We start from the raw sequence: 43,133 nt of genomic DNA, 5'->3' as shown, positions 1-43,133 counted from the left end.
CGCACAGCCGTCCCCCGATCGGTGGCCAGGCTGAAGAAGCTCAGTGAGGATCCGGCAGACCACGGGCCGGTCCACATGCTCCTCATCCGGCTGCTGAACAGCGCGGGCGATCAGTTCGTCGACGGGGGCAGAACGCGGAAGGCCCACTCAACGAGGTCAGGATGGCGCTGTGCCCGGCGCGTACGACGAGCCCACCGAGCGAGACCTGATCGACCCGGTCGTATGCGTCGTCCTGACCCTGGACCGTGGCGGCCGGACCCGGTGCGCCCGGCCTGCGTCGTAGCTGCTCGGCCGTGCCCGTCTCGTACCAGCTCCGGGCCAAGGCGAGCAGCCGTTCACGGTCGGCCCGCCGCAAGCCGAAGCTGGGGCTCCTTGTCCAGCACGGCCGAGAAGGCGGCCGGGGAGTCGCCGTAAACGGCGCGCCACAGCGGCGTGGTCCCGTCCGGCAGCACCCGGTCGGGGTCCGCGCCGCCCTCCGCCAACGCCTCGACGACCGGCGCGTCGTACGCCGCCACCGCCCCGCACAGCATGGCAGCCCGTTCGCGTCCCGTGTCCGGATCCGCGCCCCTGTTCAGCAGATCCCGCACTGGCGCGGCGTTCCTGGTCCGAACCGCCGACGTGAGCCGGCCGTCGAGTCCGCCCTCGCCCACCTTCTGCCCCCCGGTTCCGGATCACCTGGCCAGCTCGCCGAGCAGTGCCGACGATCACGTAATTCCTCACCGGCAACGTCGGCTTCCCGCCCAGGCATTCGGTCTGGACGAGCTGACGCGCCGTTCATCGATCAGTGGACACGGCCTCCACGTCGCTGCGCACGGCCCGCTCGTCTGCATCAGCCAGCCAGAAGAAGACCATCGGCAGGCTGAGCTCGATCACCGTCAGCACGATCTGGAACCACTGCGGCCAACCGCGCACGGCGAGCGAGAGCAGCCGGCCAACGCCTCCCAGCAGGAATACGCCGGCCAGCCACCGCACCGCCCGAGCCGGGATCGGACGCTGCCGCGCGGCCCAGAGCCAGGCCAGCCCGTAGCCGACGAAGCTTGCCCCCATGAAGCGGCCCCAGCTGTCGACCGTCGTACCGGCGGAACCGGCTCCTGGGATCGCCGCGTTGCCGAGTGCCACGTGGAACAGGCCGATCGCTACGCAAGCCCAGCCCATCAGCTGCGTGAGTACGCGCAGTGCCCTGGCCAAAATTCCTCCCAGTCGTCGTGCGGAGCTTAGTTGACGTGTGTCTACTACGGTGGATGCGCTAGTAGATGCATGTCAACTAAGCTTCATCCGTGCCTTCTCGCCAGCGACTCACTCCCGCTAACCGCCGCGCCCAACTCCTCGCCGTCGGCGCACGGCTCTTCGCCGCCCGCCCTTACGCTGACGTGCTGATGGAGAAGGTCGCCGAAGAGGCTGGTGTCTCCCGGGCCCTGCTCTACCGGCACTTCCCCAGCAAGCAAGTCCTCTTCGCGGCTGTTTACCAGCAGGCGGCGGACCAGCTGCTCGCCGAGACTCGGTTCGACCCCGCCGACTCCCTGGCGGAACAGCTCATCCGGGGCATGGACGTCCACCTCGACTACTTCGTGGCGAACCGCAACGCCGTCCTCGCCGCGAACCGGGTCCTCGCGGGTGACCCGGTGATCCAGACGATCATGACGAACGAGTTGGACGCACTCCGTGCGCGGCTGCTGGCCGTACTCCCACTCGCGGACGAGAGTGCCCACGAGGCTGTGTCAGACGTCCTGAAGAGCTGGCTGGTCTTCGTCCAAGTCCTTTGCGTCGACTGGCTCACCCACGAGACCTGTACCCGCACCCAGTTGCGCGACGTCTGCGTCGGCGCGGTTCTCGGCGCCCTCCGGCCGCTGCTCGCAGAGGACCCCGCCCCCGACTGGCCGCAGCGAGGGCCCGGTGCGGGTGCCTCTGGCCTGCCGCAGCGCGATGTGTAGGGAGCCCGACGCAGTGCCAGTGCGTCGGGGTGAACGTCTGGATGAGCAACTGGATGGGGAAACTGACGCTGCCGGTGGGGAATTACGTGGCGTTCCACGGGCGGAGCCGGTGACTCGCCGGGGAAGCCTGGCTGAGTTGCTGCGCCGCCCATCGTTGACCTCCGCCTCGCTCGCAGCCCCTGCCCCTCCACCGGCACCTCCGCGGCCGCGAGGGCGTTTCCGCGAATGCCAACTCGTCCGAGGACCCCGCCGGACCGCATTCCCGAACTGTCCGGCAGCCCGCAGATCAAAGACCTGCCACCTGTCAGCTCGCATGACCAGTTCCACGATCACGTCGTGCGGCGCGTGCCCAGCTTCCTGGTCGGGAGTCACGACGTCCCCCGGCCATCCGGGGCGAGTGCCTTCACACGGTCATGGAGTCCGGGCTGACGCACGCCGGCCACGGTGTACGCCCCGCAGACCGCGGGGACCTCCACCATGGCCGTGCCCACCCCGACCGCCGCGCCACTGATCAACCCCCGGTCGCCGGCGCGGATCCCGGCCAGAATCATCAGACGGGTGCGCATCGTGGCCGAACCGTGCAGCTACGTGCTGCGTGGTCGTCGCCGACCACCACCAGCCCGGTCCCCACCACCAGCCCGGTCCCCAGCGGCAGCCCGACACCACCGGAAACGCGGATACCGGCGCCAGGCCCTAGGGAAGGTGGACAGAGGAGGTGGATGCTGGGCCGGCTGGAGGCGGTGTGGTGTGGTTCGGGATGGTTGTGTCTGGTCTGGCCGGCACTGGCGTCATGGCAGGGGTGGTGACGGGCTGGTCTTACGGCGCTGGTGAGGGACTGGTCCGCGGGGGAGGGGCTGGGTGGGGCGTGCTGTCTGCGCGCTGGTGGGGTTGGCCCGGGATCAGGATTGCTGGGGGCTGGTGCATGCCTTTCTGTCGGCGAGTGATGCCGGGGCGGTCGGTATCTGCGGCTCGGTCGGCTTGTGGTGCCTGTCGGGGGTTGAGGTGGCTTGGGCGGGAGGTGCCCCTCGGAACCGGCCACTGGGCTGTGGATCCGGGTGATGACAGCGGTCCCGGGGCTTGCTTCGGTGTGCGGCCAGGTCGGCCTGGCCGCGGTTGGGTGGCCTTGCGGCTGCCAGCGTGGGTGGTGGATGGGGTCGGCCGGTGCTGACTGAAGTGGGCCGGCGCGTGCGGGGTGCGGGGTTGGGCCGGTTGCCGTGTGGGGGTGCGGGTGGTGTGGGTGTCGTCTCAGGATCGTGGTCATGTGGACCTTCTTGGTGACTCTGTCCTGTCGCCGCCGGGTGCGGCTCGGTGATGTGTGTCGTGTCGTATGTGCGGTTGTTGCCTGCGGTGTGTTGCTGGGTGGTGCGTCGGGGTGTGATCGCGGCCCCGGGAACAGGGTGGTGCGGAGGATTCCGGGTGGTGCGCCGGGTGCGGCGACGGTTTCTCCTGGCCGGCCTGTGGTTCAGGCGCGTGTTCCGGGTGTGGGAGAGCGGATGTGGGGGCGGGTTCCGGCTGGTAGCGGGCAGGTGGTGGTGGTGTACGGGGAGGGGCCGGATTCGGCTGAGAGTGTGGTGGTGCTGTATCAGAAGCGGGGTTCGCTGTGGGAGCGGACGGCGAGCTGGCCGGGGCACAACGGCCGGTTGGGCTGGACGACGGACCATCACATGGACGACGAGCACAGTCCGGTGGGTGTGTTCACCCTTACGGATGCGGGAGGCTCGCTGGAGGATCCGGGGAGCCGGCTGAGGTACTGGCAAGACGACAACGCTTTCGCGTCGATGCTGCTTCCGGGGGAAGTGCATGATCACGATTTCGACTATGTGATCGCTGTCGACTACAACCGGGCGAAGGGTGTTCCGCCGTTCGACTGGAGTCGTCCCGAGGGGGAGGAGCGCGGTGGTGGGATCTGGCTGCACATGGATCACGGTGACGGGACGTCGGCCTGTGTCACGGTGCCGGAGTCGGGTATGAAGACTCTTCTGCGCGTGCTGGATCCGGCGCGGCGTCCGGTCGTGGTCATGGGGGACCGGCAGCGCCTTGAGTCTTGACTGCTCTCTTCCCTGAAGGGGGATTCTCTCCGTCAGCATGACCTAGCGCGGAACCCTCGGTGTTCTCGCCCGGGAGGAGACGCTTGTCTGGCCTGCTCTGACAGCGAGAATTGATCGTGGCATCGCCCGGAAGCCCGACTCGTGCTCTGACCGACGCTCAGGTTGTCCTTCGCAGGAATCGTCGGCCTGCCGCGTGGTGCCACGTAGCGCGTGGCCGGCCCGGTGACTGTGACCGAACAGGAGCCTGGCCAGAGGTCCCATCACTGTCTTGTCCGCCTGCCCGACCGGCGCGTTCCCTCACCCACGCGAGAGGTGGAAGGGCAGCGCACACCAGCACGGCAGACGAGATAGCGGTCATCGGCGGGATCGACATCACACCGATTTTCACCAGGCGGCGCTCATCGACGGCATCGGCCGTCACCTGGCCAACCGAGGCGTTCGAGACCACCCCCGAGGGCTACGAGCGGCTGCTGGAGCGGCTGCGCTCGCTCGGCGCGTCCTCGCTGTCGGGGATCGACGGAACCGGCGCTTACGGCGCCGAAACCGCCCGGTTCCTCACCGCGGACGGCATTACCGTGGTCGAGGTCGACCGGCCGGACCGCGAGGCGAGGCCCGCCGTCCTCGGCCCAGTCCCACAGCCGGCGCCAAGCCGTCACCCCGGGGCGGCCCACGGTGTCCGCGGGGACGCCGCGCCATGCGACACCGGTCCGCAGCTCAAACATGACACCGGCGAGGGCTGCCGGGTCGGGAACACGCCGCCGCCCGGGACAGCGGTAACGACGCTCGGGAGTACCCGGCAACACGCACGCGGACACGCTGCCGATCAAGATCACCAAGCGGAAGACCCGCAGAACAACGTAGGGATCAGTTAGCACCAGCTCACAGCCGCTCCCGCTCGGCGTGCGCTGAACCTGCGGCTGAATCAGGGGTGAGGTGGCTGGCAGGCCAGGGCGGCAATGGATCTGCGCACGCAACTGGGTCGGCGACCGTGGGTGTGAAGGTCTGTGGGCTGGGTTTGGCGGCGAGGCCTGGACGAGGTGCCCGATGAAGGCGTCGGTTCGGATCTCTCCTTCGTGGTCGAGGAACCGCCGGTGACATCGCGTCGGCCGAGTGGGCCACCGGTGCTCTGCCTCTGCAGATGCTTGGTCAGGAACGGCCGATCGACTTTCAGGAGGGTCAGGTGGTTGTCCTGCCTTGGCCGTGCTGGATTCGGCTGGTTGTGCGCATCGGTGCGCACGGTTCCATGCTTCAAGTGCCCCCCGGAGTAGGGGATTTCCGGCACAAGGAACGGAGGAGTGCCGCGCCAACGAACGGGGAACAGCGATGACACATCGTGAGAAGGCACAAGGAACCAGACTGGCGACGAAGCGGATCCTTGGCCGCGGGGGCGCCCGCCTGGCCACCGTGGGCGCCTTGGGCGTGGCTGCCGTTCGGGCGCCGTCGCTCGACACCAGCACGGTGCCCGACGACCCCCCTGCGATCCAGCGGCCGTGCGCGTAGGTGACCGCACGGAATCCCTCGGTGGACCCGAGGTCGACCGCGGACCAGTGCACCGCGTCGTACGACCTCGCGGCGGCGCCCCGATCACCCACCGCAACCCACTGTCCGCCCCCGTACGCGACCCCGCGCAGGTTTACCGCCACGGGCGAGCGCACCGCCACCCAGGTCCGCCCGTCGTCGCGCGAGACGATCAGCCGGCCGTCGGAGCCTGTCGCCACCGCGGTGGGACCGTGCGCCCCAACGTTGGTGAGCGTCAGCCCGGATCCGAAGGAGTCCGGCGTCACCGGCTGCTGTGCCCGGGCAGCGGCCGTGCCGCACAGCGCACCTGTCAGGGCAAGTACGACCGCGCCGACCAGCCCGGCGGAGCGACAGCCCTTGGACGGGCCGGCTGCACGCCTGAGTAGCGCAGGGAAGGGCGACATGATCACCCGACATGAAATGTCAGACGTGACGGGCGTTGGAGATTTCCGACACCGAGAACCCACGAAGGACGCGAGCCCGCCAGGGCCGGGTGCAGCCGGTCAGCCGAACCGCTCAGGACCGACATCGGGTCTTCTCCTTCCCCTGCCACGCCAGGCCCCAACAAACCCCTGACCGAAGGTACGCAGCCGCTCGGCGCGTCCGAGTCCGGTTCCTCCCGCCGGGCCGGTGCGCTGTTTCTTGGCCGAGCGCACCCAGCCGACGTCGCCACTGGGGAAGGCGTGGTGGTACGCGGATCCCTCCGCCTGGTGGCGGCTGGCCGCGGCCGGGTCAGGCAGCCTGACCGAAGTCGGCCGCGGCCAAATGGTGGTTGCGCAGCGGGGGAATGGGCGGCCGGTCGAGGTGTGCCACAAAGGCCCTGTCGTCCTGGCGCACTTGACCCCGCATCGGCCGGGGGTGCCTCCACAACGACGGAGCCTACGGCGTGTCCAAGGCCCCGTTCGTCCACGCGGCGCGCAGCGCCTTCTTGTCCACCTTGCCAACCTTGGTCGTCGGCAGGCGGTCCAGCAGAACCGTCTTCCGGGGCGTGTACAACTCTCCCAACTCGGCGGTCACCGCCGCGCCGACCGTCTCCGGATCGACGTCAGCACCCTCGGCCGTGGCCAGGAAGATCTGTACGGCTTCCCCGTACTCCTCGTCCGGCACACCCAGCGCCGCCGCGTTGCGCACACCAGGCAGCGTGAGCAGGAAGTCCTCCAGGACCCTGGAGTAGACGTTGTCGCTGGTGCTGCCGGTGACGATGATGTCCTTTGCCCGGTCGACGAGATAGAGGTACCCCTCGGCGTCGAGATAACCCATGTCCCCGGTGCGCAGCCATCCGTCGTGCAGCGCAGCGGCGGTGCGCTCCGGGTCCTCGTAATAGCCGAGCATCACCGTCTCGCCGCGGACGCACACCTCGCCGACCTGCCTGACGGGCAGCGCCGCCGTGCTGTCTTCACCGCGGATCTCGATCTCGACGTCGGATATCGCGCGCCCGCAGCTGCGCCAGAGCTCGGGGCAGCGGGCTCCCTCCGAGGCGAGTTCCTCCGCACCGAACGCGGTGATACCGAGCGCCTCCGACTGCCCGTAGCCCTGGCTGAGCACGGGCCCGAACACCTCGACCGCCTGCTGCAGCCGGCTGGGCGACGTGGCCGCGCCGCCGACAACGATCCGCCGCAGCTCGGGCAGGGCGTTCGGCTCGCACTCCGGGTGGTCGAGAACCGCGTACAGCATGGGCGGTACGAACATGGTGGCGGTGATCCGCTCCTCGCGCAGTACCGTCAGCGCCTCGCCCGCTTCGAACTCGGGCAGCACGACGAGGACGGACCCAGTCACCAGAGCCTGGACCGAGGTGAGGTGGCCGCTGCCGTGCGTGAGCAGCGTGGAGGCGAGCACTCTGTCCGTGCCCTGGTTCATGGTCGGGAAGACCGCCGGGCGGGAGTTCTGCGGGGCGTCTTCCGCCAGGTCCACCAGCGCGTCGTAAAGCCGGTGGCTGTGCGCGGCGAGCTTGGGGCGGCCCAGAGTTCCGCCGGTGTAGAGGACGGTGACGGCTTCGTCCGCTCCCGGGGCGGACACGCCGTCGGGGCGCACGGCCGGGCACTCGGCCGCCAGGGCCAGCAGGTCCGTGCACCGCTGCTCACAGGGCCCGAGGCTGAGCAGTACCGGGGCGTGGACGCTGCGGCCGGCCGCGTCGGCGGCCCGTTGCGCGAAGAGCGGGTCGGTGACCACGGCGCGCGCCCGGGACTGCTCGACCAGCGCGGCGAGCTCGCCGGGCCCTGGCTCGGGCGGCAGGAACACGACGCGGCAGCCGATGAGATGGACGGCGAGCTGCACCAGGACGGAGTCCACGCGGTTGGCCAGGAACAGCCCCACTCCGTCGCCGGGCGCGAGCCCCTGCCCGCGCAGCGCATGGCCCAACCTGAACAGCCGCCGCCGAGCCTGTCCCCTGGTCAGCCGCTGCGCCCCCTGGACGAGCGCCTCAGTGTCCTCGTCCTTGCACCAATGCTCCAGAATGCGGTCCACGTACGTCCGCGGCTCGGATGTTTCCTGTGCGTTAACGATCACCAACACATCCAAACATGCCGCTCAGAAGCCGAGGCTTCACGGGGGCCACCTTCGGCCACCAGCTGGCGGAGTACCATGCCCGTGATTTGATGGAAATTGGGTATTCGCAGGTCAGTTGAGCGCCCGAGAGGGCGCACCGAGCGCCTGTCATCATGGCGGGGATACGATCCCGTGGTGTGGCCGTAGCAGGCTCTTACACGCAGACCGACGGGCCGGCAGCAAGGTCGGCACGACGCGCCGCTCAGTTGGTCGAGCGGATGGTGCCGGACGGGTTGTGGGAGCTGTTTCAGCGGGTGGTGCCGCCGGCTCCGGTGCGACCGCAGGGCGGCGGTCAGAGACGGCACGGCGACCGCCAGGTGCTGGCGGCAATCGTGTTCGTCGCCACGTCAGGGTGCACGGGGAGCCAGCTTCCGCCCGGCTTTGGCCCATCGGGCGTGACCGCATTCCGCCGGTCTACCGAGTGGTCGCAGGCTCGTGTGTGGGCCAAGCTGCATCGCCTGATCCTCGACGAACTCGGCAGCCACGGTGAGTTGGACCGGTCGCGGTGCGCCATCGGCTCCGTGAGCGTCCGGGCAGTCAAGGGGAGCCTCGGACCGGACCAAATCCGACCGACCGTGGCAAGCGCGGATCGAAAATCCGCCGCATCGTCGATGGCCGCGGTCTGTCCATCTCGCGGGGAATATCCGCAGCCAACATCCATGACGGCCAAGCCCTGCAGGCGCTTGTGCAAGGCATCCGACCGATCCGCTCACGCCGCGGACCACGACGCCGACGCCCGGCCATACTGCGCACGGACAAGGGCTACGACTGTCCGCACCCGCGGCAATGGTTACGCACGCGCGGCATCGTCCCTCGCGTTGCTCACCGCAGCATCGAGAACTCCACCCGCCTGGGCCGACACCGCTGGCCCCTCGAACGCACCATCGCCTGGCTACCGGCTACCGACGCCTGCACCGTCGCTACGAGCGCAAGCCCGACCACTTCCTGGCCTTCACCGCGCTCGCAGCCGCCCTCATCTGCTACCGCTGCTACCGCAGACTCCCCACATGAAATAGCCTGTTACATGGCCTGCCTGGCCCTACAGGCCGCACAGGCAATCCTCACGCGCCCTTCACCAGCCGAGTCTTCATCCACGTTTTCATCAATGCCCGCCTCCGTCCGTAGGGACGTCCGCTGGGAACCAAGACGAGCAGGTCCGGCCAAAAGGCCGATTGTCGAGTGAGGAACTTCGGGGCTCTGGCCGCAGTTACGCGACTGCCGCGTCTACGCTCTGACCGCGGTGTCATGCTGGGACACCGGAGCAGCGGGAGGGGAACATGGCGGGGGGCAGTGGTGGTGTAGCCGGGCTCGATGCGCGGCCCTGGTATGCCGCGAATGAAGCCGTGGCGTTTCTGCTGGAACTTGCCGCGCTGGGCCTTCTGGGCTGGTGGGGATTCGGCGCGGGGCATGAAGGTGTCCTCCGGATCCTGCTCGGCGTGGGGACACCCCTGTTGGCCGTCGTGGTCTGGGCGCTGTTCGCCGCACCCCGAGCGCGGTGGCGACCGCGGCTTCTGCTCGTCCTGGTGGTGAAGGCGCTGGTGCTCGGCGGTGGCGCCGCGGCCCTGTACGGAGTGGGGCACCCCATCGCCGCAGGCGCCATGGCGGTCGTGACGGCTGCCAACATTGCGGTCGCCGAGACTTTCCGCACCTCCCCGTCGACCGGCGCCGAATCGACTGCACAGGCCGGGTAGGCGCGACTGACAACCAGGCCCGGTTCACGGAACTGCGGCCAGAACCGTTTTCAGAGATCCCCGTCACGGACAGATGCGGTTCGATACAGCCGACGTGCGTCGCGTCATGGTCGTAGGCGTCGTCACTGACGTGGGCGAGGTGGACGAGGCAGGCTTCTGCCTGGGTGGATGCCTTGAGCTGGCTGCTGATATCGCGGCACGGCCACCGGCGAGCAGCACCTCGGCAATGCCGGCAGTTCCTTCGTCGGGCATGACGACTTCCTTTCCGCAATGACGAGCACGGTGGTGAGTCCTCACCGGTTTTCCTTCCACGCGCGGATCTGCAGGCAGACGATCTCGGCTTCGGGGTGCATCCGGCCGGTGTTCGACCAGCCAGTCCTTCGCCGCGGCCGTGACATCGCCGCCGGCCGCCGATGTTCGCGCCATAGGCGCGTGCTTCGGCGCCGTCGCGGGGATGGGGCAACAGTCGCCGCTCCCGCGGGCGAGGAGATGTCGCGTGCCACGGATCCGGGTGAATGGTGTAGGCCTTTTCTACGAGCTGGCGGGGAACGGCGATCCGCTGGTCCTGGTCCATGAGTCCTGGGGCGACCACTTCGACTGAAACCCCGTCCTGCCCGCCATCACCGAGAAGTACTGCGTCATGGTCTATGACCGGCGAGGGCACAGCCAGAGCGAACGCCCTCCGGGACATGGCTCCCGGACCGAGGACGAGGAGGACCCCGCCGCGCTGTTGGAGACTCTCGACCTCTCTCCTGCGCACGTGGCGGGTAATTCCTTCGGCGCTTCGACGGTATTGGGGCTGGCAGCCCGGCGCCCCGAACTGTTCCGGAGCAGCGCCGCCCACGAGACACCGCTGACGGGGCTCGTGGCGGGTGATCCAGAACTTGAGCCGCTGATGCGGGCCAAGAGGGAGAAGATCGGTTCCGTTCGTGCGCATTTGCGCGCGGGCGAGACTCTCGCGGGCGCGCGCCAGTTCGTGGAAGAGGTCGCCCTCGGTCCGGGTACCTGGGACCAGCTTCCGGACCGGCTCCGGGAAACCTTCCTGACCAACGCCCCCACATTCCTCGATGAACAAGCGGACCCCGGTTGGTCGCTCATTGATCTCACCCGCCTGTCCGGCTACACCGGTCCCGTCCTGTTGACCAAAAGCACTGAGACCCCGCCTTGGTTCGCCACCATCTCCTCCCCGCTTGCCCAGGCTCTGTCCCAAGCACGGGTCAGGACACTGGAAGGGTCGGGCCACATTCCCCATACGACGCATCCCACGGAATACGTGCGTAGCCTGACCGGCTTCATCGAGGCCATTGAGGCCATTGAGGCCATTGAGGCCGGAGTCCGACGGGCGGGTGGCCTGAGCGATCAGCACGCGAGGAGCGCGCCACTGCGCAGGATCGCGTTGAGCGAGCCCGGCCCCCGTTCCAGAAGCGCCGATTCCAGGGCGCCCGGGGGATCGGCGGGCGGTTCCTGGAGCAACGGAGACTCCCGAAACGACGCGTTCCAGGACCGGGAACCAGCCCCTGAACCAACGTAGCCGGGCATTGGACGGACAACTGCGCCGACCCCGCGAACACCCTTACGCGAAGGACTACACGCACATCAAGTCCCTGTGGAAGCTGACCACTACCGACACGGTGAAGACACCGCTGGCGTCGATACCAGGTGGGTGCGGCGGACGTGGGTGGGATCGGCGCGTGGTTCGAGTCAGCCGACCCGGAGCAGGGCGTGCAGCTCGACGGTGTCGACGATGTGGGCCCGGGAGGGGAGAATGCGATGGAGCAGGACGTTGTGGACTTCGGTGTCCGGGTCGGCGACGCCGTCGGACAGGACGTAGAGCTGGTAGTCGCGGTCGGCCGCGTCGATGACGGTGGACAGGACGACGCCGCTGGTGCTGATGCCGGAGACGACCAGAGTAGTGATGCCGCGCTTGCGCAGCTGCTGGTCGAGGTCGCTGGTGGACATGCCACCGTAGCGGATCTTGCGCACGATGATGTCGCCGTCCTGGGGAGCCAGGCGCTCGTGGATGGCGGTGGCAGGGTCCTCGTGGTGCATGACACGGTGTTGGGCCAGCGGGGCGAAGGACTTGTTGACGGCCGGGATCGCGTCCCAGTCGGCCTCGGTGAAGCCGGCCCGTACGTAGGCGATGGTGCCGCCCTTGGCGCGTACGTCGGCGATGGCTCCTTCCATGCGACCGAGCAGGGCCTCGCGGATCCCGTCTTCGGGCAGCGCGGCCAGGATCGCGGGCTGGTAGTCCATGACGAGAAGAGCGGTGTGCACGGGGTCGAATGCGGGGGCGGTGCTCACGGGAGTGTCCTCCTTGCTGGTGGTGTGCGCGGTCGATCCGGACGTGCGCCGGCGGATCAGCCGCGGCCCACGGGCTTCAGGGGTGAGTTGCGGTGTGTCATGAGTGGCCGCGAGCCAGTTCCGGCTCGTGCTGCGGCATCTGGTCGCGTCGGGGAAGCAGGAGCGGGGTGGCCAGAATGAGCAGTCCCGCGACTGTGAGAGCGGTGCGTGGGCTGCTGATGTCGGCGAGCAGCCCGGCGAGTGCGGTGAGGACTGCGATGGATGCCTGCTGGCCGATTGACCAGGCTGTCAGGGTGCGGGCGACGAGATGCTTCGGGGTGTGTTCGAGCCGGTAGGTGGCGAGTACCGGGGTGTACAGGCTCATGTTGATGATGATGGCCAGCTCGACGGCTATCACGATGACGAGGCCGACGACGCCGGGACGGACGAAGGCGAGACCGATCAGCCAGATGGCGCGCAGGGTGCCGACGGTCCGGAAGACCGCGTGCCGGCCGTAGCGGGCCACGACACGGCGGGCCAGCCGGGAGCCGATGAGTCCGCCGACACAGGGGGCGGCGAAGGCGAGGCCGTACTGCCAGGGCGGGAACCCGAGCTGGCGAAGCAGGAGTACGGCCAGCAGCGGCTCGGTGGCCATGATCAGACCGCCGACGAGCATGTTGTTGAGGTAGAGCGCCCGCAAACCGGGATGGCCCATGAGGTGTCGCCAGCCGTCGAGCAGTGCGCCCGCCCGGGCCGGGCTTTTGCCGGTCGTCTGCGGCGCTTCCTCTCGGCGGCGGATCGCGGTGATGCTCAGCGCGGAGAGCAGGTAGCTGAGTGCGTCGGCCACCACGGTGGTGACCGGCCCGAACAGGCCGATCGCCGCCCCGCCCAGCGGTGGCCCGACCGCGATGGAGCTCCAGTTCGTGGACTCGAACCGTGCGTTGGCCACGAGCAGGTCATCCGGCCGGACGAGAGCCTTGAGGTAGGCGCCGCTGGCCGCGTTGAAGGCGATCTTGGCCGCGGCTGCTACGGCTGAGATCACGAGCAGCTGGACGAAACTGAGCCATCCGAAGGCGTAGGCGACCGGGACCGTCGCCAAGGCTGCAAACCGGGTCAGGTCCATCGCGATCATGACCGGGCGCTTGCGCCGAAACTCCACCCATGGCGCGAGTGGCACCGCGATCAGCGCGCCCACGGCAGGCCCCACGGCGGACAGCGCGGACACCTCAGCGGGGCTGGCACGCAACGCGAGCACGGCGATCAGCGGCAATGCCCCGAACCCCAGCCCGGACCCATAGGCGCTCACCGCATATGCCGCCCACAGCCAGCCGAACTGCCGGCCCAACCCTCTCCTGCCCACCATGCTCAGCCCGCCCCCCTTGAAGTCCCACCCGAACAAACCGACGTTGACCGAGGAGAGCTAAACGGGCTGGACAACGGCAGGTCAAACAACCGCCCTACCGACCATCCACAACCATCCGTTGTTCACTAAGGTCGGTCGGCGTGGATCTCGAAGCCGTACGTACCTTTGCCGCCGTCGCGGAAGCGGGCGAGTTCCAGAAGGCCGCGGCCGACCTGTCGATCACCCAGCAGGCCATTTCCAAGCGCATCGCCGCGCTGGAGGGCAGCCTCGGCGTACGGTTGTTCACCCGCGCCCCGCGCGGCGCCGAGCTCACCATCGACGGGCAGGCGTTCCTGCCCCACGCGCGCGAGCTGCTGCGCGTCGCCGAGCGCGCGGTCGAGTCCGTGAGCACCGGCCGCCGTCCGCTGCGCGTCGACGTGATCGCCTCGCGTGGCGCGCAGTCGGGCCTGATGCGCGGCTTCCACGGCGCGTACCCCGAGATCGACCTCGACGTGGTGATGCTGTTCGACATCGAGACGGCCATCGCCGCCATCCGCTCCGGTGCGATCGACGCGTCCTTCCGAGCCGTCGCCATGCCCGGCCGGCCCCTTCCCGAGGACGTCGAGTCCGTCCGCGTGCTCGACGAGCCGTTCCAGCTGCTCACCGGCCCCGCCCACGCGCTGGCGAGCGCCCGGTCGGTGACCGTCGCGAAGCTCGCCGGGCACCGGATCTGGATGCCCGGCATCGTCCCCGGCACCGAGTGGGGCGCCTACGACCACGATCTCGTCGCCGAGTTCGGCCTCACCATCGAGGCGACCGGCCCCAATGTCGGCTCCGAAGCGCTACTCGACACCATCGCCGACACCCCGGCCCTGGCGACCTTCATGGGCGAGCACACCCGCCTCATCTGGCCATCCGGCCACGGCCTGCGCCGTATCCCGGTGACCGACCCGACGCCCATCTACCCACACTCCCTCCTCTGGCACCGCGACAACCCCCACCCAGCGCTGCCCACCCTCCGCGCCCACCTCGCCGCGACAGCGGCCGTCCACGACGCCGCCGGACGACAAGTCCGTAGGACCGGCCTCCGGCAGTCTGCCGGTCAGGGCTACGGAAGTGATCCATCCCCGCTCAGCCCTGTCGAACGTTCCCGCTCAACGGCCCTGCCCGGGCAGGGGACTGGCGTCCTCGCAACCGCCAGGCTACCGAGCAGGGCCACCCCGATGATCAAGGGTCGCCGAAGCGGACCCCACGTGAACAAGCCTCCAGGTGTGCGAGCGCGCTCGATCGAGTCGTACGGACTATGAGCTTTCTCAGGCCCCGGGAAGGTGGGCGGATCAGCGCAGTCCGGCGAAGAGGTCGTTCTCGGGCACAGCCGCGCCGGTCGTGTCCTGGACACGTACGAAGGTCTCGACGCCCATCAACTCGGTGAACCTTTTCTGGCCCATCTTGAGGAAGAAGATGTTCTCGCCCTGGCTGGCGTGCGCGGCCAGCGCATCGAACTTCTGGCCGCCGAACGCGGTGGTGTCCACCCAGGTAGTGATCTCCTCGTCGGGGAGTCCGATCTTGGCCATCGCGGCGGCCTCGGCGGGATCCGGCTCCTGCCAGTCCGCACCGAACTCGCGCATGACCTCACCGAACCGCTGCATCATCGAGCGGGGCGCCGTCGTCCAGTACACCTTCGGTGTTGGCACGGTCATCGCCAGCGCCGCCATCGTGATGCGGTTTGCCTGGATGTGGTCAGGGTGGCCGTAGAAGCCGTTCTCGTCGTAGGTGACGACCACATCGGGCTGGTAGCGACGCAAGAGTTCCGCGAGTCGGGCAGCGCCCTCCTCCACGGGCGTCTGCCAGAAGGATCCGGGGGCGTCGTTGGTCGGCCAGCCCATCATCCCGGAATCGGCGTAATCCAGCATCTCCAGATGACTGACCTTCAGGATGTCGCAGCTCGCCTCAAGTTCCTGACGCCGCATCAAGGCGACGGCTGCCGGATCGTGCCCGGGATCGCCCGGTTTGACACCCCCCGGTCCGTCACCGCAACCGCCGTCGGTGCACGTCACGAGGACCGTGCGTATGCCTTCCGCCGCGTACCGCGCGAGGACACCTCCCGTTCCAGTGGCCTCGTCGTCGGGGTGGGCGTGCACCGCCATGAGGGTCAAGGGCCAGTCATTCATGAAACAGTCCTCCTGTGTGGAAAGGCTTCGGTCCGAGTCTGCGGCAGGCGTACAAGCGGTCGCCCCAATATCGGGTGACCTGGCTTACCGCGGACCCGGGGCCCGGTTCGCGTCGGGACGGATGATCTTTTGGTCTCTGTGTTCCCCGTCCGTGCGGCGCCGGTCCCTCTGCCGGTGCAACAGTGCTGGCCGGATCTACTGTTCCCGCCGCGCACGGGAACGTCCCTGGGCCTTGGCGCTCGCTCCCGTGCACTTCGCTTCCAAGAGACGGCAGCGAGCCGGTTCGCCAGAGGGTGTCCAGGTCGTGGCGGGCCGACGACGGCGTCGCTCGGTGCGGCGACTGAGCGAGATCCCTCGGCCTGGAGCTCACGTGCGATCCGGGACGCGGTCCACTTCTCGGCTCGGCGGAGTGTCTCGATCCTGGCCACGACGTCAGAGCTCGTCGCCGTCGGCTGGTGTCGGGGTGTTGAAGAACGGTTCACTAGACCGAGTTCACCGTGCCGACGGTAGCGGTTGGCCCGTTTCGACTCGCACGCGCGGGAGATGCCCATCTCGGCCGTCACGTCGGTGATCGGGCGGTGTTGGCAACGCTGCACGCGTCCCAGCCGCCCCTCGGGGGACAGCGGAGCATTGCGGTGAAGGACAGGCGTTCCTAGCGCCAGGGGTCGAGGGCGAGCTTGCCCTGGGTCTGGCCCGCTTCGAGCTGCTGCAGCACGATCGCCCCCTCGGCCAGGGGGCGGACCTGGGGGGTGCCGGGCGCGTACACGCCGTGGGAGATGAGGGCCTCGATCTCGACGAGCAACGACTGGTAGAGGGACGGGGCTGCGATCGCCAGCGCACCGATGTGCAGACCCTTGACTTGGACCTGGTGGGTGAAGACCAGGTCGTGTGTGGTCAGGGTGGCGTCGCCGGAAGCGGCGCCGAACACGACGATGCGTCCGGTGAAGGGTTTGGTGACCGACAGGCTGGTCTTGAACGTGGCCTGTCCCACTGATTCCAGGACCAGGTCGACACCGCCGGTCAGTCGGGTGATCTCCTCTGCCAGATCGGGGCGTCGGCTGTCCAGGATCGCGTCGGCGCCGAGGGCTTTGACGGTGTCGTGCTTCGCTGGAGACGCCGTGGCGATCACGCGCGCACCGTAGTGGCGGGCGAGGCGAACGGCGGCCTGCCCCACGCCTCCGGCCGCTGCGTGTACGAGGACTACCTCACCCGCCTTGATCTCGCCCAGCGGCTTCAGTGCCGCCAAGGCGGTGGCCCAGTTCAACACGAGACCGAGGGCTGCGGCGTCGCTCCAGCCGGACGGCACGGGAAGCACACCTGCCGCCGGCATCGTCATGTACTGCGCGAAGGCGCCCGGGCCGGCTCCGACGACGTGGGTGCCGAGCTGCAGCGGAGTCTCGACGTCCGGGCCGACACCCACGATCTCGCCGGCGGCCTCGAAGCCCGCAACATAGGGGGCCTGCGGGCCTCCTCCGTAAGTTCCATGGGCCTGCATGACGTCAGCGAAGTTGACCCCGGCGGCGCCCACGCGGATCAAGTACTCGCCGGGCGCCGGGGTGGGGCGGCGCTGATCGGTCGTGAGGGTCAGGTCCCTCGGCCCCCGGTGTGACCGCTGCACCAGGGCTCGTACCGTCTGTTCAGCGGTGTTCTGCTGCTCGTTGATCTCCATGCACCGAACGTAGGAGGCTGACACTTACGTCAAGGTCAAGTGGCGGTCAGATCAGTACGACGGGCCTCTCGCAGGTAGGCATCGAGTGCCGCCTGCTGATCGCTGAGAATCGCGATACGTGCAGCAAGCCGATCGCGATAGCTCTGCACCCCGTGCAAGAACGCCGCGCACACCGCATCCGTGCCGACATCGGATCCGTCAGTGAGGCGGGGCAGGAGCTCCTTGATCAACCGCACGGGCAGCCCGGACTCCAGCAGCGAGCGGATGACGAGCACCCGGTCGATCGTGGACTGGCAGTAGTCGCGGAATCCATTGCTGAAACGACCAGGGACGATCAAGCCCTCATCCTCGTAGTGCCGCAATGATCTGGCACTCACACCGCTGGCTCTGGAAGCTTCGCTGATCTTCATACCCGGAGGGAACGCCCAGGAGCGCCGCCATCTTCCGGTACTGTCGCTACGACGAGTTGAAGACCTGCTCAGGCGTCAGCAACCTCATGTCCCGCAACATCGAGGCCGACGGGCCGCGGCGTTCGCCGCGCCTCCGCCCACAGCATCATCGGCCTGGCGGTGTTCGACTGGTCGGCTCGACATGTCGAGGCCATTGGACGCTGTTGGTCGCGGGGCCCGTCTACCGGCGTGGCTGGCCAATCACCCGCATTTTGATCGGCGCAGGGGTGTCGAGTCGTTGCCGGCCTGTGGGGACAGACCGAGTTGGGCGGAATGTTGCTGTACAGGTTCAATCCACCGCCGAGTTGGCCGACCCCGCCTGCTGGGTGGATGCCACCGCCCGGATGGCGCCCGCCCCGGACGGCCCGCCCCGCCCCCTGCGTACGGGCGGCAACCCGTGCCCCTGCGCGGAACCGGAGCTGACGGCGGTCATCCTGGGCCACCCCACCCGGCCGAGCCTGCCGAGCGGATGACGCCCGCCAGCGCCGTCTACTCCGCCGCCTGCCGCGCCTGCGAAGGCTCGTACGACGAGCCGTGGCAACGCGGCACGGTCTGACCGTGGGTCCCGGCGTTGCCACGGGGCAGTACACGTGTGGGCGGGTAGTCGGCCTGAAAGTGAGGAAGGTTTCCGCAAAGGATCCGGGGCCCGAACTCGACTGGGAGGCGCTGGACAAGCCTGTCACGGGTGTACTGGTCACGGGCGTGCGGGCCCAGCGTCGCGAGCGGCCGGTTGCCCGGGCGGAGCCCGGTCAGACGCTCCGCCCAGTTCGTGAGGCAGACCGACACACTCCACGGAGTGCTGTTCCCGCTGGTCCCGGGGCGTGCGAAAGACCGCCGACCTTTGTTGACGGCCCCGCAGGAGGTCCCGGTGCTGCCCTTCCGCTCTGCCCGCCCCGCTGGCTCTGGCCGGCGCAGTCACTGCCGTCCCCGAGTCGCCGGGCTGGACACGCGAGCCCAAGTGATGGACAGGGCTGGAAGCTGTCCATCACTTCGGTGTGCGAACGGCCAGGGCCTAGAAGCGTTCGGCAGCCTGGAGGAGACGCTCGGGCAGGTAGGGGGACTCGACCCGGATGTTCCAGCCCCGGCGGCGGGCGTGGCAGGCCAGTGCGAGGACGTTGAGGTTGATTGTGGCGTCGGCGTCCTCGGTGCGGTCGCCGACCTGGTAGTAGTCACGGTGGGCTTCGAGGGCGTCGGCCAGCGCCAGGTTGAAGCTCTCCTCATCGCCCTCCACGAGCTGCGACAGCAGGACCGCGGGCGGCGGGAAGAAGCCCCAGTCCTTGGCCTTCTCCACCTCAAGCAGCGCCCGTTCCGCCGTTGCCTCCGGGTCAACGCCCGTCAGGTAGGCGTGGAGGGCCTCCCGGTAGGCGGCGAAGGCCGAGCCATCCTTGGCGGCCACCGTGGGGCCGGCGAGGACCAGGGGCGCGAGGTCCTCGCGCACGCCGGTGATCAGGGCGAAGGCGGTGGCGTTCTCCCAGGCGCCAGGGCCCGCTTCCTCGTCCCGGGCGGCCGGGTAGCGGAGATTCTGCCCGTCGATGGTCACCTCGGCCTCGGTACCCGGCTCCGCGAGGGCGATGCGGAACAGGGCCGCCCCCATCTGGGAGGCCAGGCGCAGGTTCCTCAGCTGGGCGTCGGTGACGGCTGCGGAGTTTCCGGCACGCCATTTGAAGAGGAGCTCCTGGTAGCGGATGGCGCTCGCGAGCCGCCATACGGCAAGGGGTTTTCCCTCCTTCGGGGTGAGGGCCTCGCGGGTGTACTCGTCGAAGCCGGCCTCGGTATCCGGGTGCACGGTGCGTTCGGACACCGGCCGCTCCACCACCAGAGGACCGGCTGCCAGCGCTGCGATGGCGTCCTGACGCCGGTTGCGGCCGAAGCCCTCAACCCTCGGGCCGCGGGTCTCGAAACCCGTGACCAGGGCGTGCGGGAGGTAGTCGCTGTGGAGGGCCGGCATCCAGCCCAGCGTCCGGTACGCGAGCGCGGCCAGCCCGAGCGGCAGCAGCGGAAGGAGACTCCGCGCGGAGGCGCCGGGACCGTGCAGGGCTGTGTGCGGGAGCAGGAGGGCGGCCAGACCCGCGTTGAAGGCATCCCGGTCCTCGGCGGCCATGGCGCGCAACATCTTCAGTGCCACGCTCTCCGGCCGGTCGAAAACGCTCTCGCCGGTCTCCTCCTCGCGGCCGCGGAGGCGGGCCAGCGCGGCGTCGAGGGCAGCGAGCTTCGCCTGCGCACTCGGTGGGTACCCGTCCTCGTCGTTTCCGGTGTCGCCTAGGACCTGTGCCATGAACCCTGTGGCGAGCTCACCAGCCGGGGTGCCCTTGGATTTCTCGGCGAACTCCTCGCGAGCGAAGTGGAAGGCCTCGCCGTGCAGCGCGGTCTTGCCGGTGAGGACGGCGAGGCAGAACGCGTCGATCCATTCGCCGGGAGTGACGCTGCCCTCCACCCCGTCGGCGCCGCCCCCGTCGCGGGCGTCGTAGCTGATGCCGAAGTTCACGTAGTTGAGGAAGACTTGGAAGGTGCAGTGTGGGTAGTACGCCGCGTAGGCGACGGCACCGGCGGCGGCCTCGGCAGCATCCTCAAGGGCGGCCTTGGCCTCCGGGGCGTCGAGGCTGGGCGTCTCGGCGGAAAGGCCGCCCAGGTAGTCGAGGAACTCGTCGGCGATGGACTGCCACTCGTAGGTGGTCATGCGTCCGGCCTTCGACATGGACCGGACCTCTCGCCCGATCCGGTTCACGAAGTCCTCGCGCGCCGCCGAAACGACTGCGTCGGCTACCTGGTGACGTTCTATCCGCACTGCACTGCTCCTTGATGCCGGTCCGTGCGGACAGCCTAGGCGCGGAGACTGACAGATCCTCTGGCGACAGGAGACCGCGAAGAAAGCACATGCCCGACCGGGATGTCTTCCCTCCGCCTCACCCACGCCACACCGGGCGAGGACCGGTCGTGCGCCCGGACAGACGTGCTCCCGCGTGTCCTCCCAAGAACAGAGTCAGAGCCGGGACCTGCTCGGCGAACGTCCTTTGAGAACAACGGTCGTTCACACAAACAAGACGACAACGCTTGCAGATCAAGTCGTACCTGTCGGCCAGCGACAGGACGGTCCGCCAGCGACCGCGCAACAAGCGGGATCTCGGTTTCCCCAATTGCCACCTGCCCGACCTGCACCCCGATACCTGGGAGAAGAATGTCAGCAACACGTACCGCATCCATCACACCCAGGTGATGCCCACCCGCCCGCAGCCGCCTCTCACCCCCAAATCAGCGACAGAACTCACAAGTTGAGCCAGAGACTGACCATGAGGAATGGTTGTCGAGGAGTTTTGGCAGCGGATGGCAATCGACTGACTGCGGAATGTTGGCGAGAATCAGTAACGCCTACCTGGGTGTCGCATGCGTCGGCGGCTCAGGAATGTTGCTGCTGGTCGAGGCCGATGGAGAGGGGCTGTGGTGGAAGACGAGCCGAGTGGGCTGATTCAATAATCGGTTGCCTGTTGGCGATGGTGGTGGATGCAATGTCCGGCATGATCGCGCAGGTGCGTCCGCCACAGCGAGATGAGATGGACGCGTACCACCGGGCCTTGCCGCCCTGCGATCCGGGCAAACTGCAACCGATTCGTCACACGGGAGACGCCAGCGCATGAATACGTCACCACCATCGTCACCTGGAGTGGAGTGGGCTGACGGATCATCAGTGCAGATCGGTGCTCTCGTTCCTCTGACTCGGCCTGGCTGGGTCGAGGCAGGCCAACACTTGCTCGCTGGACTTGAGCTGGCTGTTCGCGAAGTCAATGACGCCGGCGGGATCGTCGGGAGTCCACTCGAACTGGTGGTCCGAGACACCGCGGCTGATCCACAGAGGGCCGCGGCGGCCGTAGATGAATTGGCTCGCCTGGGCGTGGCTGCTTTGGCGGGGGAGTATCACAGCGTCGTCGCGCGCGCCGCTGCCGCCAGGGCCGACGCCCTCGGCCTGCCGTTCCTCTGCTCGTCCGCGGTTCTCGATGCGCTCACCGAACAGCCGACGGAATGGGTCGCGCGCCTCTGTCCGGCGCAGTCCCACGGCTGGCAGATCTACGCGGACTTCCTTCTCGGCGCGGGCCACAGTCGTATCGCCGTAGCAGCCCAGCCGAGTGTCTATTGGGCATCTGGTGCCCGCATTCTGCGGGATTACCTTGCTCCGCGCGGCGGCACCGTCATCGAACTCGACATGGGCGCGCTCGCCCCCGCGGCCGTGTGCGACGAACTCGTCCGCCATCGCGCGACAACCTTCCTCCTTCTGACTGGCCACCCGGAGCCGGCAGTGTCGATCGTCAGGGCTGTCCGCCGCGACCAGCGCCTCGCCGAGTTGATGATCGGTGCTCCGGCCGGGCAACCGGAGTTCGCCGAATGGGCGGCGCTGCTGGGCGGCGACGGCGCCGCGATCCCGTTCTTGCGGTACCTGCCCGAGCGCCTCAGCCCACTTGGTGCACGAGTACGGACGGCCCTTCACGAGCGGCTGGGCGAAGCGCCCTCCTTCGTCGCATTCGAGGGCTACGACACGGTCACCGTCCTCGCCGATGTGCTGCGTTCTCACGGCGCGGACCGGGCGCACATTGCGGAATCCTGGCCGAGCGTGGCCGTCGAAGGTACCCGCGGGCAGATCCAGTTCTCCCGCGCGCCGGGCATCAGCGTTTGGCAATGGGCTTGGGCGGCAGTCCAAGTTGTTGATCGGGATCCGGCGGAACCCGATCGCTTTCGAATCCTTCACGTCGGCTGACAGAGCGCGTAGGTCCGGCTGCCCAGATCTGTCCGAACTGGAGACTGTCTACCTGTCTACGTGTGCATGCAGGTGACGGTCAGCTTGCTGGGCTGCGAGCGGCTGATTCTTCACGGCCGAGGGTCTCGGATCCGTGTTCGTCCTCGGGGCCCAAGGGGATGAACCTACCCCGCGCGAGCACGCCCGCCATCAGAAGTCAGTCGTGCCGCGGCGGTGTCTGCGCCGTGGTCAGTTGGGTTGCCATGGCTGTGAGGCGTTCGGCCGGCGCACCGGGGCTGGCTCTTGTCATGGCGGTGAGTTCGATGGTCGCCGTCGCGTGACGGAGCGGTCTGAAACGGACGGCGGGGCGTGACGCGGACGCCGCGGCGGGCACGATGGTGACGCCGAGCCCGCACTCGACCATGGCGATCTGCGAGGACACCGACCGTGCCCAGTGGGCCGGGATCGGGCTGAATCCGGCCGCTCGGCACATGGTCGCCATGGCGTCGTGGCAGTCGGGCGAGATGTGGCGGTGGAGCCATACCCACGGTCTGCCAGCGAGGTCCGCCAGGGCCAGCGGCCCGGTCGCATCGGCGACTGGGTGGTGGAGGGGCAGAGCCGCGACGAACCGGTCGGCGAAGAGCGAGATGGCCGTGGCGCCGCGCACGGGGGCGGTCTGGCGCACGATCGCCCAGTCGAGCGAGCGGTCGAGGAGCCCCGCTGCGGCCTCGTGGGTGTCGATCTCCTGGGTGCGGATCTCGACGTCCGGCAGGGCCTCGTGGAATCGCTCCAGTACGAGTGGCAGGGGCCAGGAGAAGGACGAGGCGACGGCGCCCAGGTTCAGTCGTCCGCCGCGTCCGGTGGCGGCCTGCCGGGCAGCGGTTTCGGCTTCCTCGGCGTTCCGGATCAGGGCGCGGCAGTGGTCCAGGAACACGGCCGCGGCGGGGCTGAGGGCGACCGACCGCTGGTTGCGGTGCAGCAGTTCGCAGCCGAGCCGCTGTTGGAGCTGTTTGATCGCCTGGGACAGCGGCGGCTGGGACATCTGCAGCCGCTGCGCCGCACGTCCGAAGCGGAGTTCTTCGGCGACCGCGACGAAGTACCTGGCCTGCCGGATCTCGACCATGATTTGAGCAGCCTCTTACTGATGGAGGAAATCGGACCTTCCAGCTATATCGTGACGTTGTTGAAGTGGAAGCCATGAGCAACTCACCTCTCCTGGACCGCTTCGCGGCGCTCGACTCCGCCGCGGTCAGCGACGCGCTCGACCAGTTCGGGCTTCCCTCCGGAGTCGGCGGCATCCGTCCGGTGTGGGGCCCCGCGGCTGTCGTGGGATTCGCCGTCACCGTGGGGCTCGAACCGCGCACCGAAGGCTCGGCCGCAGCCCACATCGCCACCACGGCCATCGAAACCGCGGACGAGCAGAGCGTGATCGTCGTCGACAACCAGGGCCGCACCGACGTGTCGTGCTGGGGCGGCATCCTGAGCCTGGGCGCGGCCCGGCGCGGGGTCCGCGGTGTCGTCGCCGACGGCGTGTGCCGCGACGTGGCGGAGGCCCGTGAGCTGGGCTTCCCGGTGTTTTCGCGAGGCTCGGTCCCGGCCACGGGGCGGGGCAGGCTGCAGCAGCGCTCCATCGGTGAGCCGGTCGGCGTCGCCGGCCTCGCACGCCCCTGGTGTTCCTCCACGGCTTCGGCTCGACCAAGGAGGACTACGCGGACGTCGTCCACCAGGAACGGTTCGCCGACCGCCCCGTCCTCGCCTACGACACACCCGGCTGCGGCGCCGGCACCTGTTCGGACCTCGGTGCCGTCTCCATCCCCTTCCTCGTTTCCGTCGCCGAGCAGGTCCTCCAGGCGCGGCAGATCGACCGGTTCCACGTCGTCGGGCACTCGATGGGCGGCCTGACCGGACTCCTGCTCGCCGACGGTGACCCCGGCAGGGTCGCGAGCTTCACCAACATCGAAGGCAACGTCGCCCCCGAGGACTGCTTCCTCAGCCGTCAGATCGTCACCCACTCTCACGACGATCCCGACGAGTTCCTGGCCCGGTTCGCCGAACGCGTCGGCGGGTCACGCTTCTATGGCGGCGCGCTGTACGCGTCGAGCCTTCCCCACAAGGTCAGCGCCGGAGCGGTGCGGGCCATCTTCGAGTCCATGGTCGACCTCTCCGATCACGGCAAACTACTCGACCGGTTCCTCGGATTGCCCGCACCGAAGATGTTCATGTAGGGCGAGCAGAACGACACCCTGTCCTATCTCTCCGCCCTGGCTGAAGGCGGCGTCGAACTCGCCGAGATCGAGCACTGCGCCCACTTCCCGATGTACTCCAACCCGCCGCAGATGTGGGCCCGCATTGCCGACCTCGTCACACGCGCCGACGCCGGGTCCTGACGGCTCGGGCCGCAGGACCGATTCCGCCCTTGAAACACCACTGGCAGTTCGTATGCACCGCGCGGCCAGTCGGTGGGCATACGGGAGCGCGGGCGGCGGGCTGCCCTGTTCCACCTTGAGTCGCCCGGCGGCGAGCGGCGCCTCCAGCGTCGTGGGCCGCCCCCACGGTGCGGCGAACATCGTGGCCAGGTTGTCGCGGACCGCAGTCCGCAACTGGTCCCGGCGGAGCAGAGGCTCTCGGCGTGCGGGGGTTGGCCCCCGGGGAATCTCGTCGGTGAGGGCCTACGCGCGAGCCGGTCGACCTCGGTCAGCAGGCAGCCGACCAGTTCGACGACCCGGTCGCCGACCCTCGGCTGCGTCCTCACGCGCGCAGCGGAGCCCGGCGCGATGGTTCACCAGCACAGTCTCGCGTCGCCCTCCCCACCGCCTGCCTGTGACCGCGACCCGTGGTGAACGGTGAAGTCTCCGGAGGCGGTTCGCACCGAGGCCGCACCAATGGGGCGTGTGTACAAGACATGGCGGATCGAAGGAGTTCACGTGAGACCTGCGACCGCGTCGTCATCGGGGGCGGGTGCAGTGCGACGAAGGTCTTGCCGGTGATCGCGACCAGGGAGATCCTCATGCGGGTACAGGGACTGGAAGCACCGCAAGGGGCCGTGGTGCAAGCAGGCAATGCGCGCCGCTGGGAGGACAGTTGACGGACATGGAAACCCCATCTGCGCGACGGGGGCGGCAAGAACCCGCTGCGGTCGGGTTGGGGCGGCGGAGATTCCTCGGCTATGTGCTGGCCGCCTCGACGCTCACCGTGGCCGCCGAACTCGGTGAGGCGGTGCTCGCGCCCAACGAGGCGACGGCCGTAGTCCCGTCCGTGCCGGGTCCGGCGGAGATCTACGACCTCAACGACATGCTCACCCATGCGACGCTGCCGACGGCCAACCTGATCACGATCCGGATCGACGCCGACGGCACGGCTTCCTTCGCGCTGCCCCGGGCGGAGGTCGGGCAGGGCATCACGACGTCCAGCGCGATGCTGATCGCCGAGGAACTGGACCTGCCGCTGGAGCGGATCCGGGTCACGCTCGCGGACGCGCGGCCGGAGCTGCTGTTCAACCAGCTCACCGGCGGCTCCAACACCACGATCTCGACCTTCACGCCGATCCGCGTCGCCGCCGCCGTGGCCCGGGGCCGGCTGCTGAAGGCCGCCGCCCTGGAACTCGGCGAGGCCCTGGACACCCTGACGGCGAAGGCCGGTGTCATCACCTCCTCGGCCACTGGTCGCAGTCTCACCTATGGTGAACTGGCCGAGAAGGCAGCAGCGGTGACGACTGGTCGGGTCTCAGTGGGACTCAAGGAGGCGGCGGATTTCAAGGTCATCGGCACCGCTCAGGGACGTGTCGACGCGATCGAAGCGGTGACCGGGCGCAAGAAGTTCGCCATGGACCTGCACGTGCCCGACGCCCAGCCGACGATGGTGTGCCGACCGCCGACGATCAACGGCACCGTGCGCTCGGTGGACAACCTCGCCGAGGTGAGGGCCATGCCCGGCATCACCGACGTCGTGACCGTGTCCACCGGGGTCGCCGTCCGCGGCCGTACCTTCGGCCAGTGCATCGACGCCGTACGCGCGCTGAAGGTCTCCTGGGAGCCGGGAAGTGCTGAGGGCGCCTCCGACATCACGATCCGCGAAGAGCTGAGAAGGGCTGAACTTCCGCTCCCCGCACTGGACTTGCTGACCGAGTCGGTCGATGCCCGGTTCACCTTCCACTTCGCGAGCAACAGCGCGCTGGAGACCAACTGCGCCATCGCCGACGTACGGCAGCACTCGGCCGAGATCTGGGGGAGCATGAAGTCCCCGATCGTCGCCCAGGAGCAGATCGCGCTGAAGCTGGGGCTGCCCGTCTCGGCGGTGACGGTCCATGTCACCGAGGGCGGCGGCTCCTTCGGGCGGAAGCTCTTCCACGACGCCGCCGCCGAGGCCGCCGAGATCTCGAAGGCTATGGGCAAGCCGGTCAAGCTGATGTGGCACCGGACCGACGACTTCCGTCAGGGCCGTACCCACCCGATGGCCACCTCTCGGGTGCGCGCCACCTATGCCCTCGGCCAAGTGCTCACCTACGACCAGCGCCACACCTCCGTCGCCACCGACTTCGGCCACGGTGTCGGCGAGATCATCACCTCCGAGGCCGCGCGGCTGCCGGTCGGCGATCTGACCTTCTCCGAGACGATCTTCACCCTCAGCCAGCAGACGCCGTACGACTTCGGCGTCGTCACCCAGTTGCTCAGCGAGACCGACAAGGGCTTCAACACCGGCTCCATGCGCAACATCTACTCGCCCAACGTGCGCTGTGCGCAGGAACTGGTCGTGGACGAGCTGGCCGGGCGGATGGGCAAGGACCCGTACCGGTTCCGCCGCGAGTTCGTGAAGGACGAGCGGGTGCGGGCCGTCCTCGACAAGGTGGCGGACGTCGGGAACTGGGGCCGGAGCATGCCCGCCGGCATGGCGCAGGGCATCGCGCTGCATCCCGAGTACCACGCCTGCGTCGCCGTCCTCGCCGAGATCGACTGCCGTCCGCAGACCACCGGCCGCAAGGTCCGCGACGCCTACACCGGTCCCCGTGTCACCAAGGTCGTGTGCGCAGTCGACGTGGGCCTGGCGGTCAACCCACAGGGCCTTCAGGCACAGATGATGGGCGGCATCATGGACGGCATCGCCATCACCCTCAGCTCCGGCCTCCATCTCGACGACGGGCACTTCCTGGAAGGCAGTTGGGACAACTACTTCTACACCCGGCAATGGAACGCCCCGCCCGAGCTGGAGATCGTCGTGATGCCGCCGACCACCGGGCGGCCCGGCGGGGCCGGGGAACTGGCCGTTGCGGCTGCGGCGGCCGCCGCAGCCTGCGCCTACGGCCGCGCCACCGGCACCATGCCGACGAGCTTCCCGATCAACCACGCCGGACCGCTCGGCTTCGAACCGCTGCCCACCACCCCGCCGATCCCCGCGTCCCCGACCGACGGACTCAACCGCGCCTTCTAGGAGTTGCCGTGCCCGAACACACCTTCATCCTCAACGGCAAGCGGGTGACCGTCGACATCGAGGACGACGTGCGGCTGTTGTGGGTGCTCAGAGACGTCCTCGGGGTCACCGGACCGAAGTACGGCTGCGGGCTGGGCGTCTGCCAGGCCTGCACCAGCCACATCAACGGCAAGGCGTTCAACCCGTGTTCGGTGCCGGTCGGCGCGGTCGGACCGGACGACGAGGTCACCACCATCGAGGGCCTGCCCGCCACCGTCGGCAAGGATCTTCACCCCATGCAGGAGGCCTGGCTGGAGCACGATGTGGCGCAGTGCGGCTACTGCCAGCCCGGCCAGATCATGACCGCCGTGGCCAAGGTCCGCCAGGCCCGCGAGGAGGGCCGGGAGATCACCGAGGCCGACCTCGACGAGATCCGCAACGTCTGCCGGTGCGGCACGTACCACCGTATCCGGGAGGCGATCATGGCCGGCGCGAAGAAGTACTGAGGCGCCGTGCTGGAACTCGGTGCCCGCCACGATCGCGGAGTGCGTCACAGGAGCCGCTGATGGTCAGAGGCGTGGGGATGGTGGCGCAGGGTCAGGTTGCGGGGGCTGGGGACGGTGACCGGGTGGGGCGGGGCTCCGGGGCCGGGTTCGGGTGGCCCGCGGGTGTCGACTCCGGTGGGGTGTCGGCAGACTCCAGACGGAGCATGGCTTGCTCGTCCGGGGTGTCGGGGGGTGCCTGGTAGACCACCATCCGCTGGCCACCTGTCCGGGCCAGTTGCATGATCTCGTAGGTCAGGGTCATCGGTCCGGCCTTCGGATGCAGGAAGGACTTCTGCCCGCCGCCGCGCTCGCAGACGTCGTACCGCTCCCAGAGCCGTGCGAACTGCGGTGATTTCAGTACCAGTTCGCCGACGAGCGTGGTCAGCTCAGGGTCGTCCGGGTCGGCGCCGGCGACTGCCCGCAGATGAGCCACCGAAAGCGCGACCGCGTCCTCCCACGGCTCATAGATCGTCCGCCCGACCGGGTGGAGAAAGAGATAGCGGGTCACATTGCGCTGGTGCTCCGGCCAGTCCCAGAGTCCGGGCAGCAGCCGTCGGCCTGGTGGGTTCGCGGCGAGTACGCGGTTGTATCGGCTCACCACATAGGCAGGTAGCGGGCGTAGGGACTCCAGCATCCGCAGGATCGAGTCGCGGACGGTGTGGTCCGCGCAGGACGGCAGCTCGGAGATCCGGCCGGAGGCCAGCTCCGCGAGTTCGTGCAGGCGTTCATAAGCGTCGCCGCGTAGCCGCAGGGCGCGGCCGAGGGCGTCCACGACGGCGGGCGAGGGGTTGGTCTCCCGGCCGCGCTCCAGGCGGATGTAGTAGTCGACACTCACCCCGGCCAGCGCGGCCAGCTCCTCCCGGCGCAGTCCGGGAGTGCGGCGCAGGCCCGCGCCGGCCGGGAGGCCGACGTCCTCTGGGCGCACCTGTGCCCTCCGGGCTTTGAGATATCTGCCGAGTTCGGTGCCCCGCACGTCCGTTGCTGCTGCCATTCGTCCCATTGTGGCAGGCAAGCGGAAGCCGTGGGGGGCCGTGTCAGGGCCTGGAACGCCGCACCCCGGGTACAGCGCGGTCTGCCGGGCGGTCACGAGAGGGCGGAGAGTTGATCCCGGAGCGGGCGGCCCGGTCGCCGGGGCCCAGGGGGTGCGAGACACCGGTCCGCGGCCCCGACGGACTGCGGCCGCCCGCCCGATTGTCCCTGATGAACACCGTCACCCATGCCTTGCCTTGTCCAGGAGGTCACTGATGCCGGGCATCCCTTCTCCGTCATCGTCCACTGCTCCCGCCCACGGGCGCGACCCCGAGATGTCGGCGCCCGGGTCCCCGCGACGACAGCCGGACCGGGCCCGACCAGCCGCGCCACCCACCCGCACCCCCGTCGCACTGGTCGCTTCGCTCCTCGGGTTCACAGTGATCACCATCGATGTGTCGGCCGTGAACATCGCCCTGCCGGCGATCCGGAACTCCCTCAACGGCGGTATGGCCGGGCTGCAGTGGGTCGTCGACGCGTACACCTTGATGTTCGCGGCCTTGATGCTCTCCGCCGGCGCCATCGCCGACCGCGCAGGCGCCCGCCGCGCCTACGCCTGGGGCGTGGCCCTGTTCACCCTTGCCTCCCTCGGATGCGCGCTCGCGCCCGGTATCGGCGTGCTGGTCGCCGCTCGCGTGGCGCAGGGCGGCGCCGCCGCGGTCGTGATGCCGGCCTCACTGGCTCTGATCCGGCAGGCCTACGAGGACGCCCGGGAGCGTGCCCGCGCCATCGCGCTGTGGACGGTCGGCGGCTCGGTGGCGATGGCCGCGGGACCGGTGCTGGGCGGGCTGCTCACCGAGTCCGCCAGTTGGCGGGCGGTCTTCCTGCTCAACCTCCCGGTGGGCGTGGTGATCCTCGGCCTGCTGGTCCGCGTGCCACACTCCCCGCGCCGGCCCGCCGCACTCGACGGCGCCGGCCAGGTCACCGCCGTACTGGCCCTGGCCGGGCTGACCTTCGCGGTGATCGAAGGCGGCCACCTGGGCTGGACGAGTCTCCCCGTGGTGATCGCCGCCGTGCTCGCTGTCGCCTCCGGGTTCGCCTTCCGAGTGGTGGAGTCGCGGCACCGCCAACCCATGGTCCCGCTGGCCATGCTGACGAATCGCCAGGTATCCGTCCCGCTTGCGGTCGGATTCGCCGTCAACGCCGCCTTCTACGGCGGGATCTTCCTCCTCGGGCTGTACTACCAGCAACTGCGCGGGTTGTCGGGGATAACGGCGGGCCTGATGTTCGTCCCCATGTCGGTGGTGGTGACGGCGAGCAACCTTGTCTCGCCGCGCCTGGTGGAGTGGATCGGACGACGGCCGGTGATCGTCGCCGGGCAGCTGGTCTTCACCGCGGCCATGCTGGCCATGCTGCCGCTGGCCGCACACACCCCGGTGTGGCTGGTGCTGCTCCTGCTGCTGCCACTGAGCATCGGCGGGGCACTCGCGGTACCCGCGCTGACCGCGCTGCTGATCGACGCCGTCCCTGGGGAGCGCGCGGGGACCGCGTCAGGGCTGCTCAACTCCCTGCGCCAGACCGGCGGTGCGCTCGCCGTCGCCCTCTTCGGCAGCCTGCTCTCCGGCCCCGGCGGCGGCTTCTCCCTCCCGGGCATGCGCCTAGGCCTCCTCGCCGTCGCCACCCTCCTGCTCGCCACCGCCACCCTTTCCCGCCTTCTCCTGCCCCGCGACTGAGCTCCGCCAGGCCGCTCACCCGGCCTCGCGCAACCGCTCCAGGCCACGAGAACGACCACGTCGCGCCGCCCCGCCCCGGCAGTTCGAAGGGGCGCACCTCCCTTCCGCTGCAGCAGCGCGTGGCGGGTGCGGGCGCGAGCTCATCACCACCTCGGGCAAGAGCAAGGGACAAGCGTCAAGCGCCCGTCGGTTCCCACCGTCAGGGACCCGGCACACGACCTGGACACCGGCAGCTCGCGCAGCCACGAGGCCAGTGTTTCGGAGGTCCGGTCGGGCAGGACGTCGATGAGCTGGTGAGTCTCGACGTCGACCAGGATGCTGCCCCACAGGGGCGTGTGGGCCGTGAGGATCCGCGCGGCGGGCACGGCATGGGCAGGCACCGCAGGGCTCGGCATAACCGATCGACAACCTGATCTGGTTCGGGTTGGCTGGGTGGCATGCCAGAGCTGCGAACCGATCGTCTTCTGCTGCGCCGGTGGCGGGAATCCGACCTCGAACCGTGGGCGGCCATGAACGCCGATCCCGAAGTCCGGGAGCACCTGGGGGAACTGCTCACGCGGGAGCGAAGCGATGCCGCGGTGGCACTCATGCAAGCCGAATTCGACGAGCGAGGCTTTGGATGGTGGGCGCTCGAAGAGCGGGAGACAGGTGAGTTCATCGGCCGTGCCGGCTTGGACGAGGTGGGCGAGGACATGCCGTTCGCGGGGGTGGATATCGGATGGCGGTTGAGGCGTTCGGCATGGGGCCACGGTTACGCCACCGAGGCCGCCCTGGCCTGCCTGGCTTTCGGCTTCGGGACCCTCGGCCTGACGGAAGTGGTCGCGTCCACGACCGTCAACAACCTTCGCTCCCAGGCCGTGATGCGCAGGATCGGCATGACCCGGGATCCGGCCGACGATTTCGAGGACCCCAGCGTGCCCGAGGGGCCGCTTCGCCGGTGTGTGCTGTACCGGATCGCCCGCACAGGAACCTCTGGTTGATCGCGCGACTGTCTGGGTGACGAAGCGCGCACCTGGTGATTTTCTCAACAACTCCCATCAGGTCGAGGCTTACGGCCGTCGTACGCGCTTCAGCCACCGTCGCAGCGCCCACCGCCGCCCGCCTTCGTTCGGCTCGGGCGGCGGGAGGGTGGCAGCGGCCGTACGGACCGAGGCGTGCCGCCTGCCGGAGGGGCGGTTGACGGGTGCTCAGGCCTGGGAGGAATGTTTGCGGCCGGCTGCGCATGGGAGACCTGGTCCACGCCGGGCGGGGCGGTCTACGGGGGTCGGTGTTGCTGGTGCCGGGCGCCGGGGCGGTCTCTGTCGGCGGCCAGGCGCCGGCGGCTCGGATGGTACGGGGGCCACCAGGCTCCCGTCGGCGGACGGCTGGGTGATCACCGCTGTCGGCGTCGGCGAAGCCGACCGGGCAGGAGGTCCGGCTGGGCCGCCTGCCGCCTGCCGCCTGCCGCCTGCCGCCCGCCGGCTGCGGGCCTCGGCACGGGCGCAGGCGCGCTGTACAGAGGTCAGCGGGGACGGGCATGCGTTCGGTGGCCTGCCCGTCGTCGGTCGTGGTCCAGCAGGCGAGCCGCCAGTGTTCCTCCGCCCACAGCCGTAGCCGGGGGATGCGCCCACCGGAGAAGATCTCGCCACCGGGGCTCACGGCGGGCTACAGACGAAATGCGGTGCGAGCAGTGACGGAATGCCGGTGGGGGCAGCCAGCCGCGCGTCGCTGTCTTCTGAGGCCTGATAACAAACCCAGGCTGCGGCGGCCGAGGGCTGGGCTGACTCGTGCGTCAACAGTCCTGTGCGACACTCGCCCCGTGATCATCGAACGCGCGTACGTGCATGGGGCTTCATCCCAGGAGGAGTGGCCGTGGTCTGTTCCCTGTGTACGTGCGCTCCTGGCGGACGGAGTGCGCTTCACCGCCCCGGTGACGTTTTTCGTCGGAGAGAACGGTTCGGGTAAGTCAACCCTGGTCGAAGCCCTTGCGGAGGGATTCGGTCTGGACTCCTGGGGCGGCTCGCACAACTGGCGCTATGCCCCTGACCGCCCCAAGTCGGTGTTGGGCGAGCGGATCCGCTTTGACGCGGCGCCGCACGGGCGACGCATGCTGAGGAGCTGGTCGGCCCGCAAAGGATTCTTCCTGCGCGCCGAGACGGCCCTGAACGCGTTGAGCCGGGAAGGGTTCGAGCCGGATTCGCTCAGCCATGGGGAGGGCTTTCTCGCGGCCTTCCGAGGCCAGTTCATCCAGCCGGGGCTGTACGTGATGGACGAGCCGGAGGCGGCGCTCTCGTTCGCCTCATGCCTGGAACTGCTGGGGCATCTCGACCAGCTGGGCAAGAAGGGGGGCCAGGTCATCTGTGCCACCCACTCTCCGCTCCTGACGGCGCTGCCCGGGGCAGACATCATCGAGATCGGCGAGCACGGTCTGCGCCGGGCGGCCTGGGACGACCTTGCCCTCGTCGATCACTGGCGCCGTTATCTCACCGACCCACAGTCCTATCTGCGACACGTCCTCGACTGAGCTCACCTCGACGTCTTGGCCCCGCAGGCGGTTTTGGCTCACCGACGAAATGTGCTTCGCGCGCTGGCGGAATGAGGCCGGGCATCAGTGCGGGAGCCGGCCTCCTCGCGCGGCGGCGCGAGCACCTACGGGGTCCCTGTTCGGCACCCTGGGCGCCGCCGTGGGATCGTCGGCAGCGGGCAGAGGATGATCGGTGGCCTGGCGAGGGCTTGACGGGCCTCGTCCGCCGCCGTTGCGGCCTGATTTCGTTCCCGAGCCAGCTTGCGGATCTGTCGTACGAAGCTCTCCAGCAGATCCGACAGGGCGGCCTTCTCCAGGTCGGTGGTGTGGTTGTCGCCCCCCTCGGCGATGTCGTCGAGCCACCACTGCGAGATGCCGTCGAACACGAGACCGTCCCCGGTGCCCAGGAGCTCGTGGCCCAGCCCGTGCGGGTCGGGAAGCTGGCAGGTTCCTTGCGATCCTGCCCAGCCGCTCCACCTCCCGGGCAGCGTCGACCGCTGTCGGAGACCACCCGCACTGAGATCCCTACCGCCGAACACAGGCCCTCACCCACGCCACTTCCCTGGGCGAGTGGGGGTCTGTTGCAGGCCCCACTGACTGAGGGGCCCTTACGTAAACGTGGCTGAATCCCCTGAGTGAGGGTTCACCCCCGTTGCGGCATGGCTGAAACAGCCCGCCGGAAGATTCGACGGACCGTCAGCCGGTTGCCGCCGTGGCGCCGCAGGCTCTCACGGAAACGGCTGCTGGCAAGCCTGATGGTGACGCCGGCTGATCGGCGGGGACCCATGATCGCAGCGTCGCGTTAGCCCGAGAGAAGACCGGCGGGCCGACGGGTTCGGGGTCGCCGATGGTGTCGGTGACACGATCGGCCGGCGGGCGGATCGTCTGCTCAGCTGGTGAGTCCAGCGTCGCGGGCCAGGAGAGGGGCCTGGACGCGGTTGGTGACGTCGAGTGCGGCCAGGATGCGGCTGACGTGGGCCTTGACGGTGCTTTCGCACATGGCGAGGTGAGCGGCGATGTCGGCGTTGCTATCGCCGCGGGCGAGGAGGGCGAGCACGTCGTGTTCGCGTGGGGTGAGCTGGTCCAGACGGGCTTGGGCCGCGGTGGCCTCGGGCTGCGTGGTCGCGTGGTAGCGGTCAATGAGCCGGCGGGCTGCGGTGGGGTGGAGCATGGCGGAGCCGGCGGCCACGAGGTGCACGGCGCGCAGGATTTCGGCGGGGTCGGTGTCTTTGAGGAGGAAGCCGTCGGCTCCGGCGGCGAGGGCGTTGTAGACGTATTCGTCGAGGTCGAAGGTGGTCAGGGTGATGACCTTCGGCGGGTGGGGAAGGGCCCGTAGCCGGGTGGTGGCGGTGATGCCGTCCATGCGGGGCATGCGAACGTCCACGAGTGCGACGTCGATGCGGTGTGCGGTGGCCTGCTCGACGGCGTGGAGGCCGTCTGTGGCCTGGGCGACCACGTCGATGCCCGGGTCGCCTTCGAGGAGGTCGGCCAGGCCCGGGCGGACGAGGGCGTCGTCGACGATCATGGCGCGGATCATGTGAGGGTGCCGTTCTGTTCGCTGTCGGCGGGGTGGGGGATGCGGGCGCCCAGCCGGCCAGGCACCGGCACCGGCGGGTCCGGCGTCGAGGCGGCCGCCCAGGGCGGTGACGCGTTCGCGCGGACCGACGAGTCCGTAGCGGGAGTCGACGGTGCCCGGGCGGGGAGTGCCGGGGGTGTTGGTGACCTCTACGAGGGTGGCGGGAGGCCCGTAGTCGATGTGTACCCGCACCGCGGCGCTGTCGGCGTGTTTGCGGGCGTTGGTCAGTGCTTCCTGGACGATGCGGTACACGGCCAGACGGTACGTGGTGGGGGCCTGCCCGGACACACCCTCGACGGCCAGCTCGACGTGCTGCCCGGCAGCGCGTGCCTCCTCGACCAGCTCCTGCACTTCCCTCATGACGGGCGCGCGTGGCCAGCCGCCCCACTCACCGCCGCCCCCGTCCTGGCCGCCAGGTACCGCGTCCGCAGCGCCACCGACACCTACGCCCAGCTTCTGGAGGCCGCCGCCCGCCTCCATGTCACAGACCTGGCTGCCCAACTCGGCATCGGCCACACCGGTCGTCCCGACCCCCCTTGGCGAGACCCTCACCCACCAACTCCCCACCGAAATACGATTCCACCCACCTCCGGCCTGAGCTGAACAGCACGGCCGCCGTGTGAATGCGTTTGGTCTCTGTGACCGCGACCGCGCCCGGGCCTGAAGGGGGAGGCGTTCCGCGCCGGGGGGGTCGGCGAAGGCGATGTGGGGCGTGGGCTGGGTCGACGTCAGTTCCTTTGCCAGCTCGGCCGATTCGCCCCGCACCCTTGTTAGAGCTTGTCATGTTCGTGGTAAGACAGATGAACCTTGTAGTAGCACTAGCGGTTAAAGGAGGCGCATCAGCCCCATGAGTACACGCATAGCCGCCACGGCGGCGCTGGTCCCGGCCGTGCTGGCCGCCACCGTCGGCGTCGCGTCGGCCCAACCCGCACACACCGCCGCGCAACCGCGCCCGGCCGCCGTCGTCACCCTCACCTACGACGACAGCCGGGCCGGCTCCTGGGGGAGTGCGATCGACCGGGCCGTGGCCAACTGGAACGCCGCGGAGCACAACGTGCAGCTGCGTAAGGCCGGTTCATCCAGCTCGGCCGACTACACCTACGTGGCCACCAACGGCTGGCCGCAGACCACCCTCGGCCCCATCTTCCCCGGCAGCAGCAAGGGCGAGGTCGACCTCGGACAGGAAGCCCTGAACGAGGGGTACGACGCGACCCGCGTCGCCGCCCACGAGACCGGGCACATCTTCGGACTCCCCGACGACTACAGCGGCCCCTGCTCCGAACTGATGTCCGGCCACGGCCCGGGCACCTCCTGCACCAACGCCAAACCGGACGCCGCCGAGGCCGCCCAGGTCGACCAGAACTACGCCAACAGCCGCAGCACCGCCTTGCGTGCCACCCACCGCATCGACATCCCCGACGTCTGGTCGAACCGCACCCTGGCCCACGCGCACTGACCCCCCTCAACTCAGCGACAGCCCGGCTCCGCAGCGTTACGGCGACCCATCAGTGCTGGTACGTCACCGACGTGACGTACCAGCACTGCGGCCGAATCAAGGGCTGAAGCCCGGAAGCACTACCCGGAGGACGACCGCTTGCGTCGTGCCCGCAAGCCAGACCGCGCTGCAGGTGGCTTTTCCCGTAGGGAGACCTCCGCCGTTTATGTCCGTCCCGCCAGACGCCACGATCTTGTGCAGATGCTCGGGCTGGGCGTGCAAGCTTGCCACCATTGCGTCCGGTGCCGTAGCCGAAGGGGTTCTGCGGCAGGACGCACAGCGCCCCGGTTCTCGGTCGTGATCTCGCCGGTTCAGGTGTTGACCGCCGAAATCGGGGCAGGGGCGGTGAAGAATCGGATCACGAACGACGGGGTGAACACTATGCACGGCGGTGGAGGGTTCAGCGGGGGCGGCCACCACGGGGGTGGATTCAGCGGGCATCATCACAGTGGCGGTCTGGGCCACCACGGCAACTCCCAGCATCACCATCACGGCAACCTCCAGCACCACCATCACACTGGGGACTCGCAGGGCTTCATCTGGATCTCCTCGTTGCGACGTCGTGGGTCATCAGGCGATTTCGCGGGAGTGGGTCCCATGCGTGTGACGCTGGGCCTGGTACTGGTCATCGGCTTCGTGGTGTTGGTGCTGGCGGCCCGCTGATCGGGAACTCAGGCGCTGTCAGCGCTGGCACACAAGACGAGCCTGCTGTGATGACGCAGCTCTAACCGAGTGGTTCTCAAGCAGGACGGGTGTGGAGGTCTCGCGGCCCATCGCCTGGTCCTGGCGAGCAGACGAGGGCTACTCCTGTGCCGGGGCGGGGGACGCCGTCTGGCCTGACGTGAGCCACGCGCGTCGCGAGCGCAGGCGGTGCAGCGATTCCTCGGCGATCGAGGCGAGGGCGACCGGGCACAGCAGGTTCTGCAGCGGTGCGTCCTCGTCCTCATTGCGGTCGAGCTCGTAGAGGGCCCGCCCGCCCGGTGAGGAGAGGACGATGCCGAGTTCGCCGGGTTCCCGGGACCGGTGGGGCGGCTCAGCGTGCTGGTCGTGGTCGCAGGTGGCCTGTGCGTAGTGGGGCAGTGTCTTCTCCACGGCGCCGATGAGTTCGTCGAGCACGGGGATCTGCTCGAACCAGTCGGAGGTGACGTAGGAGGTGACGGCTTGGACGGTCAGGAGGTGTCCGGGCCGGTCCTCCGGAGTGGCGTGGGAGAGGTCCAGCGCCGCGGCGGTGAGTTCCCATTCAACGTCTGTTCCCGCCAGGGGGTAACCGTGGAGCACCGAGGCGAGCCTCCTGACTTTGTCTTCGGTGCCGACCGGCAGGCGGGGCGGGACGTCGCGGACGGAGCCGGGTTCGATGATGTCCAGGGCGATGCGGGCGAAGCCCGCGATGTTGCTCGGGCAAAGCCATACCTCCCGGGAGTGGTTCTCGTCCCACTCCGCGGCCGGGTCCGCCAGGCCGCGGAGCTGCTCGGCGAGGTCGAGGTCGAATTCCTCCTCGTGCTCCTCATAGGGGTGCTCGTCATGGGCACAGGGACGGCTGTGCAGTGCGCCGTCGGCGGCCCGCAGCGCGGCGACGGCTTCGGGCTTGCCGGTGTCGTCGATCGCGTAGCCGAGGTAGGGGGCCATCAGCACCAGGCCGAGCGTCCAGGCATAGGCCAACTCTCCGGCCGGGTCGGCGGCGAGGCCCGCGGCACAGTGGAGCACCTTCTGGTCGTACTCGGCGTCGGAGAGGGTGTCGTATTCTGCACGGATCTCTTCCCAAGCGTGGGAGAGCTCCTCCAGGTCGCTGATGTTCACGGACTCGACCCTAACGGGCGGCCGTTGGCCCGATACCGGCTGCCTGGGCCTCGTCCGGCGGAGCATGTGACTGCCTCGGATTTGAGCCGTTGCCATGTCTATGGTCGGGGAGATCTCGCGGACGACGAACGGACACGGCTGCGTCCGCGCCTGCCGAAGTCCGGCCAGCCGGGCGGACGTTGGGCGAGCCATCGCAGGGCGATTGACGGGATCCTCTTCCGGCAGCGCACCGGGGTGCCATGGCGGGATCTGCCCGCGCGTTTCGGCAAGTGGAAGACCATGTATGAGCGACACAGACGCTGGTCGGCCGACGGCACATGGGACACGGTCTTTCCGGCCGTCCTGGCCGACGCCGACACGGAAGGCCGTATCGACCGGTCCATGGTGAGTGCGGACTCCACCTCCTGCCGGGCCCACCAACATGCCGCCGGTGCGCGCAGGAGACCCCCGCGAGTGCCGGGAAAAGACACACGCCCCGACATCACCGTCCCAACGAGGGGCTCGGACACTCCCGGGGCGGCCTCACCAGCAAGATCCATCTCGCCGTAGAGGGCAGGCTCCGTCCACTGGCCCTGCTGATCACTCCGGGCCAGTCGGGCGATGCCCCGCAGCTCATCCCCGTCCTGGAAACGCATCCGCGTTGGCCGCCTCGGCGGTCGACATCCCCGCACCCGACCGGATCATCTCGGCGGTGACAAGGCGTACTCCTCGCCGCCGCAACCGCCGTTACCCGCACAGACGGCAGATCGAACACACCATCCCCGAACCGGGCAACCAGCGGGCCGACCGAAGGCGCCGCAGCAGCCGCGGCGGCCGACCCGTCGGCTTCGACAAGCCGATCTGCGAGCGAAGCAATGAAGTTGAGCGGACTAGCAACGCCCTCAAGAACTTCCGGGCCGTGGCCACGAGGTTCGACAAGCGCGTGCCCATGTCTTCCAGGGCACCGCGACTGTCGTAGCGATCCAGCTCTGGCTTCGGGGGTAGATCCATTATCCCCGTGCGGCGAGGTGCCTGTCACCGTCCTCCGGAATGATCTTTACGCCTGATTTGCACCTTTAGGCTTGCGGGCAACGGGCACAACCGCCGATCTGACCTGGGAGTTGAAAGTGGCACACGACGTTGCCGCGCTGGCCGTGGAGCTCACGGACATGGCTGCGGCCGATCACCAGTCCGCAGTCCGCGCGAACAGCGATGAGCCCGCCGAGCAGCTGGCCTGGCGGCGACTGACCGCCCGACACGGTGACCGGCTGGGCGAGATCATGGACGAGTACGGCTGGCCGACGGCAGAAATGGTCGGCGAGGAAGCCGCACGCGCAGCATGGCTGATCGCCCAGCACGCCGACCGGCAGCTCGACGTTCAGCGGCGCGCCCTCCACCTGATGCAGCGGGCGGTGTCGGCAGGCTCGGCCAGCCCGCGCGAGCTGGCCTTCCTGCGCGACCGCACGCTTGTCAATGAGGGCCGCAAGCAGGTCTACGGCACTCAGATCGCCGGGGTGAAGGACGGGGCACCGATTCCGTGGCCCTGCGAAGAGCCCGAGCGCATGAATGAACTCCGTACCGAAGTCGGCATCGAGCCCTTCGACGAGTACGTTGCCAAGTTCCCCATGGCCTGACGCCCTGTTCCCAGCCGCGTGCTGCGGATCACTGCCCGGGGCTCACCAGCCGAAGGCATTGGTCCGCCGGACAGGACCGAGCAAGCGTGATCGGAGCCGCTTGGCATGGCAGCCGTCACGCCATTTCGGTGACGTCGCGGAGGCTGCCGACGCCCTGCCAGACACCGTCCTCGGCAGTGTTCGTCGCCGTACCCGACGACAGGTCCGGCGCAGCCTTCGGCCAGATGCAAAGGCGGGCCGGCCGCCGCGGCAAGGCGCGCGGCGCCGAGTCCCCGCTCCCCAGGCCGCGACTGGAGCACGCACGGGTTCCTGCGCGCACACCACCGCCCTGACCGAGCGATTCCAACAGGCCGAAGGCCTGCGTTTGAGGAGCCGCTCTGTACGCCGGCCGATACCGCCGGCCTTCAGTAATGCGTCCCAATTCCCCGAACCCGGCGCGCTCTGGAGGCGACGACGGCGCGCCCGTCATGGCGTCCGGCCCGGCGGCGCGCACCGAGTTTTGGGACACGTTTTACGCGACGGACGCAACTGCAAGCCATGCCTTCGCTGTCCGACAGGGAGTCGGGCCCATCAGGGCCGAAGAGCGAGAGAGCGGGGCAGGTCGTGGGACGGCGTAAGGGCGGCATAGGGATCGTACTCGTCACGGGTGCCATGCTGGTGGGCACGAGTGCCTGCGGCGGGAGTGCCAGTGCCAAGGCGAGCGGGGACGACGCGAAGGCGTCGGGCAAGCCGGGTGCGAGCGCCTCTCCCACGCCGACGAAGCCTGCGGGCCCGCCGATGCTGCTGGATACGATCACCCCGCAGACGGGGACCACGGTCGGCGTGGCCATGCCGGTCTCGGTGGTCTTCGCGAACCCGGTGGCGGCAAAGGCGCGGGCCGCGGTGGAGAAGCACATGAAGGTGAGCGCCTCGCAGCCGGTCGTCGGCGCCTGGCACTGGTTCAGCGACGGCACGCGCGTCGACTGGCGGCCGCAGACGTATTGGCCCTCCGGTACCAAGGTGAAGGTCGACGTTGACATGCAGGGTGTCAGCAACGGCAATGGACGCTACGGCGTGCGCAACTACACGCATGCCTTCACGATCGGCGATGATGTGCGCGCGGATGTGTCGGTCACCGGCCACACCATGAAGGTGACCCGGAACGGCCAGCTGCTGCGCACCCTGTCGATCAACGCGGGCAGCCCTCAGTATCCGACGTGGAACGGCACGATGGCCGTCATCGACAAGCAGGAGAAGGTCCACATGACCTCCTGCAGCGTCGGCATCAGCTGCGACAAGTCCAGCCCCAACTACTACGACCTGACGCTGCCCTGGGACATCCATCTGACCGAGTCCGGCACATATGTGCACTACTCGACCGGCGACCCCACCCCGGGCAGCGGCAGCGCCCGCGGCTCGCACGGCTGCGTCCACCTGTCCATGTCGGACGCCAAGTGGTTCTACAGCCAGGTGAAGCAGGGCGACCCCGTCACCATCACCGGCTCGTCCCGCGCCAAAGCCGAGGCCGACAACGGCTACGCCGACTTCAACCTGGAATGGGACCAGTGGCTCGCGGGCAGCGCGTCCGGGAAGGAGACGACCGCGACGCTGTGACACTCTAGGGTGGCGGCGCCGGTCAGCACTCGATGATGCCGACCGCGAGACCACCGTCGTACCCGCCCTTGAGGCCGGCCGGAAACGGCCGGTCCCTTCGTCACACCCCACCCGTCCCACCGTCGGCCAGGTCGGCGGACCGGGGACTGAACTCCCCCCATGAGCGCCGTCACCTTGGGTGGCCGCACCCGCTCCCGGTGGGTGGGAGGTTGGTGGGGGTGGCGAGGTGGACAAGCCGGTGTAGTGCCTGAGGGAAGCGTTCGCTGAGGCGGACATGTTGGGTCCGGCGGCTGGGAGCATGTGTTGGACGTGGGTCTTTGCCAGTCCGAAGCAGTGGCAATGACGCAGGCCGCGAGCGTGGACCGTTTCAGACGCCGTTGCTTCGCAACCCGCGTGGATGACATAACGCTGCTACCAATTGCTGGTGTTCTGGACTTTCCTGACTTGCGTTTGGATCTTCTGCTGGACTTCTGGCAGTAGGAAGATGCGGCGTCCTTTGGCATCGACGCTCAGGTGTGCTTCAGGCGGTGTCCCGGTTCCCGGCAGGCCTTGCGAGGGAACGGGACGGACAGCCGGCGGTGCGGGTGTCCCAGTTGATATGGGAGTCCTCTTTCGTGAAGCCCGGGCGCTGGGCGGTCTGCGGGTCGTCACGGACCCGGCCTGGCACAGGGTTGTCCCACTTCACGGGCGCCGGACGGTTGCTGTCCGGAGTGACATCCCCTGCCGTCGACGATGTGCTCGACAGGCTGAAAGGCCTGCCGGGTCGGCTGTTCGTGGATGTGGTCAAGGGCGTCGATGTCTTGCTGAGGCGCCGAGTGGGTGACCACCTGGACGATGACGTCGGGGCCGGCCTCGTCGCAGGTCTCGGTCTGGTGATCGCGATGGCCGATCCCGTCACGCTGGCCGGCCGCGGTGACCTTCCGTCTAGACCGGGGGCCTCAGGAGCGTGCGGGGTGACACGCTCCGTCGTTGGGCACGGCACCCGGGCTGATTCAGGATCTGGCCGACCGTCCGTCTGCGCTGGACCGGGGGGCAGTAGCCACTCTGTTCGCCATGGTCAGCGACTGGACCACCGTGCTGAGCAAGCTCGGCCTGGCCCGCCGCGCGGTGGCGTGACGTGAGTAGCAGGGAGCGGCCGCTACGGGGCTGAGTCGGTGGTGGTCAGCCCCGCGGCATGAGGCTACCGGCCGCCCTTCACGTGCGGGGTCCTGCGCCTGGGGGCAGGCGCGGGGCGGTCGGCAGGCGAGGGCGTCGACGAACCGTCGCAGGACGCTGGACCGGCGGTTGCCTGAGCCGCCTCGGATCATCGGGATTTCCTTCACCCATGTCGCTCACCCTGCGGTGCTGCGGGTAGGGGTGGTGCTGCCCGCGCGCCCGTGTGTCCCGGCGATGGAGCGTCATCCGGAGTCTTTGCGGACGTGGCTGGCGGGCTTGCAGGGGTGGTTGCATGTGTTCTGGGTCCCGGGGCGGTCTCCTGGTGTGCGGCCTGTGCCTTTTCTCACCCGTTCGGGGGTGGGGGAAACGCCGGGGGGAGGTGGGT

General features: G+C 69.0%; 32 protein-coding genes and 7 pseudogenes. 22 read left to right on the top strand and 17 right to left on the bottom strand.

The genetic code is table 11. The features are described 5' to 3' along the window. Window positions 1–335: 335 nt before the first annotated feature. The gene (locus AV521_RS43790) at window positions 336–587 is read right to left on the bottom strand and encodes an ankyrin repeat domain-containing protein (RefSeq protein WP_076097433.1); all 252 of its coding nucleotides are present in this window, start codon (window positions 585–587) and stop codon (window positions 336–338) included. A gap of 187 nt (window positions 588–774) precedes the next feature. Continuing rightward, window positions 775–1,188 carry a DUF4345 domain-containing protein gene (locus AV521_RS43785; RefSeq protein WP_076097431.1) on the bottom strand — a complete coding sequence of 138 codons (414 nt, stop codon included), beginning with the start codon at window positions 1,186–1,188 and terminating at the stop codon, window positions 775–777. A gap of 89 nt (window positions 1,189–1,277) precedes the next feature. On the opposite strand from AV521_RS43785, the gene AV521_RS43780 reads away from it, so the two are divergent. Beyond that, on the top strand, window positions 1,278–1,931 hold the full coding sequence (locus AV521_RS43780) for a TetR/AcrR family transcriptional regulator (protein ID WP_076097429.1): 654 nt from the start codon (window positions 1,278–1,280) through the stop codon (window positions 1,929–1,931). Window positions 1,932–2,299: 368 nt separating this feature from the next. On the opposite strand, the gene AV521_RS48945 is transcribed toward AV521_RS43780, so the two are convergent. After that, window positions 2,300–2,497, bottom strand: a complete 198-nt coding sequence (locus AV521_RS48945) for a hypothetical protein (RefSeq protein WP_076097426.1) — start codon at window positions 2,495–2,497, stop codon at window positions 2,300–2,302. Between the two features lie 1,008 nt (window positions 2,498–3,505). Between AV521_RS48945 and AV521_RS53085 the strand changes: the two genes are divergently transcribed. Beyond that, entirely contained in the window at window positions 3,506–3,979 is a 474-nt protein-coding gene (locus AV521_RS53085; RefSeq protein WP_371917116.1) for a hypothetical protein, read from the top strand. Between the two features lie 602 nt (window positions 3,980–4,581). Here AV521_RS53085 and AV521_RS51930 read toward each other — a convergent pair. Together AV521_RS51930 and AV521_RS43760 are read right to left on the bottom strand one after the other, a co-directional pair. After that, window positions 4,582–4,788, bottom strand: a pseudogene (locus AV521_RS51930) (transposase); the annotation flags it as partial. A gap of 1,588 nt (window positions 4,789–6,376) precedes the next feature. Further along, a complete protein-coding gene (locus AV521_RS43760) occupies window positions 6,377–7,960 on the bottom strand; it encodes a class I adenylate-forming enzyme family protein (RefSeq protein ID WP_076097420.1) in 1,584 nt (527 codons plus the stop codon). 299 nt (window positions 7,961–8,259) lie between these two features. Between AV521_RS43760 and AV521_RS48390 the strand changes: the two are divergent. The 3 genes and pseudogenes from AV521_RS48390 to AV521_RS43740 all read left to right on the top strand — a co-directional run bounded on the left by AV521_RS48390 (window position 8,260) and on the right by AV521_RS43740 (window position 11,263). Further along, window positions 8,260–9,052: pseudogene (locus AV521_RS48390) on the top strand (IS5 family transposase). Window positions 9,053–9,318: 266 nt separating this feature from the next. Continuing rightward, a complete protein-coding gene (locus AV521_RS43745) occupies window positions 9,319–9,732 on the top strand; it encodes a YrdB family protein (protein ID WP_076097417.1) in 414 nt (137 codons plus the stop codon). 640 nt (window positions 9,733–10,372) lie between these two features. Then, on the top strand, window positions 10,373–11,263 hold the full coding sequence (locus tag AV521_RS43740; protein ID WP_076097414.1) for an alpha/beta fold hydrolase: 891 nt from the start codon (window positions 10,373–10,375) through the stop codon (window positions 11,261–11,263). Between the two features lie 170 nt (window positions 11,264–11,433). On the opposite strand, the gene AV521_RS43735 is transcribed toward AV521_RS43740, so the two are convergent. Both AV521_RS43735 and AV521_RS43730 read right to left on the bottom strand, forming a co-directional pair. After that, window positions 11,434–12,033, bottom strand: a complete 600-nt coding sequence (locus AV521_RS43735; protein ID WP_076097412.1) for a cysteine hydrolase family protein — start codon at window positions 12,031–12,033, stop codon at window positions 11,434–11,436. Between the two features lie 97 nt (window positions 12,034–12,130). Next, complete coding sequence (locus tag AV521_RS43730; RefSeq protein WP_076097440.1) at window positions 12,131–13,375, bottom strand: MFS transporter; 1,245 nt, start codon at window positions 13,373–13,375, stop codon at window positions 12,131–12,133. Between the two features lie 140 nt (window positions 13,376–13,515). Between AV521_RS43730 and AV521_RS43725 the strand changes: the two are divergent. Then, window positions 13,516–14,418 (top strand): annotated as a pseudogene (locus AV521_RS43725) (LysR family transcriptional regulator); the annotation flags it as partial. Between the two features lie 273 nt (window positions 14,419–14,691). On the opposite strand, the gene AV521_RS43720 reads toward AV521_RS43725, so the two are convergent. The 4 genes and pseudogenes from AV521_RS43720 to AV521_RS43705 form a co-directional block, all read right to left on the bottom strand. Further along, entirely contained in the window at window positions 14,692–15,525 is an 834-nt protein-coding gene (locus AV521_RS43720; protein WP_076097410.1) for a PIG-L family deacetylase, read from the bottom strand. 350 nt (window positions 15,526–15,875) lie between these two features. Then, a pseudogene (locus tag AV521_RS51925) lies at window positions 15,876–16,187 on the bottom strand (helix-turn-helix domain-containing protein); the annotation flags it as partial. Beyond that, window positions 16,178–17,194: an NADPH:quinone oxidoreductase family protein gene (locus AV521_RS43710; RefSeq protein WP_076097406.1), complete on the bottom strand. Its 1,017-nt coding sequence runs from the start codon at window positions 17,192–17,194 to the stop codon at window positions 16,178–16,180. The gene AV521_RS43710 and the pseudogene AV521_RS51925, both read right to left, overlap by 10 nt. 35 nt (window positions 17,195–17,229) lie before the next feature. Continuing rightward, on the bottom strand, window positions 17,230–17,604 hold the full coding sequence (locus tag AV521_RS43705) for a MerR family transcriptional regulator (protein ID WP_076097404.1): 375 nt from the start codon (window positions 17,602–17,604) through the stop codon (window positions 17,230–17,232). 344 nt (window positions 17,605–17,948) lie between these two features. Between AV521_RS43705 and AV521_RS49910 the strand changes: the two genes are divergently transcribed. Next, complete coding sequence (locus AV521_RS49910; RefSeq protein ID WP_179023849.1) at window positions 17,949–18,116, top strand: hypothetical protein; 168 nt, start codon at window positions 17,949–17,951, stop codon at window positions 18,114–18,116. Between the two features lie 539 nt (window positions 18,117–18,655). Here AV521_RS49910 and AV521_RS43700 read toward each other — a convergent pair. Next, the gene (locus AV521_RS43700) at window positions 18,656–20,338 is read right to left on the bottom strand and encodes an immunity 49 family protein (protein WP_079249716.1); all 1,683 of its coding nucleotides are present in this window, start codon (window positions 20,336–20,338) and stop codon (window positions 18,656–18,658) included. Between the two features lie 356 nt (window positions 20,339–20,694). Here AV521_RS43700 and AV521_RS48940 point away from each other — a divergent pair, with 356 nt between their 5' ends. Then, the gene (locus AV521_RS48940) at window positions 20,695–20,916 is read left to right on the top strand and encodes a hypothetical protein (protein WP_143658751.1); all 222 of its coding nucleotides are present in this window, start codon (window positions 20,695–20,697) and stop codon (window positions 20,914–20,916) included. Between the two features lie 355 nt (window positions 20,917–21,271). Beyond that, the gene (locus AV521_RS43695; RefSeq protein ID WP_076097399.1) at window positions 21,272–22,387 is read left to right on the top strand and encodes an ABC transporter substrate-binding protein; all 1,116 of its coding nucleotides are present in this window, start codon (window positions 21,272–21,274) and stop codon (window positions 22,385–22,387) included. A 196-nt stretch (window positions 22,388–22,583) separates the two neighbouring features. Here AV521_RS43695 and AV521_RS43690 read toward each other — a convergent pair whose 3' ends face one another. Further along, on the bottom strand, window positions 22,584–23,489 hold the full coding sequence (locus AV521_RS43690; protein ID WP_076097397.1) for a LysR substrate-binding domain-containing protein: 906 nt from the start codon (window positions 23,487–23,489) through the stop codon (window positions 22,584–22,586). A 74-nt stretch (window positions 23,490–23,563) separates the two neighbouring features. Here AV521_RS43690 and AV521_RS53080 point away from each other — a divergent pair. From AV521_RS53080 to AV521_RS43670, 4 genes and pseudogenes are all read left to right on the top strand, one after another. After that, a pseudogene (locus tag AV521_RS53080) lies at window positions 23,564–24,013 on the top strand (RraA family protein); the annotation flags it as partial. Window positions 24,014–24,030: 17 nt separating this feature from the next. Further along, window positions 24,031–24,591: pseudogene (locus AV521_RS51920) on the top strand (alpha/beta fold hydrolase); the annotation flags it as partial. Between the two features lie 865 nt (window positions 24,592–25,456). Continuing rightward, window positions 25,457–27,790 (top strand): molybdopterin cofactor-binding domain-containing protein, encoded by a 2,334-nt coding sequence (locus AV521_RS43675; RefSeq protein ID WP_076097395.1) that lies wholly within the window; start codon window positions 25,457–25,459, stop codon window positions 27,788–27,790. Window positions 27,791–27,798: 8 nt separating this feature from the next. After that, window positions 27,799–28,275: a (2Fe-2S)-binding protein gene (locus tag AV521_RS43670; RefSeq protein ID WP_076097393.1), complete on the top strand. Its 477-nt coding sequence runs from the start codon at window positions 27,799–27,801 to the stop codon at window positions 28,273–28,275. A gap of 91 nt (window positions 28,276–28,366) precedes the next feature. On the opposite strand, the gene AV521_RS43665 is transcribed toward AV521_RS43670, so the two are convergent. Then, complete coding sequence (locus AV521_RS43665; RefSeq protein WP_079249712.1) at window positions 28,367–29,305, bottom strand: helix-turn-helix domain-containing protein; 939 nt, start codon at window positions 29,303–29,305, stop codon at window positions 28,367–28,369. A gap of 418 nt (window positions 29,306–29,723) precedes the next feature. On the opposite strand from AV521_RS43665, the gene AV521_RS43660 reads away from it, so the two are divergent. The 3 genes from AV521_RS43660 (at window position 29,724) to AV521_RS43645 (ending at window position 33,519) form a co-directional block, all read left to right on the top strand. Then, the gene (locus AV521_RS43660) at window positions 29,724–31,016 is read left to right on the top strand and encodes an MFS transporter (RefSeq protein WP_371917115.1); all 1,293 of its coding nucleotides are present in this window, start codon (window positions 29,724–29,726) and stop codon (window positions 31,014–31,016) included. A gap of 437 nt (window positions 31,017–31,453) precedes the next feature. Then, window positions 31,454–31,996, top strand: a complete 543-nt coding sequence (locus tag AV521_RS43650; protein WP_076097385.1) for a GNAT family N-acetyltransferase — start codon at window positions 31,454–31,456, stop codon at window positions 31,994–31,996. An 818-nt stretch (window positions 31,997–32,814) separates the two neighbouring features. Next, a complete protein-coding gene (locus AV521_RS43645; protein ID WP_076097383.1) occupies window positions 32,815–33,519 on the top strand; it encodes an AAA family ATPase in 705 nt (234 codons plus the stop codon). A 125-nt stretch (window positions 33,520–33,644) separates the two neighbouring features. Here the strand turns inward: AV521_RS43645 and AV521_RS43640 are convergent, their stop codons facing one another. Together AV521_RS43640 and AV521_RS43635 are read right to left on the bottom strand one after the other, a co-directional pair. Beyond that, window positions 33,645–33,905: a hypothetical protein gene (locus AV521_RS43640; RefSeq protein WP_076097380.1), complete on the bottom strand. Its 261-nt coding sequence runs from the start codon at window positions 33,903–33,905 to the stop codon at window positions 33,645–33,647. 503 nt (window positions 33,906–34,408) lie between these two features. After that, on the bottom strand, window positions 34,409–35,056 hold the full coding sequence (locus AV521_RS43635) for a response regulator transcription factor (RefSeq protein WP_076097438.1): 648 nt from the start codon (window positions 35,054–35,056) through the stop codon (window positions 34,409–34,411). Window positions 35,057–35,942: 886 nt separating this feature from the next. Between AV521_RS43635 and AV521_RS43630 the strand changes: the two genes are divergently transcribed. Together AV521_RS43630 and AV521_RS43625 are read left to right on the top strand one after the other, a co-directional pair. After that, window positions 35,943–36,551: a snapalysin family zinc-dependent metalloprotease gene (locus AV521_RS43630; protein ID WP_076097377.1), complete on the top strand. Its 609-nt coding sequence runs from the start codon at window positions 35,943–35,945 to the stop codon at window positions 36,549–36,551. Window positions 36,552–36,887: 336 nt separating this feature from the next. Continuing rightward, a complete protein-coding gene (locus AV521_RS43625; protein ID WP_076097375.1) occupies window positions 36,888–37,253 on the top strand; it encodes a hypothetical protein in 366 nt (121 codons plus the stop codon). A gap of 138 nt (window positions 37,254–37,391) precedes the next feature. Here AV521_RS43625 and AV521_RS43620 read toward each other — a convergent pair whose 3' ends face one another. Further along, a complete protein-coding gene (locus tag AV521_RS43620; protein ID WP_076097373.1) occupies window positions 37,392–38,387 on the bottom strand; it encodes a hypothetical protein in 996 nt (331 codons plus the stop codon). 81 nt (window positions 38,388–38,468) lie between these two features. On the opposite strand from AV521_RS43620, the pseudogene AV521_RS47275 reads away from it, so the two are divergent. From AV521_RS47275 to AV521_RS49905, 4 genes and pseudogenes are all read left to right on the top strand, one after another. After that, window positions 38,469–39,371, top strand: a pseudogene (locus AV521_RS47275) (IS5 family transposase). Window positions 39,372–39,493: 122 nt separating this feature from the next. After that, window positions 39,494–40,000, top strand: a complete 507-nt coding sequence (locus AV521_RS43605; protein ID WP_076097371.1) for a DUF6624 domain-containing protein — start codon at window positions 39,494–39,496, stop codon at window positions 39,998–40,000. A gap of 603 nt (window positions 40,001–40,603) precedes the next feature. Beyond that, window positions 40,604–41,593 (top strand): Ig-like domain-containing protein, encoded by a 990-nt coding sequence (locus AV521_RS43600; RefSeq protein ID WP_256725962.1) that lies wholly within the window; start codon window positions 40,604–40,606, stop codon window positions 41,591–41,593. A gap of 969 nt (window positions 41,594–42,562) precedes the next feature. After that, on the top strand, window positions 42,563–42,709 hold the full coding sequence (locus AV521_RS49905) for a hypothetical protein (protein WP_179023847.1): 147 nt from the start codon (window positions 42,563–42,565) through the stop codon (window positions 42,707–42,709). Window positions 42,710–43,133 lie beyond the last annotated feature (424 nt).

Source organism: Streptomyces sp. IMTB 2501 (assembly GCF_001953885.1).
GTDB lineage: Bacteria > Actinomycetota > Actinomycetes > Streptomycetales > Streptomycetaceae > Streptomyces.
This window is presented reverse-complemented; position numbering and strand designations above follow the sequence as displayed.

Bases quoted from the DNA above. Each gene is read 5' to 3' on its own strand.
- AV521_RS43690 (WP_076097397.1), bottom strand. From the start codon at position 23,489: ATGGTCGAGATCCGGCAGGCCAGGTACTTCGTCGCGGTCGCCGAAGAA.
- AV521_RS43630 (WP_076097377.1), top strand. From the start codon at position 35,943: ATGAGTACACGCATAGCCGCCACGGCGGCGCTGGTCCCGGCCGTGCTG.
- AV521_RS43720 (WP_076097410.1), bottom strand. From the start codon at position 15,525: ATGAATGACTGGCCCTTGACCCTCATGGCGGTGCACGCCCACCCCGAC.
- AV521_RS43695 (WP_076097399.1), top strand. From the start codon at position 21,272: ATGAATACGTCACCACCATCGTCACCTGGAGTGGAGTGGGCTGACGGA.
- AV521_RS43665 (WP_079249712.1), bottom strand. From the start codon at position 29,305: ATGGCAGCAGCAACGGACGTGCGGGGCACCGAACTCGGCAGATATCTC.
- AV521_RS43700 (WP_079249716.1), bottom strand. From the start codon at position 20,338: ATGTCGAAGGCCGGACGCATGACCACCTACGAGTGGCAGTCCATCGCC.
- AV521_RS43740 (WP_076097414.1), top strand. From the start codon at position 10,373: ATGGTCTATGACCGGCGAGGGCACAGCCAGAGCGAACGCCCTCCGGGA.
- AV521_RS43710 (WP_076097406.1), bottom strand. From the start codon at position 17,194: ATGGAGATCAACGAGCAGCAGAACACCGCTGAACAGACGGTACGAGCC.
- AV521_RS43650 (WP_076097385.1), top strand. From the start codon at position 31,454: ATGCCAGAGCTGCGAACCGATCGTCTTCTGCTGCGCCGGTGGCGGGAA.
- AV521_RS43675 (WP_076097395.1), top strand. From the start codon at position 25,457: ATGGAAACCCCATCTGCGCGACGGGGGCGGCAAGAACCCGCTGCGGTC.
- AV521_RS43705 (WP_076097404.1), bottom strand. From the start codon at position 17,604: ATGAAGATCAGCGAAGCTTCCAGAGCCAGCGGTGTGAGTGCCAGATCA.
- AV521_RS43730 (WP_076097440.1), bottom strand. From the start codon at position 13,375: ATGGTGGGCAGGAGAGGGTTGGGCCGGCAGTTCGGCTGGCTGTGGGCG.
- AV521_RS43745 (WP_076097417.1), top strand. From the start codon at position 9,319: ATGGCGGGGGGCAGTGGTGGTGTAGCCGGGCTCGATGCGCGGCCCTGG.
- AV521_RS43635 (WP_076097438.1), bottom strand. From the start codon at position 35,056: ATGATCCGCGCCATGATCGTCGACGACGCCCTCGTCCGCCCGGGCCTG.
- AV521_RS48945 (WP_076097426.1), bottom strand. From the start codon at position 2,497: ATGCGCACCCGTCTGATGATTCTGGCCGGGATCCGCGCCGGCGACCGG.